The organism is Oceanibaculum indicum P24 (assembly GCF_000299935.1).
GTDB classification, from domain to species: Bacteria; Pseudomonadota; Alphaproteobacteria; order Oceanibaculales; family Oceanibaculaceae; genus Oceanibaculum; species Oceanibaculum indicum.
This window is the reverse complement of record NZ_AMRL01000003.1, coordinates 1-57,671: the sequence shown is the minus strand read 5'-3', so window position 1 is coordinate 57,671 and position 57,671 is coordinate 1. Positions and strand designations below refer to the sequence as shown.

The 57,671-nt window shown below is 65.0% G+C and carries 48 protein-coding genes and 1 pseudogene (1 of these 49 running past the window's edge); 23 read left to right on the top strand and 26 right to left on the bottom strand.

What is annotated here, in order from left to right; all coding sequences use genetic code 11:
• A protein-coding gene (locus P24_RS03640) for an asparaginase (protein ID WP_008943345.1) crosses the window boundary here: on the bottom strand, window positions 1-166 show its start. It extends 890 nt beyond the left edge of the window; the window shows 166 of its 1,056 coding nt (coding positions 1-166); it begins with the start codon at window positions 164-166; its stop codon lies off the left edge, out of view.
• Between the two features lie 103 nt (window positions 167-269).
• Here P24_RS03640 and P24_RS03635 point away from each other — a divergent pair, with 103 nt between their 5' ends.
• The 3 genes from P24_RS03635 to P24_RS03625 all read left to right on the top strand — a co-directional run bounded on the left by P24_RS03635 (window position 270) and on the right by P24_RS03625 (window position 2,764).
• Window positions 270-848 (top strand): RNA methyltransferase, encoded by a 579-nt coding sequence (locus tag P24_RS03635; protein ID WP_008943344.1) that lies wholly within the window; start codon window positions 270-272, stop codon window positions 846-848.
• 87 nt (window positions 849-935) lie between these two features.
• On the top strand, window positions 936-1,925 hold the full coding sequence (locus P24_RS03630; RefSeq protein WP_008943343.1) for a DUF2333 family protein: 990 nt from the start codon (window positions 936-938) through the stop codon (window positions 1,923-1,925).
• A gap of 95 nt (window positions 1,926-2,020) precedes the next feature.
• Complete coding sequence (locus P24_RS03625; RefSeq protein ID WP_040706461.1) at window positions 2,021-2,764, top strand: hypothetical protein; 744 nt, start codon at window positions 2,021-2,023, stop codon at window positions 2,762-2,764.
• A 24-nt stretch (window positions 2,765-2,788) separates the two neighbouring features.
• On the opposite strand, the gene phaR is transcribed toward P24_RS03625, so the two are convergent.
• Window positions 2,789-3,457 carry a polyhydroxyalkanoate synthesis repressor PhaR gene (gene phaR / locus P24_RS03620; protein WP_008943341.1) on the bottom strand — a complete coding sequence of 223 codons (669 nt, stop codon included), beginning with the start codon at window positions 3,455-3,457 and terminating at the stop codon, window positions 2,789-2,791.
• Between the two features lie 453 nt (window positions 3,458-3,910).
• Between phaR and P24_RS03615 the strand changes: the two genes are divergently transcribed.
• The 3 genes from P24_RS03615 (at window position 3,911) to phbB (ending at window position 7,345) form a co-directional block, all read left to right on the top strand.
• Window positions 3,911-5,182, top strand: a complete 1,272-nt coding sequence (locus P24_RS03615) for an alpha/beta fold hydrolase (protein ID WP_237740157.1) — start codon at window positions 3,911-3,913, stop codon at window positions 5,180-5,182.
• A 106-nt stretch (window positions 5,183-5,288) separates the two neighbouring features.
• Window positions 5,289-6,461: an acetyl-CoA C-acetyltransferase gene (locus P24_RS03610; protein WP_008943339.1), complete on the top strand. Its 1,173-nt coding sequence runs from the start codon at window positions 5,289-5,291 to the stop codon at window positions 6,459-6,461.
• Window positions 6,462-6,622: 161 nt separating this feature from the next.
• Window positions 6,623-7,345: an acetoacetyl-CoA reductase gene (gene phbB / locus P24_RS03605; RefSeq protein WP_008943338.1), complete on the top strand. Its 723-nt coding sequence runs from the start codon at window positions 6,623-6,625 to the stop codon at window positions 7,343-7,345.
• 20 nt (window positions 7,346-7,365) lie between these two features.
• Here the strand turns inward: phbB and P24_RS03600 are convergent, their stop codons facing one another.
• Window positions 7,366-8,121 carry an alpha/beta hydrolase gene (locus tag P24_RS03600; RefSeq protein ID WP_237740156.1) on the bottom strand — a complete coding sequence of 252 codons (756 nt, stop codon included), beginning with the start codon at window positions 8,119-8,121 and terminating at the stop codon, window positions 7,366-7,368.
• A 50-nt stretch (window positions 8,122-8,171) separates the two neighbouring features.
• On the opposite strand from P24_RS03600, the gene P24_RS03595 reads away from it, so the two are divergent.
• Window positions 8,172-9,380 (top strand): glycosyltransferase family 4 protein, encoded by a 1,209-nt coding sequence (locus P24_RS03595; protein WP_008943336.1) that lies wholly within the window; start codon window positions 8,172-8,174, stop codon window positions 9,378-9,380.
• 270 nt (window positions 9,381-9,650) lie between these two features.
• Here P24_RS03595 and P24_RS03590 read toward each other — a convergent pair whose 3' ends face one another.
• Window positions 9,651-9,971 (bottom strand): ArsR/SmtB family transcription factor, encoded by a 321-nt coding sequence (locus P24_RS03590; RefSeq protein ID WP_008943335.1) that lies wholly within the window; start codon window positions 9,969-9,971, stop codon window positions 9,651-9,653.
• Between the two features lie 112 nt (window positions 9,972-10,083).
• Here P24_RS03590 and P24_RS03585 point away from each other — a divergent pair, with 112 nt between their 5' ends.
• Window positions 10,084-10,860, top strand: coding sequence for an SDR family oxidoreductase (locus P24_RS03585; protein ID WP_008943334.1), 777 nt, complete (start codon window positions 10,084-10,086; stop codon window positions 10,858-10,860).
• On the opposite strand, the gene P24_RS03580 is transcribed toward P24_RS03585, so the two are convergent.
• Entirely contained in the window at window positions 10,857-12,155 is a 1,299-nt protein-coding gene (locus P24_RS03580; protein WP_008943333.1) for a DUF2254 domain-containing protein, read from the bottom strand. The two genes, P24_RS03585 and P24_RS03580, sit on opposite strands and share 4 nt — an antisense overlap.
• Before the next feature lie 25 nt (window positions 12,156-12,180).
• Complete coding sequence (locus tag P24_RS03575) at window positions 12,181-13,569, bottom strand: tetratricopeptide repeat protein (RefSeq protein WP_008943332.1); 1,389 nt, start codon at window positions 13,567-13,569, stop codon at window positions 12,181-12,183.
• A 128-nt stretch (window positions 13,570-13,697) separates the two neighbouring features.
• Between P24_RS03575 and P24_RS03570 the strand changes: the two genes are divergently transcribed.
• Window positions 13,698-14,585, top strand: coding sequence for an alpha/beta fold hydrolase (locus tag P24_RS03570; protein ID WP_008943331.1), 888 nt, complete (start codon window positions 13,698-13,700; stop codon window positions 14,583-14,585).
• A 107-nt stretch (window positions 14,586-14,692) separates the two neighbouring features.
• The gene (locus tag P24_RS03565; RefSeq protein WP_008943330.1) at window positions 14,693-15,304 is read left to right on the top strand and encodes a pyridoxamine 5'-phosphate oxidase family protein; all 612 of its coding nucleotides are present in this window, start codon (window positions 14,693-14,695) and stop codon (window positions 15,302-15,304) included.
• A 21-nt stretch (window positions 15,305-15,325) separates the two neighbouring features.
• Here P24_RS03565 and P24_RS03560 read toward each other — a convergent pair whose 3' ends face one another.
• The gene (locus tag P24_RS03560; RefSeq protein ID WP_008943329.1) at window positions 15,326-15,661 is read right to left on the bottom strand and encodes a hypothetical protein; all 336 of its coding nucleotides are present in this window, start codon (window positions 15,659-15,661) and stop codon (window positions 15,326-15,328) included.
• Between the two features lie 208 nt (window positions 15,662-15,869).
• Between P24_RS03560 and P24_RS03555 the strand changes: the two genes are divergently transcribed.
• The 7 genes from P24_RS03555 to P24_RS03525 all read left to right on the top strand — a co-directional run bounded on the left by P24_RS03555 (window position 15,870) and on the right by P24_RS03525 (window position 26,494).
• On the top strand, window positions 15,870-17,960 hold the full coding sequence (locus P24_RS03555) for a methyl-accepting chemotaxis protein (RefSeq protein ID WP_008943328.1): 2,091 nt from the start codon (window positions 15,870-15,872) through the stop codon (window positions 17,958-17,960).
• Window positions 17,961-18,308: 348 nt separating this feature from the next.
• The gene (locus tag P24_RS03550; RefSeq protein WP_008943327.1) at window positions 18,309-19,544 is read left to right on the top strand and encodes an MFS transporter; all 1,236 of its coding nucleotides are present in this window, start codon (window positions 18,309-18,311) and stop codon (window positions 19,542-19,544) included.
• Between the two features lie 106 nt (window positions 19,545-19,650).
• Window positions 19,651-20,688 carry an NAD(P)H-binding protein gene (locus tag P24_RS03545; protein WP_192813228.1) on the top strand — a complete coding sequence of 346 codons (1,038 nt, stop codon included), beginning with the start codon at window positions 19,651-19,653 and terminating at the stop codon, window positions 20,686-20,688.
• A 187-nt stretch (window positions 20,689-20,875) separates the two neighbouring features.
• Complete coding sequence (locus tag P24_RS03540) at window positions 20,876-23,074, top strand: TonB-dependent receptor (protein WP_008943325.1); 2,199 nt, start codon at window positions 20,876-20,878, stop codon at window positions 23,072-23,074.
• 181 nt (window positions 23,075-23,255) lie between these two features.
• Window positions 23,256-24,152, top strand: coding sequence for a transporter substrate-binding domain-containing protein (locus P24_RS03535; protein WP_008943324.1), 897 nt, complete (start codon window positions 23,256-23,258; stop codon window positions 24,150-24,152).
• Window positions 24,145-25,809, top strand: coding sequence for an ABC transporter substrate-binding protein/permease (locus P24_RS19610; protein WP_083859518.1), 1,665 nt, complete (start codon window positions 24,145-24,147; stop codon window positions 25,807-25,809). Before P24_RS03535 ends, P24_RS19610 begins: the two co-directional genes overlap by 8 nt.
• Before the next feature lie 7 nt (window positions 25,810-25,816).
• On the top strand, window positions 25,817-26,494 hold the full coding sequence (locus P24_RS03525) for an amino acid ABC transporter permease (protein ID WP_008943322.1): 678 nt from the start codon (window positions 25,817-25,819) through the stop codon (window positions 26,492-26,494).
• A gap of 6 nt (window positions 26,495-26,500) precedes the next feature.
• Here the strand turns inward: P24_RS03525 and P24_RS03520 are convergent, their stop codons facing one another.
• The 13 genes from P24_RS03520 to P24_RS03460 form a co-directional block, all read right to left on the bottom strand.
• The gene (locus P24_RS03520) at window positions 26,501-27,301 is read right to left on the bottom strand and encodes a DUF3108 domain-containing protein (protein ID WP_008943321.1); all 801 of its coding nucleotides are present in this window, start codon (window positions 27,299-27,301) and stop codon (window positions 26,501-26,503) included.
• A 67-nt stretch (window positions 27,302-27,368) separates the two neighbouring features.
• The gene (locus P24_RS03515) at window positions 27,369-28,715 is read right to left on the bottom strand and encodes a TolC family outer membrane protein (RefSeq protein WP_008943320.1); all 1,347 of its coding nucleotides are present in this window, start codon (window positions 28,713-28,715) and stop codon (window positions 27,369-27,371) included.
• Window positions 28,716-28,731: 16 nt separating this feature from the next.
• A complete protein-coding gene (locus P24_RS03510; protein ID WP_008943319.1) occupies window positions 28,732-31,692 on the bottom strand; it encodes an NHLP bacteriocin export ABC transporter permease/ATPase subunit in 2,961 nt (986 codons plus the stop codon).
• A gap of 1 nt (window position 31,693) precedes the next feature.
• Window positions 31,694-33,949, bottom strand: a complete 2,256-nt coding sequence (locus P24_RS03505) for an NHLP family bacteriocin export ABC transporter peptidase/permease/ATPase subunit (RefSeq protein WP_083859509.1) — start codon at window positions 33,947-33,949, stop codon at window positions 31,694-31,696.
• A 6-nt stretch (window positions 33,950-33,955) separates the two neighbouring features.
• On the bottom strand, window positions 33,956-35,212 hold the full coding sequence (locus P24_RS03500) for an NHLP bacteriocin system secretion protein (RefSeq protein ID WP_008943317.1): 1,257 nt from the start codon (window positions 35,210-35,212) through the stop codon (window positions 33,956-33,958).
• Window positions 35,213-35,253: 41 nt separating this feature from the next.
• Window positions 35,254-35,670 (bottom strand): ATP-binding protein, encoded by a 417-nt coding sequence (locus tag P24_RS03495; protein WP_008943316.1) that lies wholly within the window; start codon window positions 35,668-35,670, stop codon window positions 35,254-35,256.
• Between the two features lie 6 nt (window positions 35,671-35,676).
• Complete coding sequence (locus P24_RS03490; RefSeq protein ID WP_192813227.1) at window positions 35,677-36,393, bottom strand: amino acid ABC transporter ATP-binding protein; 717 nt, start codon at window positions 36,391-36,393, stop codon at window positions 35,677-35,679.
• 17 nt (window positions 36,394-36,410) lie between these two features.
• Window positions 36,411-37,358: a class I SAM-dependent methyltransferase gene (locus tag P24_RS03485; protein WP_192813226.1), complete on the bottom strand. Its 948-nt coding sequence runs from the start codon at window positions 37,356-37,358 to the stop codon at window positions 36,411-36,413.
• Window positions 37,355-39,316 carry a PP2C family protein-serine/threonine phosphatase gene (locus P24_RS19065; RefSeq protein ID WP_008943313.1) on the bottom strand — a complete coding sequence of 654 codons (1,962 nt, stop codon included), beginning with the start codon at window positions 39,314-39,316 and terminating at the stop codon, window positions 37,355-37,357. The genes P24_RS03485 and P24_RS19065 overlap by 4 nt, the downstream gene beginning before the upstream one ends.
• A 68-nt stretch (window positions 39,317-39,384) precedes the next feature.
• Entirely contained in the window at window positions 39,385-39,720 is a 336-nt protein-coding gene (locus P24_RS03475; protein WP_008943312.1) for an STAS domain-containing protein, read from the bottom strand.
• A gap of 100 nt (window positions 39,721-39,820) precedes the next feature.
• Entirely contained in the window at window positions 39,821-40,222 is a 402-nt protein-coding gene (locus P24_RS03470) for a hypothetical protein (RefSeq protein ID WP_008943311.1), read from the bottom strand.
• Between the two features lie 4 nt (window positions 40,223-40,226).
• Window positions 40,227-41,330 (bottom strand): hypothetical protein, encoded by a 1,104-nt coding sequence (locus tag P24_RS03465; RefSeq protein WP_008943310.1) that lies wholly within the window; start codon window positions 41,328-41,330, stop codon window positions 40,227-40,229.
• Window positions 41,331-41,382: 52 nt separating this feature from the next.
• Window positions 41,383-43,641 carry a S8 family serine peptidase gene (locus P24_RS03460; RefSeq protein WP_008943309.1) on the bottom strand — a complete coding sequence of 753 codons (2,259 nt, stop codon included), beginning with the start codon at window positions 43,639-43,641 and terminating at the stop codon, window positions 41,383-41,385.
• A 211-nt stretch (window positions 43,642-43,852) separates the two neighbouring features.
• On the opposite strand from P24_RS03460, the gene P24_RS03455 reads away from it, so the two are divergent.
• The 3 genes from P24_RS03455 to ggt all read left to right on the top strand — a co-directional run bounded on the left by P24_RS03455 (window position 43,853) and on the right by ggt (window position 48,452).
• On the top strand, window positions 43,853-44,899 hold the full coding sequence (locus tag P24_RS03455) for a helix-turn-helix domain-containing protein (RefSeq protein WP_008943308.1): 1,047 nt from the start codon (window positions 43,853-43,855) through the stop codon (window positions 44,897-44,899).
• Window positions 44,900-45,002: 103 nt separating this feature from the next.
• A complete protein-coding gene (locus P24_RS03450) occupies window positions 45,003-46,622 on the top strand; it encodes a Na/Pi cotransporter family protein (protein WP_008943307.1) in 1,620 nt (539 codons plus the stop codon).
• A 126-nt stretch (window positions 46,623-46,748) separates the two neighbouring features.
• Window positions 46,749-48,452 carry a gamma-glutamyltransferase gene (gene ggt / locus P24_RS03445; RefSeq protein ID WP_008943306.1) on the top strand — a complete coding sequence of 568 codons (1,704 nt, stop codon included), beginning with the start codon at window positions 46,749-46,751 and terminating at the stop codon, window positions 48,450-48,452.
• 6 nt (window positions 48,453-48,458) lie between these two features.
• On the opposite strand, the gene P24_RS19605 is transcribed toward ggt, so the two are convergent.
• Window positions 48,459-49,412 carry an HNH endonuclease gene (locus P24_RS19605; RefSeq protein WP_202802351.1) on the bottom strand — a complete coding sequence of 318 codons (954 nt, stop codon included), beginning with the start codon at window positions 49,410-49,412 and terminating at the stop codon, window positions 48,459-48,461.
• Between the two features lie 213 nt (window positions 49,413-49,625).
• Here P24_RS19605 and puuE point away from each other — a divergent pair, with 213 nt between their 5' ends.
• Window positions 49,626-50,585: an allantoinase PuuE gene (gene puuE, locus P24_RS03440; protein WP_008943304.1), complete on the top strand. Its 960-nt coding sequence runs from the start codon at window positions 49,626-49,628 to the stop codon at window positions 50,583-50,585.
• Here the strand turns inward: puuE and P24_RS19600 are convergent.
• The 5 genes and pseudogenes from P24_RS19600 to P24_RS03420 form a co-directional block, all read right to left on the bottom strand.
• On the bottom strand, window positions 50,582-51,064 hold the full coding sequence (locus P24_RS19600; RefSeq protein ID WP_008943303.1) for an ureidoglycolate lyase: 483 nt from the start codon (window positions 51,062-51,064) through the stop codon (window positions 50,582-50,584). The genes puuE and P24_RS19600 overlap by 4 nt on opposite strands.
• Window positions 51,065-51,241: 177 nt before the next feature.
• Entirely contained in the window at window positions 51,242-52,633 is a 1,392-nt protein-coding gene (locus P24_RS19060; RefSeq protein ID WP_083859499.1) for a TonB-dependent siderophore receptor, read from the bottom strand.
• Window positions 52,634-52,860: 227 nt separating this feature from the next.
• Window positions 52,861-53,268 (bottom strand): annotated as a pseudogene (locus P24_RS20455) (TonB-dependent receptor plug domain-containing protein); the annotation flags it as partial.
• A gap of 494 nt (window positions 53,269-53,762) precedes the next feature.
• A complete protein-coding gene (locus P24_RS03425; protein WP_008943300.1) occupies window positions 53,763-54,710 on the bottom strand; it encodes a FecR family protein in 948 nt (315 codons plus the stop codon).
• Between the two features lie 87 nt (window positions 54,711-54,797).
• Entirely contained in the window at window positions 54,798-55,304 is a 507-nt protein-coding gene (locus tag P24_RS03420) for an RNA polymerase sigma factor (protein WP_008943299.1), read from the bottom strand.
• Window positions 55,305-55,607: 303 nt separating this feature from the next.
• On the opposite strand from P24_RS03420, the gene P24_RS03415 reads away from it, so the two are divergent.
• Window positions 55,608-56,054, top strand: a complete 447-nt coding sequence (locus P24_RS03415; RefSeq protein WP_008943298.1) for a hypothetical protein — start codon at window positions 55,608-55,610, stop codon at window positions 56,052-56,054.
• Window position 56,055: 1 nt separating this feature from the next.
• On the top strand, window positions 56,056-57,393 hold the full coding sequence (locus P24_RS03410; protein ID WP_008943297.1) for a relaxase/mobilization nuclease domain-containing protein: 1,338 nt from the start codon (window positions 56,056-56,058) through the stop codon (window positions 57,391-57,393).
• The last annotated feature ends 278 nt before the right edge of the window (window positions 57,394-57,671 follow it).

Sequence of the window (57,671 nt, the reverse complement as noted above, 5' to 3'; positions counted from 1 at the left end):
CGGCATCGCCCCAGGCATGGCGCAGGCTGCCCGAGGCGTCCGCCACGGCGGCGATGACCCGGTGGAAGCTCTCGACCATGCCGCCGCGCGTCACCTCGACGGCGATGGGCGCGGCGCTGCCGCTGCCGGCGGTGTTGGTCTGGACGCGGAGGATTTCTTCTGTCATTGGGGGCATCCGCAAAAAAAAAGGCTGGTGGGAACTCCGATGCCGGCAACCTTGCCCTGCCGCCCCGGCGCTGGCAAGCAGGAGGGAAGGAAAAGGAGAGGTCATGAAAGGCTATTTCGCCATCGGCGTTCAGGGCTTGAGCAAGGCGCAGAACGCGGGGACGCTGTTCCGCACCGCGCACGCTTTCGGCGCCAGCTTCGTCTTTACCGTGGGCGAATCCTACGACCACAAGAAGCTGAACCAGAGCGACACATCGAATACCTTGCGCAATCTTCCCTATTACCGGTTCGATGGCCCGCGCGATTTCCGTCTGCCGGATGGTTGCACGCTGGTCGGGGTGGAGCTGGTGGAGGAGGCGGTGGCGTTGCCGAGTTTCCGCCATCCGCGCCAGGCCGCCTATATTCTGGGACCGGAGCGCAACAGCCTGGACCCGGAGATTGTCGGGCTGTGCGACCATGTGGTGCAGATACCGATGAAGTTCTGCGTCAATGTCGGCATTGCCGGCGCCATCGTGATGTATGACCGGCTGATCAGCCTGGGCCGTTTCGCGCCGCGCCCGACCATGCCGGGCGGACCGGCGGAGCCGCTGCCGGAACCGGTGTTTGGCGCACCGCTGTGGATGAAGAAACAGCGCCGGCGTGAGCGCCGGGCGGCAGAGGAAGGCGTCGGGCGCACGGACTGATCAAGGCAGGCATTACAGACGGCAGGCTGACTTTCGGGCCGCGCGTACCTATCTGTCGATGATCCGGAAATTTAGCAGGACCAGAGTATGTCGGGCAACGAGACGCGGGACGAGTTCCCCTATGACGAATATTCCGCGCCGCGCCGCCGGGTGACGCAGTGGCTGCGCCGCATCCCGCTGGCGCGCAGCCTGGGCGTGCTGATCGTTCTTGTCCTGCTCTATTACGGGGCGGGAGCGGCGATCATCAACAAGATCGACGCCGACCCGGATTTCGTTCTGCAGAATGTGGCCGAGGGCGGCAGCAATGCCATCGCGGCAGCGGCGGCGCTGGTCAGCCGCGAGGTGGACGAGAATGGCTGGACCGCCAATGATCCCTTCTTCATGCCTTCGGCGATCCTCGACAATATGCCGAATTACCAGCAGGGCATCCTGAAGGCGGCCTCGCGCTTCAGCGTCGAGATGATGGACCATATCGGCCGTATCCGGGGCACCAGCCAGATCGACAAGGATCTGGAGCGCGCCGCCGGCCTGCTGAAATATCCGGGCAATGTGTGGGTGTGGGACCCGTCAGTATCGCTGGCGCCCACGGCAACCTCCGAATCGCAATACCGGGCGGCCGCGCGGGCGCTGCTTTCCTACAATGACCGGCTGTCGGCCGGGCAGGCGGTGTTCGACAAGCGCGGGGACAATCTGATGTCGATGCTGGAGCGCATCGCCTCCGACCTCGGCTCCGCCTCGGCGCAGATCGATTCCCACATACTCGGTGCGGGTTTCTGGCTGTTCGATACCACTGTCGATGACCTGTTTTATTCGACCAAGGGTCAGCTGTACGGGCATTACATCCTGCTGCGCGAGCTGGGCCGTGATTTCGCGCCGATCCTGCGTGAACGCCAGCTCGACGGTGTCTGGCAGCAGATGATCGACAGCCTGCGCGAGGGCTCTCAGCTGGAGCCGCTGGTCGTCATCGGCGGCTCGCCCGATGCGCTGATCCTGCCGAATCATCTGACGGCGCAGGGCTTCTACCTGCTGCGGGCCCGGACCCAGCTTTATGAGGTCGTTAACATCCTGTTGAAATAGAAAGAAGAGTTTACTCAGGATTGGTTGGCGCTGGCCAGACGCTGGGCTATACACGATAAGTGTCGTTGCAATATGGGATGGGGCTTACCGGGGCGATGACGGCTGAACATGATGAGGCAGATGCCACTGACAGCGGTGCGTTGCTGCAGGGGCTGTTGTCCTCGCATCGCGCGATCCTGCAGATGGAGGTGGGTGTCGAACGCTTCCGGGCGATGAATACCCTGTTCGACGAGACGCGCCAGGCCATCCGCACGGTCGAGTCGCGGATTACGAAGCTCAGCCAGGAACGCAATTCCTACCGCGACGAGATTGCCTTCATCCGCCGCCATCAGGCCCGGCTGACGACCCTGCGCGGATATCTGTCGGGGACCTACCGCAGCCCCGATCGGGTGATCGCGAATCTCGACGGGTTCGCGCTGAACCATCCACCCTCCAAGCTGAAGGTGATGTTCAAGGACCCGGACCGGCTGGGTATCGTCCGGGGCGCCAGCTTCCTGGGCCTCATCAAGAGTGGCGAGCGCAAGGAGGCGGTGGACAATTACAACAAGAATGTCCTGAAGGCGCTCGACGGCATGATCAGCGACCACCGCGCCTATCTGCACAGCATTGCCACCGACTGGCAGCAAAAGCAGGACGAGACCAACCGCCTGATGGATGAGACGACCGAGGTCAAGAAGACGCTCGGCATCTTCCTTAAGGAGTTGCAGGTCGAGCATGTCCGCATCGGCAAGCAGATGCTGCCCGTGCATATCGAGCAGCTGCAATCGTCCGAGAAGAAGCTGGTCGAATGGCTGCAAAACCAGAAGGAAAGCGAAGTGGCGACCAGGCTGGAGGAGTAGCCTCCCCCAGCCTGGGTCTGAGCCCTATTCCTTGTCCTGCTTTGTGGCGGCCTTCATGGCCTCGGTCTGCAGGCGGACCATCGCCTCGATCTGATGCTGCAGATTGTCGATCTGCTCCTTCATCGCGCTGACCACCGGGTCGCTGGCGGCCGGCGACTCCGGCTTCGCGGCACCGGGCGCGGCATTTGGCGCAGTCCCGCTGCCCCGGTTGGCCATTCCCTCTGCACCGAAGGGCGAGAACATGCGCATCGCGCTGTCCAGCATCGCCATGTTCTGTTTGCCCATCTCCTCCAGATTGGAGCCGAAGGGAAAGATGCCGCCGAACGTCTTGTCCATGTAGGAGCGCATGCTGTCCTGATTCCGGGAGAAGGAGGACATGCTGTGTTCGAGATATTTCGGCAGCACCCATTGCAGGCTGTCGCCATAGAAGCTGATGAGCATCCTGAGGAAGCTGATCGGCAGCAGATTCTGCCCTTTCGACTCTTCCTCGACGATGATCTGCGTCAGCACGGAATGGGTGATGTCGTCGCCGGTCTTGGCGTCATAGACGTGAAATTCGACCCCGTCCTTCACCATCTGGCACAGATGGTCGAGGGTCACGTAGCTGCTGGTCGCGGTGTTGTAGAGCCGTCGGTTCGCATATTTCTTGATGGTGACGGTCTCGCCTTCCCCTTGCTTCTTCTTGTCGGCCATTAGGGACCTTTCCGGTTGCCTCCCTGGGCGCGTAACACGCTGTTGAGCGTGCCTTTCCGCCCAAAATCGCCCTTAAGGTCAGCCTTCTGTTTTTGCTTTGCAACAGAAATCTTGCTGCGCAGCATGATCCGCAGCATTGTCGCCGTCGGGGTCGGCTGCCGCTCGTCCGGAAGCGGATTCTGGCGATCCGGCGGTGGGGCTCTTATAGTGCGGTCATGGCAGACGACAGAGACGAAAACGGTATCGACGCAAAGCAACTGGCCGAGCAGTTCCTGGATTTGTGGCAGCAGCAGCTCGGCGCGCTGTCCCGTGATCCGGAATTCGCCCGTGCGGCCGGGCAGGGGATGCAGCTCTGGTCGCGCATGCTGGCCGATATGGCCTCGGGAACGGCTGCGGCTCCCGGCGCCTTTCCGGCACCGTTCGACGCTTTCTTCAACGCGATGAGGCCCGGCAGTGACGCGCGAACAGGACAGTCCGCCCCCACCTCGGCCCCAGGCGGAAACAAGACTGGCGGAAACAAGGCTGGGGCCAAGGCCGCTGCCGCTGCACCTGACGGTGGCGGCGATGACGCTACTGACCTCGCGTGGCGCCTTGCCGCTCTTGAGGAAAGGCTCGCTCGACTGGAGGCCGGAACTGGCGGCGAAGGCGGCAAGTCTGCGCCAAAGCGCCGAAGCCCTCGACGAAAGGCAGGTTGAGCAGGCGCTCGACGCGGCGGCAGCGCGGCGCTGGTCCGACTTCCTGAAAGGCGTGCTGGCCTATCGCCGGCATGGCTACCGGCGCACCCTGCCGGACGCCTGCACCGTTTGGCAGGAAGGCGCTACCAGGCTGCTGGCCTACGCGCCGAAAGGCCGCCGGACCGGTCGGCCGGTGCTGGTCGTCCCCTCGCTCATCAACCGCGCCTATATTCTGGACCTGACGGAAGAGCGCAGCTTCCTGCGCGACCTCGCGGCGCGCGGCTTCCGGCCCTATCTGGTCGATTGGGGGCAACCGAGCGGGGCCGAGCGCGGCTTCACGCTGGGCGACTACATCACCGGGCGGCTGGATGCGGCACTGAACGCTGTCCTGACCGAGACCGGCACGAGGCCGGCGCTGGTCGGCTATTGCATGGGCGGTACCATGTCGGTGGCGCTGGCGCAGCGGCGGCAGGCCGATCTTTCCGGCTTGGTTCTGCTGACGGCACCCTGGGATTTCCAGGCTGATCCGACGCCGATGATCGCGGCGCTGCCCGGCATGCTGCCGGGCCTGATGGGAGTGATCGCGGCGTTGGGCGAATTGCCGACCGATATCATCCAGTCGCTGTTCCTGGGGCTGGACCCGCATCTGGGCTACCGCAAGTTCCGCGCCTTCGCCGGGCTGGACCCGGACTCCGCGAAAGCGCATGCCTTCGTGGCGCTGGAGGACTGGCTGAATGATGGCGTGGCGCTGGCCGGCCCGGTCGCCCGCGAGTGCCTGGAAGGCTGGTACATCAACAATGACCCGGCCCGGGGCAACTGGCGGGTGGCGGGAGAAGCCGTCGATCCCATAGCCATTCGCCTGCCGTCGCTGGCCATGGTCCCGGCGGATGACCGGATCGTGCCGCCGGCCTCCGCCCTGGCACTGGCCACAGCGCTGCCGGGATGCACAGTGCTGCGCCCGCCGCTCGGCCATATCGGGATGATGGCCGGCGGAAGTGCTATCGAAAAGGTCTGGTCGCCGCTGGCCGACTGGCTGAAAAACCACCGCTGACAAGCCCTTAGGCGAGGCATTTGCGCCTTCGCTGCACTGCAACTATGGTAGCCGAAAAGCAACCGCACGGCGGACCACCAGCCGCCTATCTCAGGAGGAGTTAGCCATGACCGATGTTGTGATCGTCAGCGCCGCCCGCACCGCAATCGGCGCCTTCAACGGTGCGCTGGGCTCGCTGCCCGCGCATACGCTGGGCGAGGTTGCCATCCGCGAGGCGTTGGGCCGCGCGAAGGTCGATGCGGCCGAGGTGTCGGAGCTGATCTTCGGTCAGGTTCTGACTGCCGGCGCCGGCCAGAATCCGGCGCGCCAGGCCGCCATCGCCGCTGGCATCCCCAAGGAAGCGACGGCCTATGTCGTGAACCAGGTCTGCGGGTCCGGCCTGCGTACCGTGGCGCTGGGCTACCAGGCGATCCTTGCCGGCGATTCCTCCATCGTGGTGGCCGGCGGGCAGGAGAGCATGAGCCAGTCCACCCACTGCGCGCATCTGCGCAACGGCACCAAGATGGGCGACCTGAAGATGGTCGATACCATGATCAAGGACGGGCTGTGGGACGCCTTCAACGGCTACCACATGGGCAACACGGCGGAGAATGTCGCCAAGCAGTGGCAGATCAGCCGCGAGCAGCAGGATGAGTTTGCCGCCTCCTCGCAGCAGAAGGCGGAGGCGGCGCAGAAATCCGGCCGCTTCAAGGATGAGATCGTGCCGGTCACCGTTCCCAGCCGCAAGGGCGACATTGTTGTCGATGCCGACGAATATCCGCGCCATGGCACGACGATGGACACGCTGGCCAAGCTGAAGCCGGCCTTTGAGAAGGAAGGCAGTGTGACCGCCGGTAATGCATCCGGCATCAATGACGGGGCGGCGGCGCTGGTGCTGATGAGCGCCGATGAGGCGGCGAAGCGCGGGCTGACGCCGCTGGCGCGCATTGCTTCCTGGGCGACGCGGGGTGTCGATCCGGCGGTCATGGGCACCGGGCCGATCCCGGCCAGCCGGGCGGCGCTGGAGAAGGCCGGCTGGAAGGCCGCCGATCTGGATCTGGTCGAGGCCAATGAGGCCTTCGCCGCGCAGGCCTGCGCGGTGAACAAGGATATGGGCTGGGATACGGCCAAGGTGAATGTCAATGGCGGCGCCATTGCGCTGGGTCACCCAATTGGTGCGTCGGGTGCCCGCGTGCTGGTCACGCTGCTGCACGAAATGCAGAAGCGCGACGCGAAGAAGGGCCTGACCACCCTGTGCATCGGCGGCGGCATGGGCATCGCCATGTGTCTGGAGCGGTAAGCTTTTACGCAGCCGACCCGAACAGCCGCCCTGGGCATCCGGGGCGGCTTTTTCGTGCCATTTGACCTCCGTCAATTGAAAGCTGCCGAACTCGTGTCATGATTAATGGGTAAATACCGCCTTGGACGAAACCAACTGGCGGACAGAACAGGGAGGATGGCATGGCGCGTGTGGCAATCGTGACGGGCGGAACGCGGGGCATCGGCAAGGCGATCTGCCTGGCGCTCAAGGACAAGGGCTACAAGGTTGCGGCCAATTACGGCGGCAATGACGAGCGGGCGAAGCAGTTCACCGACGAGACCGGCATCGCCGCCTACAAATGGGACGTCTCGGACTTCAAGGCCTGTCAGGAGGGCGTGGCGAAGGTCACGGCCGATCTGGGGCCGGTCGATATCCTGGTGAACAATGCCGGCATCACCCGTGACGGCACCATGCACAAGATGTCCCATGACATGTGGCAGGAGGTGATCGACACCAATCTCGGCTCCTGCTTCAACATGTGCCGTTCCGTCATCGACAGCATGCGCGAGCGCAATTTCGGCCGCATCGTGAATATCGGCTCCATCAACGGCCAGGCCGGCCAGTATGGTCAGGTGAACTATGCCGCCGCCAAGTCGGGCATCCATGGCTTCACCAAGGCGCTGGCGCAGGAAGGGGCGGGCAAGGGCATCACCGTGAACGCCATCGCCCCCGGCTATATCGACACCGACATGGTGGCCGCCGTGCCGGCCAACGTGCTGGAGAAGATCGTCGCCCGCGTGCCGGTCGGGCGGCTTGGCAAGGCGTCGGAGATCGCGCGCGGCGTGGTCTTCCTGGTGGATGATGAGGGCGGTTTCATCACCGGCTCGACGCTGTCCATCAATGGCGGCCAACACATGTACTAGGGCACATGTGCTGAGGCGGCCTAGCCGTCCAGCAATTCACCCACCGTGGCGCGCAGCAGGGCGAGGTCCTGCTCGCGCGACAGGCGGTGGTCGCCATCCTTCACCAGCGACAGGCGGACATCCTCCGTCTCCAGCGCTTCGGCCAGCCGGACGGAGACCTGCCAGGGCACGTCCGGGTCGCGCATGCCGTGCAGCAGCCGCACCGGACAGTGAAGCTGAATCGGATCGCGCAGAAGCAGATGCTCGCGACCATCCTCGATCAGCTTGCGGGTGATGATGTAGGGATCGTCGCTATAGGCCGACGGTTCGGCATAGGACCCGTCGCGCAGGATCGTCTCGCGGACCTCATGCGAGAATGTCTCCCACATCAGATCTTCCGTGAAGTCGGGTGCCGCCGCGATGCCGACCAGGCCGGCGACGCGATCCGGCCGGGCGAGGGCGGTCAGCAGCATCAGCCAGCCGCCCATGGAGGAGCCGACGAGGATCTGCGGCCCTTCGGTCTGCGCGTCCAGCAGGGCGATGGCGTCCTTCGCCCAGTCGCCGATGCAGCCGTCGGTGAAGGTGCCGCCCGACGCACCATGGCCGGCATAGTCGAAGCGCAGGAAAGCCTGGCCGCGCGCCTTCGCGAAGGCCTCCAGCGCCACCGCCTTGGAGCCGGTCATGTCCGACTTGAAGCCGCCCAGAAACACGATGCCCGGAGTCTTGCCTGCTGTGCGTCGATAAGCGAGGCATTCCCCACCGGGACGGACTAGGGTATCGAAAGGTGTTTCGGACATGAGACGGACCATCGTTGCGGAAGGGCGGCAGAAGGCCGGCACGGGAGAGAATGACGGACAGCGACCTTAACATTGATACCGCCCTCGCGGACACCCCGGCGGACGCCCCGGCGGACACTGCGCAGGAACCCCGCCGGCCGACCGTGCTGCAGGTGCTGCCCGGGCTGGTGACCGGCGGCGTAGAGCGCGGCACCGTCGATATGGCCGATGCGCTGGTGCGCGCCGGCTGGCGGGCGCTGGTCGCCTCCAGCGGCGGGCCGATGGTGCGCGAGCTGGAGCGGGTGGGCGGCGAGCACTTCACCTTGCCGCTGGCCAGCAAGAACCCGATCCGCCTGCGCAAGAACGCCACAGCGCTGGAAGAGCTGATCGCGAAGGAGGGCGTGGACATCGTGCATGCCCGCAGCCGCGCCCCAGCCTGGAGCGCCTGGTCGGCGACGCGGCGCACCGGCACGCCCTTCGTCACCTCCTTCCACGCGCCCTACAGTATCACCGGCCCGGTGAAGCGCTGGTACAATTCGGTGATGACCAAGGGCGACCGCGTCATCGCCATCTCGGAATTCATCAGCCGCCACATCCTCGACAATTACCCCATCGAGCCGGAAAAGCTGCGCGTGATCCCGCGCGGCGCCGACACCGCCATCTTCGATCCCGAGCGGGTGAGTGCCGAGCGCATGATCCAGCTGAGCGAGGCCTGGAGGCTGGAGGATGGCGTGCCGGTGGTCATGCTGCCGGGGCGGCTGACGCGCTGGAAGGGGCAGGGGGTGCTGATCGAGGCGATGGCACATCTGCGCGACATCCCGGTGCTGTGCGTGCTGGTCGGCTCCGACCAGGGGCGCGTGCGCTACCGCGAGGAGCTGGAGGCGCTGACCGAGAAGCTGAACCTGAAGAGCGTGGTGCGCTTCGCCGGGGAATGCCGCGACATGGCGGCGGGCTACATGCTGGCCGATGTGGTGGTCTCCGCCAGTATCGAGCCGGAAGGGTTCGGCCGTGTCTCGGTCGAGGCGCAGGCGATGGGCAAGCCGGTGGTCGGCTCCAACCATGGCGGCGTGGCGGAGACGGTGCGCCCCGGCGAGACCGGCTGGCTGGTGCCGGCGGGCGACCCGGCGGCCCTGGCTGGCGCTTTACGCGCGGCGCTGACGCTCGACAATGGCCAGCGCGAGCAATGGGCCGCCCGGGCCATCGCCCATGTCCGCGCCAACTACACCAAGGACCTGATGTGCGCCCGCACGCTGGCCGTCTATGCGGAGTTGCTGGGGTAGGGTGGGTGAACTTGATCCCTTGACACAAAAGCATCATAAGAATATGCTGATAATTACCGTTTCTGGCGGTATTCTGTTAAGAATATTGCGAGAGAGGGCCGTGACCGCAGCAGGGAGGGTGTCGAACTGGACATGAATCCGCCTGACTAGCAAAACCACATCACTGGATAGTCTGAATATGAAAATACCCGGATTTAGCACCGGGTGCCGGGAAGACTCCCGCGCCGAATGAAGCCCCGCCCATCGCTGGCGGGGCTTCTGCTTTAGGGCCTAACTGTCGGACGGCTCGGCCGCATTCAGGATGGCATCGAGCAGGCCGGGGAAGCGGGCGTCCAGATCGTCCAGGCGCAGGCAGTTGGCGTATTGCGTGCCCTCGCGCCGGCTGCACAGCAGCCCGGCCTCGCGCAGGATGCGGAAATGGTTGGAGAGGGTGGATTTCGCCATCTCCGGCACCGGGGCGGCCTTGCTGCAGGAGAGGTCCGGCGATTCCCGGAGCGCGCGCACGATCGCCAGCCGCGCCGGATCGCTCAGCGCGTGCAGCACGCCCTGCAGCGTGATCGCCTCTGTGTCGGGGTGGAACAAGGGACGCATGCCGACCCATATGACATCCTAGCCGTCTTAATTCAATTGTTCAATATTCTTGAACTATGGAACTTTACAGGCCATCTCTCCGGCATCGAAACACTTTGCTCTGGAGGAACAGATGAGCAGCAAGTCACTTGAGGGCAAGGTCGCCCTCGTCACCGGCGCCAGCCGCGGGCTGGGCCGCGCCATTGCCGAGCGGCTGGGCCGCGAGGGGGCCACGGTCGCCGTGCATTACGGCAAGAACCGCGAGGCGGCGGATGAAGTCGTCGGGACTATCAAGGCGGCGGGTGGCGACGCCTTTGCCGTGCAGGCGGAGATCGGCTCGGTAAAGAGCATCGGGGAGATGTTCGCCACGCTGGACAAGGAGCTGACGGCCCGCACCGGCGCCGCGCGCTTCGACATTCTGGTGAACAATGCCGGCATCGCGCCGAACCTGCCGATGGAGGAGACGGACGAGGAAACCTTCGACCGGCTGTTCGACGTGAATGTGAAGGGGCTGTTCTTCGTCACCAAGCAGGCCATTGGCCGGCTGCGCGATGGCGGGCGGATCATCAACATCTCGTCGGGCCTCTCCCGGGCCGTCGGCGGCATGAACATTCCGGCCTATTCTGCGACCAAGGGGGCGGTGGATGTGCTGACCCGGCAATGGGCGGTGGCCTATGGCGGGCGCGGCATCACCGTGAACTCGCTGGCACCCGGCGCCATCGACACCGACATGAATGCCGGCTGGCTGCGCGGCAACGCCGAGTCGGAGGCGATGATCACGTCGATGCAGGCGCTGAAGCGCATCGGCAAGGCGGAGGATATCGGCGATGCGGCTGTCTTCCTCGCCGGGCCGGACAGCCGCTGGGTTACCGGCCAGTATATCGAGGCGAGCGGCGGCTCGCTGATCTAGCCGGCTGGCGTGAGGCTTCCGGACAGGCGGCGGCGCGCCCGCATCGCCGCCTGCTCCACCGCCTCGCGGTCCTGCGCCACGGCGATGGCGTTGCGGGCATAGTCGGCGGTCAGCCCCAGCATGTTCATAAGGGCAGGCTGTATCCTTTCCGACCCGGCCGCCATGCCGATGCGCTCCAGCGCCGCGATCTGCCGCAGCACGACCTCGACATTCGGCGCGGCATCGCGGGCGATGGAATGCATCGCCCGGTCCAGCATGGTGTCGAAGGTCAGCGCCGGCAGCGACAGCCGCTCATGGCGCGGCACCTCTTCCTGTTCAGGTGGTCGCGCCGCTTGCGACAGCAGCGCCTCAAGACGGTCCAGGCAGATGATCGCGGTCTTCGGGTCATTGATTCCGGGCGACAAAGCGCGGCTGGCCATTTCCCCCAATATCTGCAGGCCGAGCAGCGGGTCCTGGTGGTAGGAGCGCTCCTCCCCCAGCAGGAAGCAATCCAGCAGCTTCCCGCGCAGCGCATCGTCCAGCCGTTCCTCGCCAATATGGATAGCGATCGCCGGGCGGTCGCGGTGCAGGAAGTCGCCGGGGCGGCACAGCAGCTCGATGGTCAGGCCGTTGCGCGCGGCGATCTCCTGCATCTCCTCCATGTCGATGCCGCACAGATAGGCGCTGCGTGTCGTGGCGAGCGTCGCCGTGCCGTCCTCGACCTCGCGCTTTCCCTCCACCGGATGCGCCCCCATGAGCGGGTCGGACAGGAAGCGGTCGATGCTGGCCTGCGTATCGGCATGCACGCGGGCGGCGATATTGCCCAGCCGCAGCGTGCTGGCGATGTGGTGGATCCACTGCACCAGATAGCGCAGCGCCATGATCGTCAGTACAAGGCCGCAGCCGAACAGCAGGCTGAGGCCGCTCTTGTCATAAGCCTCGATGGCCAGCCCCAGCATGCCAAACAGCGCGAAGACGAAGGTGGCGATGAAGGTGCTGAGCGCGTTCTGCGTCACCTCGTCCGCCATCAGGCCGGGCAGGGCGCGTGGCGAGGCCTGGCTGACCGCCATGTTCAGCACGACCAGCAGCGCCGACAGCGTCACCGTTGTCACGGTCAGCATGGCGCTGGCAAGCAGCGTCAGCAGCTCCTTAACGCTGCCGCCATCGACCTCCGGTATGGCGATGAATTCCGGCAGCAGCCGGTCGGTGCCGGCCAGCAACAGCGCCAGCGCGGCAGCACCGAGCGACGCCACGGTGGGCCGGAACCACAGGGCGGAGCGCAGGCGGATGACGGCGTTGTTCAGCTTGGTGATCATCCGCCTTCCTGTTCTGCCTGAAGGGTCAATGCAGCCGCACCAACGCGGCGCGCTGCCGCGCTTCCGCCGCCTGTGCCGCCTCGCCCGATGCCTCCAGCACATCGGCATAGCGCTGCCAGCTATACAGGCTGTTCGGCTTCAGCTGGCTGCGCTCGGCCAGCAGCAGCCGGGCCAGATCGGTGCGGCCGGCGCCGATGGCGGCCTCGATGACGACCTGCTGGAACAGGTCGCGCTGGGCATGGCTGGCGCCGACACCCTGCCATTCGTAGCGCAGCGGTAGCAGCAGCTCCAGCGCGCGGTCGTGGCGCTTCTCGGCAAAGGCCAGCATCGCCTCGGAAATCGGCGCGGTCAGTGGCAGGGCCACCTTTGCCGCGCTGTTGTCGCCGGGGCTGGCGCCGAAGGACCGCAGCGAGCCGATCAGCGTGTTTGCCTCATCCGTGCGTCCGCCCCTGGCCAGCGCCAGGGCAAAATGCGTGTCGGTGAAGGCCAGCACATGGTCCTGCAGCCGCTTGCCGGCGACACTGGCCAGAAGATCCCAGCGCGTGCCGACATCGACGCCGCAGAATTCCAGCCGCAGCAGCAGGGAGGCGGCGTTCTGTACATCGAGATAGAAGCCGTTCTCATCCACCTCGATCTCGGAATCGTACAGTTCCAGCACCCGGTCGAAATCGCCGCCCTCCAGCGAATAGAGCGCGCGGTGCCACCACACATGGTCCTTGAACGGGTTACGGTCGGACCAGGTGCCGGCGGGCTGGTTCAGCCAGGCGATGCCGTCCTTCAGCCGTCCCTGCATCTCCAGCACATGGGCGACGGCGTGGATCGCCCACAGATCCTCGCCATTGTGACCGACCGCTTCACGGCCAGCCTTCTCCGCCTCGGCATAGGCGCCGCATTCCTCCAGCCCGAAGGCCAGCATGCCCAGCACATTGCCATAGCCCGGCATGTCGGCACTCCAGGCCGGCAGAACGCCGGCCGGCAGGTCGCGCAGCGCCGCCGAACGGCCGAGCCAGAAGCTGGCGAAATGCTGCAGCCTGAGCGCCAGCAGATCGGTCGGGTGGGCGGCCAGCAGCTCTTCCCACACGGCGCAGGCCTTGATCGTGTCGCCCGCGGCCCAGGCTTCCAGGGCGGCCAGATGCAGCGTCTCGCGTGGCGTGATTCCTGCGGCCAGGGTCTTGGCCTGCGCCAGCGCCTTCTGGGCCGCCGGCAGGGTGGCATTGGAGCCGATCAGCAGCATGAAATAGCCGCGCAGGATATGCCCCATCGCGAAATCCGGATCGGCGGCCAGCACCTGCTTCACCTTCTCGCCGGCCGACAGGCGGTATTCCAGATAGTCGGCGATGGCGGCGTTGAAGGCGGTGGCTGCCTCCGCGCTGTCGGTGGACAGGGCCAGGCCGCGAACATCGTGCTGCATCATGTTCCTCCGCTTTTTTCTTTGCCCGTTTCAGGGGTGTCGGCAGGGTGCCGGTCGGAGGATGCGCCTGTCCAGCGGATTGTGGGCCATGATCGTTTCCGCCATTCTGTTCGCCTGTAGGGAGGCGGATCATGTTCGACGGCTTCAGGGAAGGCACGGCCCGTCTCGGCGAGGCGGAGGTCTATTACCGCACCGGCGGCAGCGGACCGCCCTTGCTGTTGCTGCACGGCTATCCGCAGACCCATCACGCCTGGCACAAGGTGGCCCCGGCGCTGGCCAAGCGCTTCACGCTGGTGCTGCCGGATCTGCGCGGCTATGGCCGCAGCCGGGGACCGGCGCCGGATGAGGCGCGCGATCCCGATCACCTGGCCTATTCCAAGCGCGTCATGGCCGCCGACATGGTGGTGCTGATGGAGGGCCTTGGCCATAAGCGTTTCGCGCTGGCGGGCCATGACCGGGGCGGGCGCGTCGGCTACCGGCTGTGCCTCGACCATCCGGAGCGGGTGACCAAGTTCGCCGCGCTCGACATCATCCCGACCCTAGAGAACTGGGAGCGGATGAATGCCGACAATGCCATTGCCACCTATCACTGGCCGTTCCTGGCCGTCCCGGCGCCGGTGCCGGAAAGGCTGATTGGCAGCGATCCCGATTTCTATTTCAGCCATCTGCTGGAACGCTGGGCGGTCTATCGCGACCGGCTGGACCCGGCGGCGGTGCGGGAATATCTGCGGCAGTTCCACGATCCCTACGTCATTGCCGCCACCTGCGAGGATTACCGTGCCGGGGCCGGCATCGACCGTCGCCAGGATGCGGAGGACCGCGCCGCCGGGCGGAAGATCGCCTGCCCGGTGCTGGTGCTGTGGGCGCGTGGCTATCTGGGGCCGAAGGCGTCCTCCCCGGCGGATATCTGGCGCGGCTGGGCCAATGAAGTGTCCGAGGTGGCGCTGGATTGCGGGCATTTCGTTGTCGAGGAGGAGCCGGAGCAGGCAGCATCCGCGCTGCTGGATTTCTTCAGCTGATCCCGACCAATAGGCTGCCCCCCGACCAATCAGCGGCATCGTCCGGATAGGCGGGTGGTGCGGCTTCGACTATGCTCCCGCCGGTTTCGCGGAAAAGGGAAAATGCCATGCCGATCATCGCCACTGTCGAGGAATTGAACGCGCTGTATGGCGAGGCATCCGAGGCATCGCTGGTGAAGGAGGTGGACCGGATCACGCCGGATTACCGCCGCTTCATCGAGGCCTCGCCCTTCGTGGCGCTGGCGACATCAGGGCCGGAGGGGCTGGACTGCTCCCCGCGCGGCGACAAGGCAGGTTTCGTCAGGATAGCCGATGAGAAAACCCTGCTGATGCCGGACCGGCGCGGCAACAACCGCGTCGATTCGCTGGCCAATATCGTGCGCGACCCGCGTGTGGCGCTGCTGTTCCTGATCCCCGGTTCCGGCACCACGCTGCGGGTGAACGGAACTGCGCAGCTCTCAACCGATCCGGACTTGCTGGAAAGCTTCGCGGTGGAGGAGAAGGCGCCGCGCAGCGTCATCGTCATGAAGGTGGAGCGCGTCTATTTCCAGTGCGCCCGCGCCATTGTGCGGTCCGAGCTGTGGAACCCGGAGCGCCATGTCGATCCGAAGAGCCTGCCGACACCGGGGCGTATCCTCGCCAATCTGTCTGACGAGACGGTCGGCGGCGATGCCTATGACCGGGAATGGCCGGAGCGCGCCCGCAAGAGCATGTGGTAGGCGGCTGGCGAGCGGGTTGGGCTACTGCGTCAGGTTCGGGATGAACATGCAGCGCACATGCCCCTTCCAGAAGCACAGCCAGAAGCGGTCGTCGATCGAGGTATAGATTGCGCGGTTGCGGTCAGGCCGCACCACCTGCCCGGTCGAGGTGATGACATAGCCGCTTTCGAAGGCGACAACCTCGCCCTTGTGTGCCGGCCGGCAATCCTCCACGCCGCAGCAATGCAGGCCGTCCGTGCCCATGTAGCGCGGGTCGCTCTGTATCCAGTAGGCATCGCCATGCACCAGCGTCAACAGTCCCATGCCGGCGGCAAGGGACGGTGTCAGGCCTGTGATGGTGGCTAACAGTGCGATCATACTTCTCCATGCATATTTTCTAATAATATTGGCATGGAAAGCCTTTATGCACCATCCCTTCACGTATCTTGTCACCTGAGCCACCTCCGGCTGGCGATCAAGTAACGCAAGGAATTTGTACGGCATTTTATGCAATTAACCCTATAACCTTTTGTTAATTACTTGGGAATAAGAAGAGGCGGTAATCATAATCCACAAGGATATCGCCATGTTCGCCAAGGGCATTCGTATTGCCAACCTGCTGACCGGCCTGTTCGCCGTTCTGCTGGTCTTCCTTCTCACCTTCTGTATCCGCGAGATGGTCTCGGCCGTCTCTCAGCAGCGTCAGGCCGGTCAGGTCCTGATCCAGGCCAATGCGGCCGGTGACGTGTTCGACGCGCTGCAGAATACCCGGCTGGAGCGCGGTCCCGTGACCAGCGCGCTGAAGGCTGATGCTGTGGCCTCCAACGGTCTGCTGGAGACGATCACCAAGGTGCGCGGCATCTCCGGCCCGGCGACCGAGGCCGTTATCAAGGCCTGCGGCGAGATCGATTGCGGTCCCGATGCCTCGGTGCAGAAGCTGACGGCGGCCCTCGACAAGCTGAAGGCACTGCGTACCGAGGTCGATCCCGGCCTGCGTGGTCCGCTGTCCAATCGCCGTGCCGGCCTTGCCGATGAATGGCAGAAGAACGCCACGGTCATGGTGAACCTTCTGGAATCCATCTCGAATCATCTTGGCACCGAAATGCGCCTGGCTGGCCCGATCAGCGCCGAGCTGATCGCCATCAAGGACGCCGCCTACCTGACCCGCGATGCGGTTGGGCTGGAGCGCGTCGTGGTCGGCGACGCCATCGATGCCGGCAGTGTGAAGCCTGCCCAGCAGGCCCGGATGCTGGTCTGGCGTGGCCAGGCCCAGGCGGGCTGGAGCCAGCTGGAGATGCTGGTGTCGCGCGATGGCGTTGACCCCAGGGTCGCGGCTGCCTTCGCCAAGGCAAAGACCATCTACATCGATACGCTGATCCCGGCGCGCGACAAGATCGACGCGGCGCTTGCCGCCGGTACCGCTTCGCCGGTGTCCAAGGCGGAATGGGGCAAGATCAGCATTGCGGCGCTGGACGACATGGTCGGCGTTGCCACCACCGCGCTTTCCGCCTTGTCGGACTATGCGGCGAACCGCAACGCGAATGCCCAGATGATGTTGACGCTGAACACCGGCCTGCTGCTGCTGGCGCTGGCCATCGGTGTCGCCGGCCTGATGATCGTGCGGGGCCGTGTCACCCGGCCCATGGCTGGCATCACGGCCGCCATGCTGCGTGTCTCCGAGGGCGATCTCGATGGTGAGATTCCCTACAAGGACCGCAAGGACGAGATCGGCGATCTGGCCGGTACGCTGGTCGTGTTCCGCGACAATGCGGAGGCCAAGCGGCGCATGGAAGCCGCCACCGCCGAGGAGCAGCGCAAGCGCGAGGAGCGCCAGCGCGCCATCGAGGCGATGCTGATGAAGTTCGACAGCAGCATCTCCGGTGTGCTGGGCGGTGTCGCCGCCGCGGCCACGGAGCTGGAGCGCACCGCCACCAGCATGACCGATGTCGCCCAGGTCGCCAGCGACCAGGCGCAGGCCACCTCGACGGCGGCGCAGCAGACCTCGGCCAATGTGCAGACCGTGGCGGCGGCGACCGACGAGATGTCTAGCTCGACCGCCGAGATTGCCCGTCAGGTCGAGCAGAGCACCAAGGTTGCCCGTCAGGCCTCGCATGAGGCGGAGCAGACCAGCAGCATCGTCGAGAATCTCGCCAATTCGGCGAAGCGCATCGGCGAGGTTGTCGGCCTGATTAACGACATCGCGGAGCAGACCAATCTGCTGGCACTGAACGCCACCATCGAGGCGGCCCGCGCTGGTGAAGCCGGCAAGGGCTTCGCCGTGGTGGCCTCGGAGGTGAAGAACCTCGCCAGCCAGACCGCCAAGGCGACCGAGGACATCGTCGAGCAGATCAACGCCATGCAGTCGGCCACCGGCTCGACGGTGGAGGCGATCGCGTCCATCGCCGCGGTCATCGCTCAGGTGAACGAGATTTCCGCCACCATCTCGGCCGCGGTCGAGGAGCAGAACGCGACCACGGCGGAGATCGCACGCAATGTGCAGGAAGCCGCCTCGGCGACCGAAGGCGTGACCGACAGCATCGAGAAGGTCAGCGGCGCCGCCGAGCAGACCGGTGCCGCCGGTGCGGAGGTGCTGAGCGCGGCGCAGGAGCTTTCGGAAAAGTCGGAGCAGATGCGCCGCGAGATCGAAACCTTCCTGGCCGATATCCGCGCAGCCTGATCTGGGCCGCAAGGAACTACCAAAGACGCCGGGCCTCGTGCCCGGCGTTTTCTTTTGTGTTTGTCTGTAATTCTGACGCTTGAATTGTGAAAGATGGCTTTCTCAGGTCGTCATTCCCGGCCCCAAGCCCCATGGGTGCCGGGAATCCAGGGTTCAGCTTACACGGGCGGGCATCCAGCAAGCCGAGGCCTGGACCCCCGCAACAAGTGCGGGGGGGGACGGGCAATGTCAGTGGCTGCCGCCGTAGCGTCAGTCTCTCGGGCGGGGAATGCAGCTCTCTAGCCCTCTTTCCCCGATGGCCCGCCATGCTATCGTGCCGCACCCGCCCGTTTATCCCGATGAGCCTGCATGACGCCACCGACCGATGCCGCCTTGCCGACGCCGCTCCGCTGGCTTGTGCTGTTCGGCGTGTGGGTCGTCTATTGCTGTTTCGGCCTCACCATCGCCGGCCTCGCGCCGCTGATCGGGCCGATCACCCGCGATCTTGGCATCAGCAACACGGCGATGGGCGGCGTGCTGGGCATCTGGCAGCTGGTCTATATCGGTGCCGCGATTCCCTGCGGCGCGTTACTAGATCGCATGGGCGCGCGCTGGGCGCTGCTGCTGGGGGCGATGATCATCGCGGCCTCGGGCTATCTGCGCGGCATGGCGGAAGGTGCGACGCTGCTTTATCTGGCGGTAGCGCTGTTCGGCATCGGCGGGCCCATCGTCTCCGCCGGCGCGCCGAAGGTGATCGCGCGCTGGTTCGCAGGCTCGGAGCGCGGATTTGCGATGGGCATCTACATCACCGGGCCGAATATTGGCGGCATCATCGCCTTTTCGCTGACCAATTCCGTGCTGATGCCGGCCTTCGGCGACGACTGGCGCGCCGTGCTGTGGCTGTGGGCGACGATCTCGGTGGCGGGCGGGCTACTGTGGCTGATGATCGCCAGCCTGCCGACGATCCGCGCCCGCGACGATGCGGAGGAGGCTGCGGCGCGCAAGGACGGGCAGGGCGGCGGCGTGGCCGAACTGCTACGCATCCCGGCGGTACCTATCATCCTGGTCATGAGCGTGGGCATCTTCACCTACAATCACGGCCTCAATAACTGGCTGCCGGAGCTGCTGCGCGTGTCGGGCATGACACCGGCCGAGGCCGGCTACTGGGCAGCGGTGCCGACGCTGATCGGTATCCTGGGATCGCTGGTCATCCCGCGCCTCGCTACCCCGGCGCGACGGCTGCCGATCCTGGCCGGCCTGTTCGTCGCCGCCTTCCTGTCCTGCCTGCTGATCGGTACGGTGTGGCAGCCCAGCCTGATGGCCGGCCTGGTGCTGCAGGGCATTGCGCGCTCCTCCCTCATGACCATCGCCATCCTGATCCTGGTGGAGACGCCGGGCATCGGCACCAGGCGGGCCGGGGCGGCCAGCGGCCTGTTCTTCGCCGCCGCCGAGGTGGGCGGGGCAGGTGGTCCCTTCGCTTTGGGCATGCTGTACGACATGACCGGCGGCTTTCAGGCCGGCCTTACCCTGCTGGCGGGCCTTTCCGCCGCGATGCTGATCTGCGTCGGGCTGCTGTACCGGCTGTCCAGGCGGCAGGTCGCCTAGCCGGCGCTGAACAGCGGGGAAGGGGCGCCCTGCGGCGGGTCGATATCGACACCCGTTACGGTTACTCTCTGCGATAGAGGCGTCCAAATCAACGTGCCGGTTGCCCATGGTCCCAGCATCGCCGACTGATCCTTCCGCGCAAACGCGATCTCCGCGTCCGCGCCGCGTGCTGGTGCTGGGCGCAACCGGAACCATCGGCCGGGCGACGGTACGCGCGCTCGTTGACCGGGGGCATGAGGTGGTCTGTTTCATCCGCCCCCGTGCTGGGTCGGGAGGCGTGCCGGGCGCTGACGAAATCGCGGGGATTCTGCCGGGCGCCAGCCTGCGCTATGGCGATGTAACGGATGCCAGTTCGATTGCGCGCGACGGCTTCCGCGGCGAGGCGTTCGATGCGCTGGTCTCCTGTCTTGCCTCGCGCACCGGCAGGGCCCGCGACGCCTGGAAGATCGATCATCAGGCCCATGCCGATGCCCTGGCAGCCGCGAAACAGGCGGGTGTTGCGCATATGGTGCTGCTGTCGGCGATCTGCGTGCAGAAACCGCTTCTGGCCTTTCAGCACGCCAAGCTTGCTTTCGAGCACGAACTGATCCACTCCGGCCTGACCTATTCCATCGTGCGGCCCACCGCCTTCTTCAAGTCGCTGTCCGGGCAGGTCGGGCGCGTCAAGCGCGGCAAGCCTTTCCTCATCTTCGGCGATGGCACTCTTACCGCCTGCAAGCCGATCAGCGATGGCGATCTTGGGCGTTATCTAGCTGGCTGCCTGGACGATGAAGAGCGCTGGAACCGCATCCTGCCGATTGGCGGGCCAGGGGATGCGATTACGCCCCGCCAGCAGGGCGAGATGCTGTTCGCCCAGCTGGGCCGCGAACCCCGATTCCGGCAGGTGCCGCTGGCGCTGCTCTGGGGCATCCGCTGGATTCTGGCCGCACTGGGCCGCGTCAGTCCGAAAATGGCGGACAAGGCGGAACTCGCCAGCATCGGTCTCTACTATGCCCGCGAATCGATGCTGGTCCTGAACCCTGAGACCGGAATGTATGACGCGGACGCCACCCCCTCCACCGGAACCGAGACGCTGGCCGGGCACTATGCCCGCCTGATCCGCGGCGAGGCCAGGGACGACAGGGGCGATCACGCGGTGTTCTGAGGCGGGCCCATATCGCCGCGTCATGCCGGGAAGCGGCTGACCCGCTTCACATAACCGCATTGAAGGCTTGCGCTCTGCTTCAGCGGGCTTTAATAGTCTAATGATAATTAGTCGCATTATTAGATGGGCCGTATATTTGCGGCCTGCTTAGGGTCATGTTTTTCCAAACCTCCATGGAGTGTAAGCAATGATCGGGGTCACGGAGACCGCTGGCCGGGGCTGCGGCCGCGCGGCGATGCTGGGGATGCTGCTGGCGACGACCGCCCTTGTGGCGGGTGCTGTGCCGGTGAAGGCGCAGCAGGCCGGTTCGGGCGGTGCGGTGCAGCTGTCGCCGGTTGTGGTCGAAGGCGAGGGCGGCAATGCCAAGTCGGATATCGGTACGCCGCCGCCGGCCTATGCCGGCGGCCAGGTGTCGCGCGGCGCGCGGGTCGGTGCGCTGGGCAACCGCGACATCATGGACGTGCCGTTCAGCGTGACCTCCTACACCGAGGAGCTGATCCAGAACCAGCAGGCCGAGACGCTGGCCGACGTGCTGGAGAACGATCCCGGCGTGCGCAGCACCTATGGCTTCGGCAATTTCGCGGAGCTGTTCGTGATCCGCGGTTTTCCGGTGAATGGCGAGGACATTACCGTGGACGGTCTGGCCGGCATGGCGCCACGTCAGGTCAGCGCCGTCGAATCGCTGGGCCAGGTTGAGGTGCTGCGCGGTTCCAACGCCTTCCTGAACGGTATCGGCCTCAGCAGCTCCGGCATTGGCGGCGGCATCAACTTGGTGCCGAAGCGCGCCGGGGACGAGCCGCTGACCCGCCTGACCTTTGGCTGGGAGCAGGAAAGCCGCATCGGCGCCCATCTCGATATCGGCCGCCGCTATGGCGACAACAAGGAATTCGGCGTGCGCGCCAATGTGGCGCTGCGCGATGGCGAGACCGCCATCGAGAATGAGCAGCGGGATGCGATGCTGGGCGCGCTGGCGCTGGATTATCGCGGCGAGCGCCTGCGCGCCACGCTAGACCTGTCCAACCAGCGCCTGCGGGTCGATCAGGGCCGTCCCACGGTTCGGCTGAACGGCACGTCGGTGCCCGGCGCGCCGGATTCCGACATCAATTACGGCCAGCCCTACGCCTATTCGGAGATGCGAGAAACCACGGCGCAGACCCGTGTCGAGTATGATTTCACCGACAACCTCATGGGCTATGCCGCCGTCGGCGTGCGCGACACCCGCGAGGATGGCGAGTTTGCCTCGCTGACGGTGAATGGCAATGGTGACGGCACGGTCGGCCGCATGTATGTCCCGCGCGAGGATTTCACCACCAGCGGCATCGCTGGCCTGCGCGGCGAGGCGGTGACCGGCATGGTTGCGCATCGCCTGGATGGCGGTGTCTCCGGCGCGCATACGGAGAACCGCAATTCCTTCGATTTCGCGGCCAGCAACCCGACCAGCATCTATAACCCGGTCGATTATTCCCGGCCCGATGCCTATCTGTTCAGCGGGTCGCAGACCGACCTGCCGAAGGTCAGCGAGACCGAGCTGCGCAGCGTCTTCTTCTCGGACACGCTGTCAGTGTATGACGACCGCGTGCAGCTGACGCTGGGTGCCCGGCACCAGTGGCTGCAGGTCGAGAATTTTGACCGCAGCAGCGGCGCGCGCACCAGCAATTACGACGAGTCCGAGACCAGCCCGGTGGTCGGCATCGTGGTGAAGCCGCTGGATTACCTGTCGCTCTACGCCAACCGCATCGAAGGCCTGTCGCAGGGCGACAGCGCGCCCTCCACGGCGGTCAATGTCGGCGAGGTACTGCCGCCCTATGTCTCGACCCAGTATGAGGTTGGCGCGAAGCTCGACTTCGGGCGGGTCGGCGCGTCGGTGGCGGTGTTCCAGATCGAGAAGCCGAACGCGGTGCTCGATCCGGCCACGCAGTATTATGGCGTTTCCGGCGAGCAGGAAAATCGCGGCATCGAGCTGATGCTGTTCGGCGAGCCGATGAAGGGGCTGCGCCTGCTGGGCGGCCTCACCTTCATCGAGGCGGAGCTGAACGGTACGGCCGGCGGCGCCAATGACGGCAACACCGCCGTCGGCGTGCCGGAGTTCCTGGCCAATGCCGGCGTCGAGTGGGATACGCCCTTCCTGCGCGGCCTTACCCTGTCCGGCCGGGTGATCCATACCGGCTCGCAATATGTAAACGACGCCAACACGCTGGAAATTCCGGACTGGACGCGCCTCGACATCGGTGCGCGCTACGCCACCATGATCCGCGAACAGCCGGTGGTATTCCGCGCCAATATCGAGAATGTGACGGACGAGGCCTACTGGTCGTCCGCGCAGGGCGGCTATCTGGTGCAGGGCCGGCCGCTGACGGCGAAATTCTCGGTGGCCGTCGATTTCTGACGCCAACTGACACGGAACCGGCACGCGCTGCGCCTTCGGGTCGGCGCGTGCCGTTTTCTGTCCGGGCGGTTTTTCGCCCGTGGCTTGCGGGACGATGGCCGGGGCAGGGGGTTGCGGAGCAGGCGCCCTCATGCTTGTTTTGGGGGCACCGGTTTTGCCTTCCCCGCGGACGGACGTCTCGATGCCCGCTTTCTCCCGCTTTCTGTACCTTGCGACAGGGTTCGCCCTGCTTGCCGGCTTGGCATTTGCCCCGCAGGCGGCGGCGGAATCCGTCCTGGACAGGGTGGAGCGCACCGGCGTGCTGAATGCCGGCACGCGCGACCAGATCCGCCCCTTCGCCTTCCGGGGCGAGGATGGGCGGTTTGTCGGCTTTTCCGTCGATATCATCCACCATATCCATGCCGCGCTGGAGGCGGAGCTTGGCCGCGATATTGCGCTGGAGATCGGCCAGGTTGACGCGCAGAGCCGAATCGACCGCGTCGCCGACGGCACGCTCGACATCACCTGCGACATTGCCAGCAAGACCTGGGTGCGCGAGCAGCGCATCGATTACAGCCTGACCATCTTCTACAATGGCACGCGCATCCTCACCGAACGGCAGATCGGGCTGGCCGGGCTTGGTGGGCTGGAAGGCCGGCAGGTTGGCGTCATCGCCAACAGTGCCACCATCGATGTGCTGCGCCGGTCCCTGCCGTCGGTAGAGCTTGTGCAGTTCCCGTCCATGAATACCGCGATGGCGGCGCTGGAAGCGGGCGAGGTGTCCGGCATCTCCAATATTTCCATCGTGCTCCGCGATTTGCAGCGCCAGGCGGCACAGCCCGGCCGCTACATCATCCTGCCGCGCGCCGGTTATCTGAATGGCGAGCCGATGGCCTGCATCCTGCCGCAGGACGATTCGCGCTGGCGCGATTTCGTGGACCGCACGCTGGTACGACTGCTGAAGGGGATCGAGGAGTATCGCGGGCCCTATTTCGAGACCTATCAGAAATGGTTCGGCCCGAACGGCGACCTGCACTACCCGCTGAACCGCGACGCGATCAATCATTTCAACCAGATCCGGGGCTGGATTGATGAGTGATGCGGTCAGGGACTTGCTGCGCACGCTGGTCCTGTCCCTGCTGCTTCTGCTGACCATCGGCGGGCCGGTCATGGCGGCAGACGATCTGGCTGCCCTGCGCGCCAAGGGGCAGGTGACCATTGCCGTGAAGGCGGATTATCCGCCCTGGGGCTTCCGCGATCCTCAGGGGCGGCTGATCGGTATGGAGATCGACCTAGCGCAGGATATCGCCCGGCGGATCGGCGTGCCGGCCCAGATCGTCGCCGTGCAGTCCGCCAACCGGCTGGAGGTGCTGCGCCAGAACCAGGCGGACATCGTGATCGCCACCATGGGCGATAATGCCAGCCGGCGGCGCATCATCGGCATGGTCGAGCCGCATTATTATGCCTCCGGCATCAATCTGCTGGCCCGCGAGGAATTGCGGATCGCGCGCTGGGAGGATCTGCGCGGCATGCCGGTCTGCGCCAAGCAGGGGGCCTATTTCAACAAGTCGGTGGCGCGCCGCTACGATCTCGACCTGCGCATCTTCAAGGAGACGCGCAATGCCAAGCTGGCGCTGCGCGACCATCGCTGCGTCGGCTTCCTGTTCGACGATTCGGCCATTGCCGCCGACCTGCTGCAGCCGGAATGGCAGGGCTATACCATGCCGTTGCCGACGCTGGACGAGATCGGCTGGGCCATCGGCATCCGCCAGCAGGCGCTGGGCGGCGATCTGGACCGGCTGCTGTCCGATGCGGTGGCGGAATGGCATCGCGAGGGGCTGCTGCTGGCGCTGGAAGCGAAATGGGGCATCAAGCAAACCGGCTTCCTGGTCGAGATGAACCAGCTGTGGAGGGCGCGCGACGCGAACGGGGACTATATCTGCCGGCGCGGGGCGGATGGCAGCTTCCCCATGGCGTGCCGGCCGACCCGGGTGGAGGCGCAGCAGGCCGCCCCGCGCCAGCCTGGCGCGCTGGAGGCCTGGCTGAAATCGGCCGGCCTCAACCTGACCATCCTCTACGATCCCTATGACCGCGCGCAGTTCCTGCGCGGCCTTGCCAACACCATCCTGCTGGCGCTGGGCTGCATCGTGCTCAGTGTCGCCATCGGCATTACCGGCGCCTGGCTGCTGGGAGTCGGCTTTCCGCCGGTGCGCTGGATGGCGACCGCCTATGTGGAATTCTTCCGCTACACGCCGCCGCTGGTGCAGCTCTATTTCTTCTTCTTCGGCATCGGCGCGATGCTGCCGCTGGTCACTGCGGCAAACGGGGTGGAGACGCCGCTGATGGGTGGCTTTGCCTGGGCGGTGATCGCGCTGGGTATCTATGCCGGTGCCTCCAACACGGTGATTTTCCGCGCCGGCATCGACGCGGTGCCCGCCGATATCCACGATTCCGCCGTGGCGCTGGGCTACAGCCCCTTGCAGGCCTATGTGCGGATCATCCTGCCGCTGGCGCTGCGCAACTGCCTGGCGGCACTGAACGCCAATCTGGTGAACATCGTGAAGGCGACCGGCCTTGCCTCCGCCATCGCCGTGCCGGAACTGCTCTATGTCACCAACCAGATCTGGCCGGAGGAGGGCAACACGGTCGAGATGATGAATGTGCTGCTGGTGATCTTCTTCCTGCTGGTCTCGGTGCTGGTCTATGGCATGCACCGTCTGGAAAAGCGTCTGCGCATTCCAGGGCAGGGGGGCTGAGGCCGGCATGGGCAGGACGCTGGACACGCTGATCGCCTGGACGCCGGAGCTGGCGGCGGGCTTCCTGATGAACATCGTCATCAGCCTAGGTGCGATGGCGCTGGGCACCGCCATCGGCATGCTGGTCGGGCTGGGCCGCAATTCCAGCCGCGACTGGCTGCGCCGGTCCTGCTGGGGGGTGACGCAGTTCCTGCGCAACACACCGTCGCTGGTGCTGCTGTTCTACCTTGCCTACATGCTGCCCTATGAGGTGCAGCTGGCCGGCATGACCATTCCGCTGCCGGGCTGGCTGAAGGCGGTGATCGGCCTGTCGATGCCGGTGATCGGCTTCATGTCGGACAATGTCTATGGCGCTATCCGAAACATCCACACCGACCAGTGGGACGCGGCGGCGGCACTGCCGCTCAGCCATTACCAGACCATGACCTCGGTGATCCTGCCGCAGGCGACGCCGATGCTGCTGCCGCCCTGGATGAGCTATTTTGCGGTCATCGTCATGGCCTCCTCGACGGCCTCCATGGTCGGGGTGAAGGAGATATTGTCGAGTGCGACCGTGGCGATGGAATCGGTCAGCGACCCGGCGCTGGTGATCCCGATGTATTTCTACGTGCTGTGCTGGTTCTTCGTGTTCTGCTACCCGTTCTCGCACATCACCCGCTGGTTCGAACGGCGGCGCTGGCGGTAGTCAGCGTTAGGGCGTCACGTCCAGGCGGGTGAGGTAGGCCAGCACCCAGCCCAGCGAATGCTCCGCCTCGAACCGCACGGGCACCCATAGATCGGTTCCCTCGGGCTTGGCGAACCAGACATGGGAGGGCGGCATCGGTTCGCTGCTGGTGCGCCAGCGTGTGCCGGTATAGCGCCCGGCGATGCTGTCGTAATGCACCCGGCACTTGACGGCCGGGCCGGCATAGACGCCATGGCGCCCGGCTGGCAGGGTTTCCTCGGCAATCCGTTCGAACCGCAGATCATAGCGCCGCCGCCCGTCGAACACCGGTACCTTCCACTCGCACGCGCCGGCCTGCGCGTAGGCCGGCTGGTTCACGAAGAGGACGGCGCTCAGCGGATCGATGGTATCGCGGCGCAGGCGGGCGGGTACCGGCTCGCGCTCCGACGGGTCCTCGACGGGCTCCACCGTCACCTCGACCGGGCCATGATCGCCATAGCGCATCTCGACCAGCCGCGAATCGCCGCGCCAGATGCCCTTGTTCAGATGGACGCTGGGCTGCAACTCGCCATCGGCGATGCGGCCCTCGGACAGCGTATGCTGGGAGAAGCCCGACACCCAGCCGGCAAAGCCGCGGCTTTGCAGCTGTGTTTCCAGATTATAGCCATCTGCCTTCAGCCGGGTGCGGCTGTCGATGGTCAGCACATGCAAACCGCCGGCAAACACATCGACGGCAATCGATATCTCGCGCGGCTGCTCCAGTGGAGCGGCCAGGGCGATGGGGGTGGTGAGCACGAGTGCGGCGAAGCCGTGGAACAACGAGCGCATGGCTGAAGGCCTCCGTTCCCGATGGATATCGGGTGGCGGCGCGCAACTTCAACCAGGGCGTTTGCGGTCAGCGTATGCCGGTACCGAACAACCGCCACTTTGTGGCTTCGTAATCCGCCAGAGGATCGTACAGGTCGGTCGGCAGGGCCAGCGATTCGGCGGTCAGCGCGCCGATGGTGGACAGCAGGGTCAGTTCGCCGACCACGACATCGCGTTGCCGTCCCGTACGATTCACCTCCGCATCCAGCAATTCCTGCTGCGCGTCCAGCAGGTCGAGCAGCGGGCGCCGGCCAATCTCCACCTCGCGGCGCACGCTCTCCAGCGCCAGCCGGGCGGCGGCGATCTGTTCGTCCAATGCACCGACGCTGGCCCGTGCCGTCTGCAGGTCGCGCCAGGCACGGATCACCTGTTCCTGCACCTTGCGCAGCTGCGAGACGGTTTCCAGCTGGCGCTGGTTGGCGCGCTTCTTCGCCTCGCGCAGCCGGGCATGATCCGCCCCCGACTGATAGAGCGGCACGGTCAGCTGCACGCCGAGCGAGGCCTGGCTCTGGCGGTCCAGCGGCAGGGGATCGTCATAGCTGTCCTCCTGCACCCGGCCGACCAGTGCCACAGAGGGCAGCATCTCACCCCGGCGGATACGGATCTGGTCGCGGGCGATGGTCTCGGCGAGGCCGGAGGCGCGCAGCACAGGGTTCCAGCGTTCCGCCAGGTCGATGGCCGCCTCCAGCGTTTCCGGCAGGCCACTGACCGGGCCCGGCATCTCCGGTGCTTCCGGCGGCTGGCCGACGATCTGCGCATAGGTCGCGCGCGACGCGTCGAGCTGACCCTGTGCCGCGATCAACTGCGCGCGGGCCTGCGCCAGCCGCGCCTCGGCCTGCGACAGGTCGGCCTGGGTGGCGTCGCCCACATCGTAGAGCGCGCGTGTCGTGCGCCGCCGCTCCTCCAGCACCGCGATATTGTTCCGGTTCAGCGCCAGGGTGCGGCTGTCGCGGATCACGTCCATGAAGATGCTGCCGGCCTGCAGCAGCACTGTCTGCTCGGTATCGGTCAGCAGCGCCCGCTGCCGGCGGATGGTGTTCTCCGCCTGGTCTAGCGTCGCTGACAGCGCGCCGCCGCGATAGAGCGTCTGGTTATATTCCAGCGCGCCGCTCAGGGTGCGGCGGTCATAGGAGGGCGAAATGCGCTGGTCGATGGTGGCCTCGTCGGCATTGCCGCGCAGCGTGACGGTCGGCATCCAGCCGCCCAGCGCCTGCGGGCGCTGCTCGTTGGTTACGCGCAGCTCCTCCCGCGCCGCCATCAGGTCGGCATTGTTCTGATAGGCCGAGACCAGCGCGTCGATGATGGTCTCCGCCGAGGCAGGTCCGGTCAGCGCCAGCATGGCGGCGGTGGAGAGCAGGAGGGCGCGTATCCGCATGATCCGTCTCCTCCCGTCAGACCAACTGGCGGCGGGCGAGTTCCGCGAACTCGCCATTCAGCGCCATCAGCGCGTTGAAATCGCCCTGCTCGACGACACGGCCCTGCCGCATCACGAAGATGCGATCCACATTCTGGATGGTGCTGAGCCGGTGGGCGACCACGATGCGCGTCATGTTCATCCGCGCCAGGCTGGCATTCACCACCTCCTGCGTGCGGTTGTCGAGCGCGCTGGTCGCCTCGTCCAGGATCAGGATGCGCGGCTTGTGCACCAGCGCGCGGGCGATCATCAGGCGCTGGCGCTGCCCGCCGGACAGCGTGCCGGCCCCTTCCGACAGTACGGTGTGCATGCCCATCGGCATCGCCTCGACATCCTGGTCGAACCCGGCCATGCGCGCGGCCTCCCAGGCATCGTCGATGGTGAGCGGCAGGCTGCCGACGATATTGTCGAAGATCGAGCCCGACATGATGCGGCCATTCTGCAGCACCACACCGATCTGCCGGCGCACCGCCTGCATGTCGAGGCCGGAAATGTCCTTGCCGTCGATATAGACGCCGCCGGCTTCGGGCTGCTCGAAGCCCAGCACCAGCCGCACCAGTGTCGATTTGCCAGAGCCCGAGGCGCCGACAAAGGCGACATAGCTGCCGCTGTCGATGGTCAGCGACACGCCGTCGATGATCGGCGGCGTTTCGGGGTTGTAGCGGAACACCACCCGGGAGAACTCCACGGTACCATCGATGGCGCCGGGATCGGCCTTGCCGTCGGTGATCTCCGGCACCGTTTCCAGGATCGGGCGCACGCGCTCATACAGCGGCACGATGGCGATCAGCACCGAGACTGTGCCCAGCAGCCCGACCATGGCGGCGCTGAACTGCCCGAAGGCTGCGTTGAAGGCCAGGAAATCGCCGATGCCGAAACCGCCCTCTCCCTGTTCGCCGCCCTTCAGCAGATAGCTGATCGAGGCGAACAGCACGATAGAGGCCAGCAGAGGAAACAGCGCGGTGATGACCGCCTGTATCGCGGCCAGTTTGCGCGCCTTGTAGGTGATCTCCTTGGTGATGCCGAACTGTTCGGCCCATTTCGCGAAGGCGCGCGGCTCGCTGGCCGAGATGCGCAGCTTCGACAGGCCGGTGAGAAGCTGGAAGATCAGCCCTTCGATCCTGCCGCCGCGGCCGATCATCTCGCGCTGCAGCGGCACCATCGCCAGCGCGATGGTCAGCGAAGCCCCCAGCAGCACGGCAACGATGGCCAGCGCGATAAAGGCCAGCTTCCAGCTGTACCAGAACAGCAGCAGCAGGCTGAACAGCGAGAACAGCACCGTCATGACCGATTGCATGATGGTGCCGCTCAGCAGTTCGCGGATCGCGTTGATGCCGTTGGCGCGGTCGGCCAGGTCGCCGGACGAGTATTCCCGGAAGAACGGCACCGGCAGGGCCAGCAGACGGTCCCAGACGGCAGTCTGGATGCTGGCATCCATGCGGGTCTGCACCCGCAGCACGGCGAAGCTGCGGGTTACCGTGAAGGTTGCGGTGCCCAGCGCCGCCAGCACCAGCCCGGCAATGATCGTCAGATGCCCCGGAATATCGGCGCGCGGGATGATGCTGGCGAAAATCTGCCCGGTCGCGATCGGTGTCGCCAGCGCGATCAGCCCGGCCAGGATGCCCATCATCACGATGGTCGCCATGTCGCGGCGCAGCCCGCGTAGCCCGAAGGCGAAAACCTCGCGTACGCGCATCGCGCGCGCTGGGAACGGACGGTAGAAGACATGCGCCTCGCCGGACAGGCTGTCCGCCAGGGCTGCTGTGACGGGGCGCCGCGTGCTGTCCGCCGGATCGGCCATCACATAGCGGTCAACGCCATCAGGCAGCAGTGCAACCGGCCTGTTGTCCGCCGCCCGATAGGCCAGCAGCGGGCCATTGTCGCGTCGGTACCAGTCGTCGAACAGCACGACCCGCCGCACGCGGATGTGCGAGCGCCGGACGATGTCGGAGAGCAGGCGGGGCGCGGCATCGGTATCGTCGGTTGGTGGCGTCAGCGTGATGCCGGCGGCCTGGGCGACCAGGCTTGCGGCGTCGAACAGCGGGTCGCCGGTCGCCGCCGTGCCGGTGACGGTGCCTTCGGCCTCCGGCCCTGTCAGGATGCCGCCGATCCGCCGCAGCGAGGCGTTGAAGGTGGCGCGGTTGGCGCCGGCCTTGCGCTCCAGCCGGCTGGTCTCGCTGGCACCGGCCTCCTCGCGCTGCCGGGCGATGACCTGCATGACAGCCAGGTGGAAGGAATCGAGGCTTGCCCACAGCATGCCCCGGAACAAGGCGGTCGGCGTATAGGCGCCGGTGAGGCGGCAGTCGGACTCGCAGGCCAGCCACATATTGCCGGCCAGCGGCAGCGGAATGCCGGCAGTGTCCTCCGTCAGGCGCCAGCGGCCGATGGCGGTTGCATATCCGGCATCCAGCGTGACCCAGATCGTGTCTCCGCGCTGCGGCGTCAGTACCGCGCCGGCGGTGAAGGCGATGTCCGGCTCGGCTTCCAGATAGCCGGTCGGGCGCGGTCCGCCGACCGGTGCCACGATCTCCGCCAGGGCGGCGATCCAGCGGTCGATCCAGTCCACCACGATCAGGTCGAAATCATCCTGCTCGATATCGCTGCGCCGGGCGCGGAACAGCTCCGTCCCCATGGTCGCCACCGCGCGCAGGCCGATCTGGGAGCGGCCATCGGCAACAGTGTCATCGGGGATAGCCGGCATGCCGAAGATCAGCTCGCCCTCGCTTACCCTCATCAGATGCTGGCCGGTGCCGGCGACGGCGCCATCGGTCAGCGGCACGGCATAGATATCCACGCTGCCCTTCAGCACCAGCCAGATCAGGCCGGGGTCGCTGACCAGGAAGGGATTGTGATAGCCGACCGACAGCTTCTCGCCGTCGATCTTGGCCAGCAGTTCGGCATCGAAACTGTCATATCCGGTGATGGCGGGATCGGTCATCTCAGGCTTCTCCCGACCGGATCAGCCGACGATAGGGGCCGTCCACGGCGATCAGTTCTTCGTGCTTGCCGCGTTGCGCTGCCTGTCCGCGTTCCAGCACGATGATCTCGTCGCAGTCGCGGATCGTGCTGAGGCGGTGTGCGACGATCAGGCAGGTGCAGCCGCGCCGCCGCAGATTCTCGTCGATGCGTTTCTCGACCACCGGGTCCAGCGCACTGGTTGCCTCATCGAGGATCAGCACGGTCGGGTTGCCGGCCAGCGCGCGGGCGATCTCCAGCCGCTGGCGCTGGCCACCGCTGAAATTCCCGCCATTCTCGGCAATCAGCGACTCGTAGCGGCCGGCCCGGCTTTCGATGGCATCCAGGATGCAGGCATCGCGCAGCGCCCTGGTGATCATCTCCTCGCTGACGGAATTGTCCCACATGCCGATATTTTCCCGCACCGTGCCGGCAAACAGGAAGATTTCCTGATCCACCGTGGAGACGGAGTTGGCGAAATAGGCGTGCGGCAGTTCGTCCAGCGGGATGCCGTCATAGAGCACGCTGCCGGACCAGGGGCGGTACAGGCCGCTGACGATCTTGGCGATGGTCGATTTGCCGCTGCCCGACCCGCCAATCAGGGCGACGCGCTGGCCCGGCTGCACGGTCAGGTTCAGCCCATCGATCAGCGGCTTGTCGGAGCGGTTATAGCCGAACACCAGGTCGCGCAGCTCGATATGGCCGCGCAGCTTCGGCGGCAGAGGGCGCTCCGGCGCGGCGGTGGCGAACATCCGTTCGGTTTCGCCCAGCCGGTCATCGATCCGGTACTTCTGCACATCCTCGATGCGCGTCAGGCTGCCCTTGATGGTCTGGATCTCGCCGCCCAGCCCGACCAGCTGTTCGATGGGTGTGGAGAAATTCGCCAGCAGCGCCTGGAAGGCGACCAGCCCGCCGATGGTCAGTTCGCCGTCGATGACCCGGAAGCCGCCCACCGCCAGGATCGCCGCCGTGGACAGCGCGGACAGCAGGATGGGGGCGGCGGAGATCAGCGTCGTGGTGACCGCCAGCTCCTGCTGGGCGGTCAGGTACTTGGCCTGCAACCCGGACCATTTGGAGAAGAAATCGCTCTCCGACCCGCTGGATTTCAGCGTCTCGATCAGCTGGATGCCGCTGATCGAGGTGGCGGCCAGCTTGCCCTGTTCGTTCACAAGTTTGCGGCTGCTGTCCTCGCGGCGGCGGGCGACGACCTTCAGCGCCAGGAAGTTCAGCAGTGCCAGCCCGACGCCGATGATGGTCAGCCAGACATCGTAGAACAGCATGACGATGGCGTAGAAACCGATCATCACCAGGCCGATGATGTTGTTCGCCAGCTGCCCGGACAGCAGGGTGGCAATGTCGTCGTTGGAGGAGACCCGCGCCGAGATATCGCCGGGGAAGCGCTGGTTGAAGAACTCCACCGGCAGCCGCAGCACATGCCAGAAGAACTGGGCGGAGGAGCTGAGCGCCAGCTTCATCTCCAGCCGCGACAGGTGGATCTGCTGCAGCCAGGTGAGGGTGCCCTGCAGCGCGGCGGTCACCGCCATGCCGATCAACAACGGCAGCAGCCATTGCGAGGTGCCGCCGATCAGCACGTCATCGACGAAGATCTTGGAAAAGACCGGAATGACCAGGCCGGGGAGCACCAGCAGCAGGGTGGCCAGCATGACATAGGCCATAGCGCCCTGCGAGCCGCGCAGCCGGCGCTTCAGCGGGCCAATGATGCTGGGCTTCTCGCCGCCCTTTTTGAAGTCCGGCGTGCGCTCGAACACCAGGCACACACCGGTGAAGCCCGAATCGAACTCCTCCAGACTGACCGTACGCGGACCCAGCGCCGGGTCGTTCAGCCACACCTTTCCGGCTTTCCGATCGATCCCTTCCAGAACCAGGAAGTGGTTGAAGTTCCAGAAGATGATCATCGGGAAGGGCAGGTTGGTGACACTCTCCGGCTCGCGCCGGTAGCCCTTCGCCACCAGCCCGTAGCGCCGTGCCGCGCGCAGGATGTTGGAGGCCTTGGAGCCGTCGCGCGACACGTCGCACTCCACCCGCAACTCCTCCAGCGGCACCCAGCGACCGAACCGGGCGAGGATCATCGCAAGTGCGGCGGCGCCGCATTCCGTTGCCTCCATCTGCAGGATGGTGGGCGTGCGGAAGCGCCGGCCGCCTTTCGGGGCATTCGGCTTCGGCGCCGGGGATGGGGCAGGAGCGCCGGGGGCTACGGGGGCGGATGTGCTGTCGGTCATCGGCGATCAGAACAGCCCGGTATATTCGCGCAGCAGCGGGATGATGAGGGTCACCGGCGCTTGCTCGGAAACCGTGATCTCCGCGCTGGCCAGTGTGCCGCCGGACAGTGCCAGCGTCGCTCCCTTGGCGGAACTCCAGCGATAGCCGCTGACCGTCTCGGGGTCGTGCTGCAGCGCCACACGGGCGACGTAGGGCGGTCCCCCCTGCTGGAAATTGCGCGCCAGCTCGTCATTCTGCAGCACCGCGCGCATGCCCTCCAGCGTCGCCGGGAAGTCGGAGACCCAGTCCACAGTGCCAAGCGCGGTGCCATATTCCTCGCGCCGGGCGGTGGAGGGGGAAATCTGCACCGGCATACCGGGCTTTACCCGCTTGCCATGCTGCGGGGGGATGTAGAGGACAAGATCGAGGAACGTGCCGCCGGATTGGAAGGCGAACAGCGACTGGCCTTCCGTGACCAGCGCGCCCTGCGAGACCTTCACCTCGGTAACCGTGCCGCTGGCCGGAGCGATGACGATGGTGGCGCGGTTCAGCGTCGCCTCGACCTGCGCCAGTTGCCGGCGTGCCTCGCTGACCGCATCCTCGGCGGCCCGGCGGCGATTGTCGAGCGTTGCCGAGAGGTCCAGCGCCTCGGCCTCGATCCGCGCCAGGTCGTTGCGCACCTCCGCCACTTCCTGGGCGGCGCGGTTGGCCTCGTCGCGGGTCCGGGCCACGACCTCGCGGGTGATGACCTTGTCCGCCAGCAACCTTTCCTCATCGGCCAGCCGCCCGCGCAGGAAGTCCAGCCTTTGCTGCCCGGCGGCCAGCCGGTCGCGCAGGGCCGCCCGGCGGCGGTCGAAATTCTGCTGCTTCACCGCCCATTCCTGGTCGGCCTGTTCTTCCACGCGGCGCTGGTTGTCCAGCTTCTCCTCGACCACGGCCAGCGCATTCTCATAGCGCTGCGCGGCATCGGTCTGGGACAGCCGGGCGACGACCTGTCCGGCAGCGACCGTCTCGCCGACACGGATGTCGATCTCGCTCAGCGTGCCGCTGCCCGGGGCCTGCACATTGACGACCTGCCCACCGGTGCTGATGAGGATGCCATTGCCCTGCACGCGCGTCGGGATGCTGCCGAGGATGCCCCAGGCGATGGCGGCGGCGGCGATCACGCACAGCATGACCAGCGCCATCCAGCCGCGCGGTCTGGTGACGGTGATCAGACGGTCGAGCTGGTCCGGCGAGGACAGCCGTTCCAGCGCGGTCTTCCTGAAGATACCGTCCGCCATCGATTCCGCCCCTTCCTTCGTTCCCGCCGTCCTTGCGCGGCTTAGCGCCGCTTCACGCAGGTCAGCCGGTTCTCCCCGTTGCGCCGTTCATAGGCGACTTCATCCATCATCGCTTCCACCAGATGCAGGCCAAGCCCCCCGACCGGCCTATCCTCGACATTGCCCTCCAGTGTCGGTTCGGGCGCCTGCGCCAGCGGATCGAAGGCGATACCGTCATCGCGCACGACCAGCACGATGCGGTCGCTCTCGATTGCGACCTCGACCGTGACCGTGCCGGCCGCGCCGTCCGGATAGCCGTAGGAGATCGCGTTCGTCACCAGCTCGTCGATGGCGAGTTCGATGGCATAGGCGATATCGGGGGCAAGGCCGTTCTCCTCGATCAGCGCGGTGACCGCGCCGACGATTTCCGGGATGGCGTTCCGGTCATTGGCGATGGAGATTTCCAGCCGCGCCGCCATAGCCCGTTACGGTTCCACTGCCGGAGAGGGGGGCGGAGGGGGCTGCAGCGGCCCGAGCCGGCCCCGGTCCAGCTGCGCCAGCAGATCGGCGCACAGGGTGGCGAAGCGCATGTCATGGCTGGAGGCCAGGATGGTCATGCCGGTGGCCGCCATCTGGCGGATCAGCTCCGCCACCTTGTCCACCATGCGCGGATCGAGGGCGGCGGTCACCTCGTCCAGCAGCAGGATTTTCGGATCCATCGTCAGGGCGCGCACCAGCGCCACGCGCTGCTGCTGGCCGGCCGAAAGCTCCCCCGGATAGCGCTCGCGCAGCTCCGCCACTTCCAGCCGGTTCAGCAAATCGATGGCCTGCTCCTCAGCCTCCGCGCGCGGCCGGCGCAGCACCTGGCGCGGCCCCATGGTCAAATTCTCCAGCACGCTCTTGTGTGGAAACAGGCTGTAGCGCTGGAACACCATCCCGACATAGCGGCGCAGCGCCTGCAGGTCGGTACCGGGCTGGGTGACGTTGAAGGGGCCGGCCTGGATATGCCCCTGATCGGCGGGGGTGAGCGCATTCACCAGGCGCAGCAACGTGGTCTTGCCGGTCCCCGACGGTCCGGCGATGCAGACCACCTGGCCGGGCAGGACGGTGAAGGAGACCGCCTCCAGCACGGGTGTCTCTCCGAAGTGCTTGCTGACATCCTCGAAGCGGATCGCCGCCGTTGTCACCGTTTCCGTTGCCAAGGCCGTGTTTCCCATCCTCATGCCTCCGCCGTCGCCAGAATGCCATAGCCGAGGCCCGGCGGGGTGACCGACCGCAACAGCCTGTCGAACGTAGCCAGCGTGGCGGAGCGGGTGACGCCGGATTCCGGCCACACACTCTCCGCCTGCATCCGGACGTTCCGGAAGCCGGCATCGCGCAGTTCACCGGCCAGCATGGCCGGGCTGTAGAGATGATAGAACAGTTCGATCCGCTCGCCGTCATGCGCGCGGCTGTAAAGAATATCGCCGTCCTCGCGGGCCGGCGGGCGCGGCTGGCCTGCCGCCAGGGCAGCCTTGTGTTCCTGCTGCTCCAACCGGAACCGCCGGGCGGCATTGGGCACGCTGACGACGAGGTTTCCGCTGCCTTGCTGCGTCAGCAGGTCGCGGATGCGGCGCAGCGTTGCCACCCGGTTCGCCCGGCCCGGAATATGCCCCAGCACGCCGAACATGATGAGCGCCAGATCGACCGGCGCGCCCTCGGTATAGTCCTCGCGCGGGCCGAGGATCGTCTGCACCCGGTCGCGTGCCGGTTCATTGGCGATGCGGCGCTCCAGGCTCTTCAGCGCCACCGGGCAGATGTCATAGGCGAATATCCGCGCGCCTGTCGTATGCAGCAGCGGCAGCACATAGCGCCCGTCGCCGCAGCCGAAATCCAGGATGGCGCGGGCCTCCCTGCCGACCTGCAGAATCGTCGCCAGGCTCTGCGCATTGTGGCGGGGATAGCGCTGGTCGTAGAAGCCACTGGCGAAATAGCGTTCATAGGCACGCGCAATGGCCGCGATCTCGCCATCGCTCGCGTTCTGTATGGCCGCAGCGTCGTTCATCTCGTCCGTCTTTTCCATCGCCTGTTCAGCCTGGGAACCATAGGGCAGGGAGGTCTCCTCCGCCGTGCCGGGCATCCCGCTTTCACTGGCATTCCGTTTCATCTTGCACCCGGCCATGGTCATGTCCGCCCGCCCGGCCCGGCATAGCGCAACGCCAGGCATGTCAGATCATCCGATTGCGGGGCGGTGTTGCTGAAGGCGCCCACATCGTCCACCACGCGCTGGGCCAGCACCTCGATGGCAAGGGAATGGCTGCCCTGCAGGGCAGATTCCAGCCGGGCCTCGCCATATTCCTCGTTGGCAGGGTCGAAGGCTTCCGTCACGCCATCGGTGAACAGGAACAGCGAGTCGCCCGGCCGCAGGGTCACGCTTTTTTCCGCGAAGGGCATCTCGTCGAGGATGCCGAGCGCCATGCCGCCGGTGGTCTCCAGCGCCGTGACGGTACCGTCCGCGCCGATCAGATAGGGCGGGTTATGCCCGCCATTGGCAAAGCGGAACTCGCCGGTGCGGGCATTGAGGATGCCGTAGAACACGGTAACGAACAGCTCCAGCGGGTTCTCCTGGCATACCAGATCGTTGGCGCGGGCAAGGCAGTCGCCCGGACCGTCCGCCTTCTGCGCCACGCTCTGGATCACCGTGCGCGACACTGCCATGAAGAAGGCCGCCGGCACGCCCTTGCCGGACACGTCGGCCATGACCACGGCGATGCGGTCCTCGTCCAGCATGAAGTAATCGTAGAAATCGCCGCCGACATGGCGCGCCGCCTTCATCATCGCGTACCCGGTGAAGCGCGGGTCCTGCGGGAAGGCGGCCGGCAGGATGGCGGTCTGCATGTTCTGGGCGAGCAGCAGCTCCTGCTCGATCTGCGCGTTGGCGGCTTCCAGCTGTTCATTCTTCTGCTGCAGCTGCAGGGTGCGTTCCTTCACCAGCGCATCCAGTTCCTCCTGGCGGGCGAAGACCTGCTTGGCCATCTCCTCGAACACGCGGGCGAGGTTGCCGAACTCGTCGCTGCGGCCGGCGACCTGCTGAAGCTGGCCCCGGACATAACGCTGCTGCTCGACCGCGTGGGCCGCCTCGCCGATGCTGGTGAGCGGGCGGGTCAGCCGGTGCGAGAACCAGGTCGCGGTGATCAGGCTGGCGGCCAGCACCAGCCCGGCGACGATGGCGGTATAGATCAGGCTGGACTGCATCAGCTTCTGCAGCCCGTCGGTCGGCAGGCGCAGCAGCGTGGCGCCAATCGGGCCGCCATCGGGACCGGGGATCGGCGTCACCACCACCATGTCGCGCCCGGCCAGCCAGCTTGCCGTGCTGCCGGTGCGGATGCTGTCGTCCAGCGCTTCTTGCTCCCGGCTGTCCGGCGGCTGGTTCACCTCGTCACCGAACACCGTGCCCTGGGCGAGCGGCTGGAACTGATAGTCGAACACCCAGATCGCGTTCACGCGGCCGCTATCCAGCAGGCTGCGCACCACCTGCACGAGGCCGATCCTGTCCACGATGCCGCCGATAAAGTCGAAATCATAGCCGACCAGCGCCGCCCCCGGTGCGCTGACGCCGCGTACGCCGGCATATTTGAAGCGCTTTCCGTCGAGATCGCGGTCGATGCCGGGGCCGGTGACGGAGAATTTCTCGCCCGACAGCAGATGCCAGAAGCGCGACAGGACCGGGCTGCGTTCCGGGTCGGGGAAGATCTGCAGGCCGACATCCGGCAGGCTGCCATAGGTCGAAGTGCCGGATTCGTCGAAACCCCAGATTTCGGTGATCGCGCTGCGCGCCGTGATCTCCATCAGCCGGGCATTGACCGCCTCGGTGGAGAGGCCAGCCTGCTCCGCGATGTCGAACAGATGCGCTGTCAGCAGCGCCTCGGACACCATCTGCCGGCCGATCACCTGCTCGATTTCCGCCGGCACCGTGTTGGCGACGGAGGCCGCCTGCGCCAGCACGCGGGCGATGCGGGTGCCATCGGATTCCGCCTGCAGCAGGATCGCGTTGCGCGCCTGCCAGCCGAGCGAGACCGCCAGCCCTAGGATGGCGGCGCTCAGCAACCCGACGATCAGCAACAGGAGGCGGAGTTTCAGCGACATGGTGAGGGAATGCCCCGAACGACGGAAAGGGGGCCGGCGGTGCGCGGCCCGGTCGAAGGCATCACAGCTTACCTGTTACCGGCCAAGGCGGCGCCGCTGTCCGGATAGATGGTGAAGATCGCGAGAAAGCCACTGATCTCGAAGACCTTGGCGATATTGTCGTTCAGCGCGCACAGGCTGAGGCGACCCTTGCCGGCCTTCACCCGCTTGGCCGCCATCAGCATGACGCGCAAGCCGGCGCTGGAGATGAATTCGAGCCCGCCGAAATCGATCACGATGTCGTTCCGGCCGCCTTCGATGCGTCCGATGATGTGCCGCTCGAACTCCGGCGCTGTCGTGCTGTCCAGCCTGCCGGACAAGATGACGACCAGCGTATCGCCGTGATCGCTTTCCTTGATCTCCATAGCCCTCTACCGATTGCCTGCTGTTGGATGCATCCGGTTGGGCCACTGGATACCCAGCGGCTTGCCCGGCGATGCTGACATTGAAGCTAACATATCCGGCTCAATTGGCGGAACCGACATTGACGCCATCCGTGAAGGAGATCATCGCGGAAAAGTTCGATGGCATGGGCGTACCTGTCAGCGGTCCGGTGCCGCCGACCACGGCATCCAGCGCCTCGTCTTCGAGTTCGCCAGCGGCGTCCGGCGCGGCAGATGTCACGATGGGAACATAGACGAGATTGCCGTCCGAGCGCCCCAGCACCTCGGCGACCTGGTCCGGAGCCGTCTCGACACAGACGAAGCGGATGCCGGCCGGCACCGTGATGCCGACAGCCTGCAACAGGGCCACCGGCTCGGTCTGCAGCCTGTCGCGGAAATGGGCGTCTGTCGTGGCCAGCCGCACAATCTGTTGCCAGACCGTGTCCTTCAGGCGTTCCGCGGGAGACAGGGGTTTATCGATCATGGGGTCAAAGACGGTCTGTGGCAGAAGGGATGATCTGGACGAGGGGCTTTTCGAAATCGGCCGTGATCGCTTCAAGCAGGGCAAGCTTGTCCGCGATATGCGGTTCGGCACTGTCACGGTGCAGGCTACGCGCCTTTGCCTGCAGGCCATAGACCCGCTGCATGCCGCGCTCGTAAAGGCCACTGGCTTTCGCCTGTCCCCCTTGGCGGGCAAGCCCGCGCAGCAGCCGCAAGGTCATGCCGGCATGTGTCGAGAAGATGCGGAACGTGTCCTTGCTCACCTTCGGCGTGTCGAGGGCGCGCTCCAGGGCGCGCAGATAGTAGGACAGAAGCGCATCCAGATCGGCGAGGTTAGCCGTCGCGATCTGTTCGCCAAGCGACAGGATGAAGGGGTGTGCCGCGCCCTTGGCCTCTTCCTCCCTGGTCGATTCCAGCACGCGCAGCATGGCGACGACCAGATCCTCGACATAGAGCAGCACGGCTGAGACGTCGAAATGGCGCACCATGTCGCCATCGGCCAGGAAACCCTGAAGGGTGCGGCTGACCGAGCGCACGATGCTGCGGGCCAGGCGGGCGGAGGCATTCTGCAGCTCCGCCATCTTCTGGCGCTGGCCGAAGCCTTCCAGCAGCCAGATATGGGCATCAAGCTGCAGGATCAGGGCACCGGCCTGCGGCATTTCCGCGTAATCCGCCTTGTCCAGCCGCCGGATGAAGGCCTCGGTCTGCCGCTGTATGTCGCCATAGAGCCGGTCGGCAAGCTGCTGGCGGAAGCGCTGTATCTCGAACCCGACCCCCGATCGCGTCTCCCAGGCGACAAGCGCGTTCAGCAGTTCGACGAGGTCGAGCAAATTCGCCTGTCCCGCCGTTGCACTGTAGGACGGCAATTTCAGCTCGATGACCGGCAGGATTCTGGTGGTCAGCAGCTTGTGAAAGCCCTGCGCATTATCCTCGACACCGACGACGCCCGATACCTTGTTCATCGCGCGGGTCGTGTTGCAGATCTGGGCATGTTCCTGCAGTTCGGCGATCAGGCCGGGCATATCGACGGCGTCCCCGTCCCGCAGGAACGCTGAGAGCGTTTCGGTCAGGCTATCGTTCAGGGCTGCCAATCTTCGGGTCCTTGCCGACAGTTCCGCCATCTGAACGCCATATGCTGCATGGTCATGCTATCGGCGCGGATATCAGGAAGTGATCCTCGGCCAGCGCGGCCGCCGCGACCCCGACAAGAGTGACGTGGTTCCCACTGCCCAAGTCAAGCACCGCGTTGCCGGCAATATCCGAGGCGACGAGCGCCAGCAGGTCCGCCGCGGTGGAGATATTCGTGCCGTTGATGCCCTGGCTGACCTCGATACGGTCGCGGCCGATCCCGAAATCCATGATCGTGTCGATGCCGCTGCCGTCGGCGAAGGCGAAGATGTTCTCGCCGAGGCCGCCATGCATCACATCGTTGCCGCCACCACCGTCCAGACGGTCGTGCCCCTTGCCGCCGCGCAACGTGTCATCCCCAAGTCCGCCGACCAGCGTGTCGGCATTCTTGTTGCCTTCCAGCAGGTCGGCCCCGGCGCCACCGGTCAGCGCATCGTGGCCGTGTGCGCCGGCCAGGATGGTGCCGATATCGCTGGCGGTCAGGCTGTCATTGCCGCCACCCGCCAGGATTTCCGTGACGATGCTGCCCGCAACGAGGGTGAAGTCCGCCCCCGCAATGCTGCCCAGCATGCCGGGCGAGAGGTCGATGACGACATCGCCGCTGACCGCCGCCGCGTTGATCTTCGCCGGTCCGTCGGTCTGCAGGCTCTGGCGGCCCGCCTGTTCCGCTGCCAGATCGGCATAGCGGTCAGTGTAGTAGAACGTCTGGACATCCTCTTCCGGGCGGCCATAGAGCAGCAGGGTCAGGTCCTCCAGGACACCGAAACCGGCCGCGCCGGCATCGGTGACAGTCACCGTCCAGGCGCCGTCCGCCAGCTCGCCACGCGGGGCGTTGCTGGCGAAGATGAACTGCAATTCGTCCTCGCCCTCGAAACCGGAAGCACTGACCGGAATATCCAGACCGGCATTGGTGTCCGGCGTCACACCGGGCCGGTTCATCAGGACGCTCTCCGTGCCGTCCGGCGACAGCAGCGTGACTGTCAGATCGCCCCACCAGCTGTGGTCCAGCCCGACCGCCAGTTCCACCCATTCGACGGTGAAATCGGCCTCCACCTCGAAGCTGTAGCTGAGCGGCACGCCGGTGTTGGGGATGGCGGTGTCGATGTCCAGCGCCTCGACGACTTCGATCTGTTCGTTGTAGCGGGTGCGCTGGTCGGTCCAGCTTTCGGCCAGCCGCACGGCGGCCAGCGCATCGACGAAGCCGAAGCCGTAATCATGGCTGAACTCCAGGCCGCCGCCATTCCAGTAGGTGGCGCCATTGGTCTGCCAGTCATACAGCTCGTACGCGCCTTCCTGCCAGTTCGCGCGGGCAGTCAGCGCGAGGATTTCCTGCACGTCGCGATAGCCCAGCAACGGGTTCGCCTCCAGCATCAGCGCGACCACGCCGGTCACCATCGGCGCCGCGGCGGAGGTGCCGTTCATCTGGTCGGAATAGTCCGAGCTATCGATTTCGGCATTGTTGCTACCGGAATAGCCGAGGCCGGCCAGCAGGTCGGTGGTAACCGACTTGAAGCCGTCATCGCCGGGATTGCGGTCCACCGGGGCAGTGACGACCAGCGAGGCGCCGGGATTGCTGTAATAGAGGATATCGCCTTCGGCGGAGCCGGCGGCGACATTGATGGTGTAGCGCAGATTGCCGAGATCGCCATAGGTCGTCATGTTGCCGTCGGTACGCTCGTTGCCGCCGGCGACGACATGGACGGTGCCGAGGCCATCCCGCCCCAGCAGGGCCGCCCGGTCCATCGATGCGAGATTGGCGAAATTCTCGAATTCGGTGAAGTTGGAGATGAAGGGTGTGTCCGGCCCATAGCTGTGGTTGATCACATCGTACAGCGCCATCTGGTAGTTCAGGGCGGTCAGTTCGGTGGCGTCGCCCGCCTCATTATCCGACTCATAGCTGTCGGACAGGATCAGGTTAACCGCGCCGAAGGTGGCGTCATAGGCGACGCCGACCACCCCGAACCCGTTGTTCGCCGCCAGGATCAGCCCGGCAACAGCCGTGCCGTGCCCATCCTGGGTGACAAAGCGTCCATCGACCGGATCGGGATCGTGCGGTCCGAAAACCGTTGTCGGCTGCAAGGCAGGGTCGAAGTTCGCCGACAGGTCCGGATGGCCGACCTGGACGCCGGAATCGTAAATCCCGACAATCACCCCCTTGCCGGTGTAGTCCTGCCAGACCGGCACGACATTCAGGTCAACGCCAACTCTGGCGCCATCTTGGCCGGTATTGATGAGGTGCCACTGATAGGGGAAGTAGGTGTCGGTCGGGAGCATGGGAATAAGGTCCTGTGTTCCGGTTTTCGGCATGGCTCAGCCTTCACTGTCCTCCATGCCGTTGCGGCCGACCTGACATTCCGTCCCGGAACGATGCCCATTCCGTCCCGAACGGCCCGGATCCCCGAGCGGGCGGGTTGCTCCGAATACGGCAATATGCCAAGCTTTTTATCAATTAGAAGATTTGCAAATAAAACGGGGGAGAAGGTCGATGGGGGAATTGCTGCCGCATTCCTATTTCTCGACCGACCGGCTGGAAGGGGCGGAGAAGTTTCAGGTCTGGCGGGACAGTGTTTCGGTTCTCTACCAGGCCGACCTGACCTCGCCTGATCAGGAAAACGGCTTTCATGCGCTGACTGACGGCTATCTGTTCGGCGGCCTGTCGCAGATCCGCTGCAAGGCGAGCCGGCAGCATTTCAAGCGCGACCGCATGCGGATCGACCGCGACGGCATCGATCATTACATGATCCAGCTGTTCACGCGCGGCCGCTGCCATGCCCGCACACCGCAGGGCGACGTGATCATGGAGGCCGGCGATATCTGCGTGTTCGACAATGCGCAGACGCTGGACACCACCAATGAGGATTTCGACCTGCTGGCCCTGTTCGTGCCGCGCTCGCTGCTGGCGCCGCACATCAAGGACCCCGACCATCGCCATTATCAGTGCGTCCGGGGAGACGATCCGTTCGCGCGGCTGCTGCGCACCCATATGCTGGAACTGCAGAAGCAGGCGCCCCGGCTGACAACGGAGCAGGGCGGGCTCATCGTCTCGCCGACGATGAATCTCGTCGCCGCGACGCTGAACGGAAACCCGCACGAGAATGAAGGCGGCGAACAGGCGATCCGCATGGCAATCGTCACCACGCTGAAACGCTATATCGAGGAAAATATCGAGGACCCGGCCCTGTCGCCGGAGAGCGTTGCGGAGGTCTTCGGTGTCTCCCGCAGCCGGCTGTACAAGCTTTTCCAGTATTATGACGGTGTCGCTTCCTATATCCGCGACCGCCGGCTGGCGCACGCGCTGACCCTGCTCACCGACCCTGCGCAGCAGCAGCGCAAGATCATCGACATTGCGCTCTCGGTCGGGTTCAGCGGCGAGTCCTCCTTCATCCGCGCCTTTCGCCGGCACTATGGCTTCACCCCGTCGGAGGCTCGCCAGGCCGGCGTGCTGCATGCTGCGCGGGAGACTGATGCTTCTTCCGGCGAGCCGGATATCTTCGGCGACCGGGAGTGGGAGGGCTGGATTCGCACCCTCTGACCGGCCCCATTTCTGGCCCATCACGAGGGGCTGGACTTCGCTCCCGCATCGAAACTACTGTAATTATTAGTTTAATCACGGGCGTCAGGGGCTAGGGGACAGCATGGAAGCAGCCTGGATCATTGCGACCATTCTGGGCGGCTTGGGACTGTTCTTCGCTGGCAGCGACATGCTGACCGGCAATCTGCGCAGCCTCGCCAACCGCCGCATACAGCAGGAAATCGCGCGGGTCGCTTCCTCGATCCCGGCGGGGCTGATGTGGGGTGCCATCCTGGGCGCGATCACCCAGAGCACGCAAATCGTTACCTTCATTCTGGTCGGGCTGCTGATGGCGCGGATGATCGATGCGCGCCGCGCCCTGCCGATGATCGTCGGCGCCAATGTGGGCGCCTCAGTCATTATCTTTGTCGTCACGCTGGATATCGAGATCGTGGTGCTGATGGCGCTGGGCGGCAGCGGCATCCTGATGACCATGCAGCGTTTCCAGAACTGGCAGGCGGTGCTGCGTGCCGTCTTCGGCCTGTGCCTGCTCTATTACGGGCTGGTGCTGCTGAAGATGGGGGCGGCACCGATCGCCGAGGAGCCCTTCTTCAAGGAGATGATGGCGGGGGCCGGGGGCTCGCCCATGGCGGCGCTTGCCATCGGTGCGGCCCTGACCCTGATCAGCCAGTCTTCCGTCAGCGTCTCGCTGCTGGCCATTGCCTTCGCCGCGAGCGGCCTGCTGAGCTTCGAGCAGACCGTCATGGTTGCCTACGGCACAAACCTGGGCAGTTCGATTGCCACCTGGCTTCTGTCCGGGCAGATCAGGGGAACTGCGCGCCAGGTCGCTATGTATCAGTTTTCCTTCAACATCGTCGGCTGCATCGTGCTGGTACCGTTGTTCTATACGGAAACCCTTTTCGGGTTTCCGCCGCTCATGGCGGCGGTGCAGTCATTGTCCGACGATGTCGGCCAGCAGATCGCCTTCGCCTATCTGTTCTTCAACATGATTGCCGGATTTGTGTTGCTGCCGCTGATCGGACCGTCGGAAAGGCTGCTCGCCCGGCTTTATCCGCCGACCGAGCAGGAGGATGAATCGCGCCTCGCCTATCTCAGCGACCATGTGGCTGGCAACCCGGAGATCGCGCTGATCATGGCGGAGAAGGAGCAGCTGCGCCTGTTGCAGCGGCTGCCGCGCTATATCGACGTGCCGCGCCTGCCGGAGGCCGGCCAGCGCGGCAGACGGATGGCAGAATTGCGCGAGGCCTTCCGGTCAGTGCACAGGCAGGCGGGCATCTATATCGACGATCTGGCGGATGACCGGCTGGTCGCGGAGAATCACGAGCGGGTCTATCGCATCGTGGACCGGCACAGCCGGCTGGAGACGCTGGAAGCCGCGCTGGCGGAGTTTGCCGAGGCCGCCCCGCTGCTGCAGGGCAGCGCCGCGCTGGAGGATATCCGCATCGCCCTGGTCGAAGGGCTGGATGCCGTGCTGCTGTCCTTCGTTGAGGCGATGGAGAGCGGCGATCCCGAGGATATGGCGCTGATCCAGCGGATCACCGGGGATCGTGGCGATCTGATGGAAGGGGTGCGCCGGCAGTTCCTCAGCGACGAGACGGTTTCGCTTGGCCGCGAGGAAAAGCTGGGGCTGTTGCAGCTGACTGGCCTGTTCGAGCGGCTGATCTGGATGCTGCGGGAGATGACGCAGAAGGCGCCTCTGGCCATAACCCAAGAGGAAAGCTGAGACACCGGCATGGCTGCCGCGCTTTCCGTGCAGCCTGGCGCACGGGTTTCGGCTGGTCCTCGCCTGCTCAGCCGTTAGGATGGTCTTCCATTCTTTGGCGATCCATCGACGGGCAGGCAGGGTGAGATGACCAATTCAGGCTGGCGCGGCCGCGCCGGAACGCTCTTTCAGTGCGAAAAGACGCCGGTAACGGCCTCACGCGGCATGGCGGTTACGAACCATCCGCTGGCCTCCGCCGCCTCGGCCGAGATGTTTGCGATGGGCGGCAACGCCATCGATGCCGCGATCTCCGCCCTGTTCACCCTGACCGTGGTGGAGCCGATGATGGTCGGCATCTTCGGCGGCGGCACGGCGGTGCTGCATCTGGCGGACGGGCGCGAGACGGTGATCGACGGCCTCGCCACCGCGCCGATGGCGGCAAAGCCCGACAGCTTCAAGCCGATCTCCGATGTCTGGCCGGACTACATGGAATCGGAAGGGCGCCGCAACCGCGTCGGCCCGGCTTCGGTCGCCGTGCCGGGGAACCTTAAGGCCTGGTGCGAGACGCTGGAACGCTTCGGCAGCCTGCCGCTGGCAACCGTCATGGAGCCGGCGATCCGCCATGCCGCGCGCGGTTTCCAGGTGACCAATTACCTGGCCTCCTGCATCGAGGAGATTTCCGACGATCTGAAGCTCGACCCGGCGATTGCCGCTGTTTTCCTGCCCGGCGGCAAGCCGCTGGCAGAAGGTGCGCTGCTGGTGCAGGCGGATTACGCCCAGACCCTGCGGGAAATCGCGGAGAAGGGGCCGGATCACCTTTACGGCGGCGATCTGGGCAAGCGGATCGCCGACTATCTGCAGCAGGCCGGCTCCTACGTCGCGCTGGAGGATCTGGCGAATTACCGCACGGTCGAGCGCCAGCCGGTGCGCGGCACCTATCGCGGGGTGGAGATCGTCGGTCCGCCGCCGCCCTGTTCCGGTGGTGTGCATATCGTGCAGATGCTGAACCTGCTGGAGGCTTATGACATCGCCGGCATGGGCTTCGGCACCACGGAGACGCTGCATCTGATGGCCGAGGCGCTGAAGATCGCGGCGGCTGACCGGCGCGCCACCACCGCCGACCCGGCCTTCGTCGATGTGCCTGTGGAACGGCTGATCTCCAAGGACTATGCCGATGAACGCCGGCCGGAAATCAGGACGGACCGGGCCAGCGCCTTCGAGGCGAAGATCCTGAATGTCGAATCGGCCAACACCACGCACCTGACCGTGGCCGACGCGGCGGGCAACATCGTCACCTCGACCCAGACCATCAACAGCCTGTTCGGCGCGCGCATCATGATCCCGGGCACCGGCATCATCCCGACCAACTACATGTATCTGTTCGATCCGCATCCGGGCAACGCGCTGTCGCTACAGCCGGGCAAGCGCATCACCAGCGGCATCTCGGCGACCATCGGCAAGCGCGACGGCAAGCCGATCTTCGCCGTGGGCCTGCCGGGCGCGCACCGCATCCCGTCCGCCGTGTTCCAGTTCATCCTGAACCGGGTCGATCACGGCATGAGCCTGCAGGAGGCGGTGGAAGCGCCGCGCCTCTTCACGCAAGGGCAGGAGGTCGAGATCGAGAATGCGGTGCCGCAGGATGTGCGCGACCGCTTCGAAGCACTGGGCCATACGGTGATCGCCACCGACCATGTGGCTGGCGGCATGGGCGCCATCGCCTTCAACGATGATGGCACGATGGAAGGGGCGTCCTGCTGGCGCGCCGACGGCGTGCCGATGGGCGTGGGCGGCGGCCTTGCCCGGCGCGGCACCTCCTTCTGGCCCGATCCGAGGCGGGGGAGGAAGTATTAAGGTGTATTAGTGTTTAAAACAGTTCTCACGATGCCACGAAAGAAAACTAGGATGCGGGCGGTCAGCTGCGCGCAATGGCATGATGGCTTTGCTATTTCCATCAATGAGCTTCTCTATGCTTCGCGGATCATTCACCTGTCTTGAGATAAGGATTTCAAGATCATCCGAAAGGCTGATTAGTCCCCGGTCAAACATCCAATGGGCCGTGCCCGAAAGGGCAATGCCGTTATTTACGATATCAGGACCACCATATTGAACTGGTCGGATATGAGCGGCATTGGCTTCCGCCCGGCCACCCCCGTTAATAAATTTCAATCTGGTGATTGCACAGCGCTCTTCATAGGCCCGAAGTACAACCTGACGGAATATTCTGTCACGCACCATCCGATTAGTTAAATGTTCAAGGCGTATTCGCGTTGTTTCGAATTTATAAGGTAGTTGGTCTTCAGCAAGACCGGGTGTGGCTGTGTCCGTTTCAAGGCGTGGTAACAATGGGTTATTGTCGCTTAACCCCTTTTCAATGATACGCATGAAATCTGGTGTTGAAATTGGTCTAACTGCCGCTTGGGCACGACCTGATAGACGACCTTCATCGTTGAGCAGTCCGCGCTCGATAGGACCGCGATTATCATTGAATGGCACAGGCTCAGCAAAGTCGAGATAACTTCCAGGCTCAATTATGGCATAGAACATACCTGGTGCCATTTGATCTGGAATGATTTTATGAACACGGGCGACCCCAAAATAACCGCGCGTTTCACGCAGTTTTCTCGGCTCTAAATATACGATCCAGTCGCCAATGCAGCCACTTGCCCGTTCCAGATATTGCTTTGGAAAATGGTATTGTATTGCAGGACTGTCGTTATAGATCGAGTCCGGTCGAAACATGAATACACAGTGGCTCATACGACAGACTATTCTGTAAGAAGCTTTTTCATTCATGAGCTTAGCGGCCATCATGATGGCGTATCGCTGCTAAAATGTCATTATGTGGATTTCTTCGAATTAGCTAATGGAATGCTGTTTTGCATCTCTTGGTCCAGTCGAGCTTATCGCGAGTCGTTTCGGCATTGGAGGAAGTGACCAAAAGCGTCTTTGACGTCTGATCTAGTTCGTCTGGACAAGCTGGGCCGGATAACGTGTGATTCCCTCATCACGATGGAGGTGGGGGACATGCAGGACCGTTATGCCGATGAGAAGCTGGTTGCCAATGCGCTGGGCGCGGCGCCCTATCCGCGCGACCTGAAGGGCTATGGCCCGACGCCGCCCGATCCGCGCTGGCCCAATGGCGCGAAGATCGCGCTCAGCTTCGTGGTGAATTTCGAGGAAGGCGGCGAGCGCAGCATCCTGCATGGCGATCCCACCTCCGAGGTCTTCCTGCATGAGGTGCCGGGCGGCACACCGCGCGAGGGGCTGCGCGACGAGCAGGTCGAATCGGTCTATGATTACGGGATGCGTGCCGGCCTGTGGCGGCTGATGCGGCTGTTTGGCGAGAGGAATATCCCTTTCACCTCCTGGGCGGTCGGCATGGCCGTGGCGCGCTATCCGGAGGCGGTGCGCGCGATGCATGAGGCCGGGCACGAGATCGCCAGCCATGGCTGGCGCTGGATCGACTATAGCGGCATGCCCATCAAGACCGAGCGCGAGCATATGCGCCTCGCCATCGCCGCGATCCGGCAGGCGACGGGCGAACGGCCGTTGGGCTGGTACACAGGAAGGCTGTCCTCTAACACCCGCCGGCTGGTCTCCGAGGAGGGCGGCTTCCTCTACAGCTCCGACGCTTATGACGACGACCTGCCGCACTGGTCAGTCGAGGCCGGCAAGCCGCAGCTCATCATCCCTTACACCATCGACAATAACGACATGAAGTTCGGCCAGGTGCACGGCTTCGCGACGGGCACGGATTTCTTCGACTATCTGAAGGATGCGTTCGACGTGCTGTACCGCGAAGGGGCCGAGGGCGCGCCGAAGATGATGAGCATCGGCCTGCATCTGCGGCTGGTTGGCCGGCCGGGCCGGGCGGCGTCGCTGGCGCGCTTCATGGATTATGTACAGAAGCATGACGGCGTCTGGTGCGCCCGCCGCATCGACATCGCCCGCCACTGGATGGCGACGCACCCCTATAAGGGTTAACCGGCCACCATCACCGGCTGCGCCAGTGGGTGGAATTCGTCGTTCCGGCCATCCTCGGCGCACCACATGATGATGGCAAAACGGCCGGGCCGGTCGAGCGCGACCATTCCGTGATGCCAGGTGCCGGGCGCATAGACCAGCGCCTGCCCGGCGCTGCCGATGAAGGCCTGCGCCTGGCCCATCTCCGGCCCATTGCTGCCCGATGGGGCGACGATGACCAGAAACCGCGCGACATCCAGCGCCAGGAAGGCCTGGGAGGAGAACGGGTGTCGCTCCATCAGCCGTGCCTCGAAGGGCAGGGGGCTGGCGGCGGTATGAGTGAGCGAGAAATCGAGGTCGGCGGCCTCACGGCGGTTTTCGATCAGGCTGCCCAGAAAGGCCCGGCCTGGCTGCTCGGGTGCCACGACGACCCGCCCGAAGGGCGCGAACCCTTCCGGCGTCAGAGGCTTGGCAGAAAGGGAGGCGGTTGAAGGCGTCACGTCCCTCCCTCTCGTCCGGTTTGGGTCAGTCCTGCTTTCCTTATACGCAGGCACAGAAGGCCGTGTCGATATCGGCGTCAGGGAAGCGCATGAGAACTGGTTGTCAGCAATATCGGTGTTCGTAGCACGAGCCGGCACCGCTGCGTTTTCCCGCGCAGCGATGCCGGATTTTGGCTGTTACCAGTGATAGGAAACCGTTGCCATCACCGTGCGGGCGTCGCCGTAGAAACAGCCATAGGTGCAGGCGGCGATGTATTTCTCATCGGTGAGATTGATCACGTTCAGCGCAAGTTCCCACTGTCCCAGCTCGTAGCCGACCATGGCGTCATAGACGGTATAGCTGGGTGCGGTATAGGTATCCGCCAGATTGACCGTGTCGCCCACATAGCGCAGGCCGGCCCCCAGCGTCAGGCCGCGGAGCAACGGTTCCTGTACCGCATATTCGCCCCACAGCGAGGCCATGTGCTGGGGCGTGTTGGTTGGCCGGTTGCCGAGGTCGGCGCCGTTGGTCTTGGTCACCTCGGCGTCGGTGTAGGTATAGCTGGCCAGTAGGTTCAGCCCCTTGGCGAGGCGCAGCTTCGCCTCCACCTCGAAGCCACGCGACTGGATTTCGCCGGTCTGCACGCTGAAGCCGGGATTGGCAGGGTCGCTGGTCACCACATTCTGCCGCGTCAGCTCATACACCGCGACAGTCACCGAGGAATCGCGGCCAGGCGGCTGGTATTTCACGCCGGCCTCATATTGCTGACCGGTGGTCGGCACGAAGGAGGAGCCGTTGGCCTGCACGCCGGCCTGCGGCTGGAAGGATTCCGAATAGCTGACATAGGGCGCCAGGCCCGTTTCCGACAGGTAAACCAGCCCGACCCGGCCGGTGAAAGCGTCCTGGCTGTTGCTGGTCCGGGCGCCGTTCAGCCGGTTGAGGCTTTCATCCTCGACCCAATCCTGCCGGCCGCCCAGCAGCAGCACCCATTTCTCGTCGAACTTGATCTGGTCCTGCAGGTACACACCGACCTGATCGTAGCTCTGATCGACGCTGGTCACGGGGCTGGCCGAGCGCGTGACGGGCGCGCCATAAACCGGCGCATAGAGGTCGAGCGGTGCGACCGTACCACTATACTGCACCCGCTCGAAGGTGCCCCTGGTGTAGTCCAGCCCTGCCAGGACCTTATGCGCCAGCGGGCCGGTCTGGACGTCCCACAGCATCTGGTTGTCCACCGCAAACATGCTGGAATCGTCCACCCGTTCATAGGCGCTGCGATTGATCACGCGCTGGCCGGGCTGCCAGCTGCCAAAGCCGATATCTTTGTATTCGTTCTTGAAGTCCGAATAGCGCAAATTCTGCCTGAACTGCAGACCGTCGGCGAAACGGTGCTCGAACTCGTAACCGGCGGAATAGACCGTGCGGTCCCATTTATTGTAGTCCGGCTCGCCCGGAAACGGTCGCGGGCGATCTCTCCGTTCGGGTTCGGCAGTACCGTTCCCTCGGCCGGGAAGCCGTAATAGTAGGCGGTCTCCGTCTTGGTGTAGCTGGTCAGCAGCGTCAGCGAGGTGTCGTCGGTCGGCTTCCAGGTCAGCGACGGCGCGATGAAGACCTTGTCGTCGGGGATATGGTCCACCATCGTGTCGCTGTCACGGGCCAGCGCGGTCAGGCGGTAGGTGAATTTACCCTCCGCATCCAGCTTGCCGGCATGGTCGGTGGTAACCTGCTTGCGCTCGAAATTCCCGGCCTGGAACTGCACTTCATGAAGCGCGTCTTCGGTCGGACGCTTGCTGACCATGTTGATCACGCCGCCGGGGCCGGCCTGGCCGTACAGTACCGAGGCCGGACCGCGAAGCACCTCGATACGCTCCAGCGCGTAGGGCTCGGCACTGCTCGAATAGATATTCGGCTGGCCGCGCAACCCGTCCATATAGAGGGATTCGTGATTCACCTGAAAGCCGCGCATGTAGAAACCGTCGTCAGTACGGTTGAAGCCTTGCCCCTTCAGCAAACCCGGCGTGTAGCGCAGGGCCTCGCCCACGGTCTGCGGCTTCAGCCGGTCGATCTGCTCGGCCCCGACGACGGAGATGGATTGCGGTGTCTCGATCAGCGGCGTGTCGGTCTTGGTGCCGGCCGTGCTGCGCGTCGCCACATAGCCATCAAACGCCCCCTTTCCGGTCTCGACGACACGCTTTCCCTCCACGGTCACCGGGTCGAGTGTCATCGCGTCACCGGCGGCGATGCGTTCCAGAACGACCGTTCGGGCATCGGTGAAGCGCCAGGAAACGCCGCGCCCCGATAGCAGCAGACGTAGTGCGTCTTCCGTGCGATAGCTGCCAGTGACCGGGTTGCCGGTCAAAGCCTGCAGTTCGTCCGTTTTGTAGGCCAGCTGCAGACCGGCCTGATCGGCGAACAAACGCAATGCAGCCGGCAGTGGCTGTGCTGGAATCTGGAAGTTGCGTATTTCCTCTGCCTGCGCGGTCTGGGCGGCCTGACCCTGTGCTATCGCTGGCGTCCCATGGGCCAGCACCACCAACGCAGCACCCATGAGAAGAAGATCGCGCCACCCCTGTTTCCCGCGGCCAATGCCGCCGCGCGCCTTACCGATCCGCATATCGTCGCCCCTTTTTCTTCGATACAGCCCAAAATGCAAGTGCCAGTCATTCGCACTTGTTATGGCTATGACGGATGGGCAGACCGCTTACCCAAGCAGAAAATTCAGCGCAGGATGGTGAGGTAACGGGTGATGCGGAATACGCGCAGACCCTGGGTTTCCGCCAGTGCGGCAATAGCGCCCTCCAGCGCATCGGTGGCGAATACGCCGCTGACCGGCCGCGCTGCCGGCAGCGCGCGGGCGATCACGATGGCCCCCGGCAGATACCGGTCCAGCTCTGCTACCGCCTCGTCGAAGGGAAGCCCGTCAAAGATGATCCGGCCGTCACGCCAGGCAGCCACGTTCTCCGGCGCGATGGCGCGAGCCACCTTCGCTGCCGGGCCAGTGCTGTAACGTGCCTGCCCGCCCGGCCCCAGCAGAATGCTGTTCGCTCCCTGTGCCGGGGCGGTGACGCTGACCTTGCCTTCAGTGACAGCAACCGCGACATGATCGCTGGCTTCCCGCACAGAGAAGGCGGTTCCGACGGCCCGCGCCGTGCCGTCCCGTGCCGCCACCATGAAGGGCCGTGTGGGATTGGGGGCGACCTCGAAAAAGGCCTCACCGCGCAGCAGCTCGATACGCCGTTCCGCCGCGCTGAAACGCACGGCAAGCGCACTGTCGGTGTTCAGATGCACGATGGAACCATCATCCAGGACCAGCCGCCGTTGCTCGCCTACCGCCGTGCTGGCATCGGCGCGCAAGGCGGTCAGCGGATCGGCGAACAGCGCCAGCGCGACCAGCGCGGCGGCGGCTATTCCGGCGGCCCAGCGCGTAAATTGCCGGCTGCGCGCTGGCTGTGGCACTGCGGCAAAATCCTGCCGCAGACCAGCCGCCATTTGCCAGGTCACCCGCGCTTCCTCGAAGGCGGCACGATGGGAGGCATCACGGTCGAGCCAGTCGCGCAGCGACGCCATCTCGGCCTGCGTCATCTCGCCGGAGGCAAGGCGCACGACCCAGCCATGCGCCGCGTCGGCGGTGCTGTCCGGTCTGGGGTCGGTAGGCTGAAAGCTCATGGTCGGCGCGTTCCTGGCTGGCGGCGATACTGCCTATTTGTAGCTATGACGTTTGGCAGGGCATTTCACCGTATGGGCGGGGGACAATTATGGAGTGCGGCCAGCGCGGGCCGCCGTCAGAATAGCCAGCACCTTGCGCATGTGATTCTCCACGGTGGTCTGCGAGACGCCCAGAAGGGCGGCGATCTCGCGCTGGGACTTTCCCTCAAACCGGTTCATCTCGAATATCCGGCGGCTGAGCGGTTGCAGGCCGGCGACGGCGCGGCGCATGGCCTGCACCTCGCGGCGCGCAGCCAGGGCACGTTCGGGCGTTGGCTGTTCCAGCCCGTCCCACAGCATTGCCTGTGCTTCAGCCAGCAATTCCGCGCGGCGGGAAACGCTGCGCAGATGATCGGTCGCCAGATTGGCGGCCATGCGGAACAGATAGGCTTTCTCGTGCCGCAACTCGCCAGTTGGTGGCTGGTCATGCAGCTTTACATAGAGATCCTGCGCCAGATCGCGTGCCGTTGCTACGCAGTGTAGCCGTCGCGCCAGAAAGCGCACCAGCTCCCGCTCATGTGCGCGGTAGGCGACAAGAAGCGCAGGATTCTGCATTGCGGACCTGAGGAAATACGGACATCGAACCGGTCATCCGGGACCATATCGACGATGAGAATTAATCGCAAGTCCGCTTGGTTCCGGTCATCCTGCGGTTGGTGACAAAATCAGCAGGACGGCGACGAGATGGGTCAAATTCCCATCCATCGGGAGAATATCTATCAATCAAACGGGGAAAGGAAATCTGGCGGAGGAAGAGAGAGAGTGTTTAAGCGCTTTCTTCGAGACTCTAGCGTGCTGTGAAGCCCAACTAAAGGATGCGGAGTCGGTTATCCCCAAGGATTTGGAGGGACCGACGCCATGAGCCGGACCCTCTCAAAGCAATTCACGGATACCGCCAAGCCTGCGAAACCGAAGCGCCGCCGCCCGTCCTCGCTCTCGATCCGTGTGAGCGACGAAGAACGGGCGATCCTCCAGCGGAAGGCGGGCAAGCGCTCCATCGGGGCGTATGTCCGCGAGAAAGCGCTCGGCGATGAACAAGCTCCGCGCCGCAGGAGCGTGGCCAAGCCGTCTATTGACTCCGTTCTGCTCGGCAAGGTGCTGGGAAAGTTCGGCCAGTCCGAACAGGTCACGGTGCTGTTTCTGCTGCTGGCGGCAGCGGAGAACGAGCGTGTCACGATGGGGAAGAAAGATCGCGCCGCCCTGCATGCGGCCTGCGCCGATATGCGCGAGGTGCGTGCGTTGGTGATGGGAGCGCTTGGCCTGCGTGGTGAAGAACCCTCCTACGCCAAGGCTTCGGAGGACTGACGTGATTCTTGTCGGCAACCAGCGCGGCGGTGGGCGCGATCTCGCGCAACATCTGATGAAGCAGGAGAACGAGCGCGTCGAGGTCGCGCAGCTTCGCGGTTTCATGGCCGATGATCTGGATGGCGCGTTTCGGGAAACCTACGCGATCAGCCGGGGGACACGCTGCCAGCAATATCTCTTTTCGCTGAGCCTGAACCCGCCCAAGGGGGTGAGCGCCAGCAATGAGGATTTCGAGCAGGCTGTCGCCAAGGTTGAGGTGAAGCTCGGGCTTACGGGGCAGCCCCGCGCTCTCGTCTATCACGAGAAGCGCGGCGATGACGGACAGCTGCGCCGTCATGCGCATGCGGTGTGGAGCCGGATCGATGTCGAGGAAATGAAAGCAATCCCGCTGCCGCACTCCAACCGCAAGCTTCAGGACGTAGCGCGGGAGCTATATCTCGAACACGGCTGGAAAATGCCGCACGGGCTGGCTGTCAGCGGCGAGCGTGATCCCTGCAACTTCACCCTCGAACAATGGCAACAGGCCAAGCGCGCCGGGGTGGACCCGAAAGGGGTCAAGGCGGCGTTTCAGGATGCGTGGGCGATCTCCGACAGTAAGGCGGCCTTCGCCCACGCCCTTCAAGAACGCGGGTACTGGCTCGCCCGAGGCGACAAGCGCGGCTATGTCGCCGTCGATCACCGGGGCGAGGTCTATGCAGTCGCCAAATGGGCGGATGTGAAGACGCCTGCCGTGCGCGAGCGCCTTGGGGATATGGAAGCGCTGCCGTCCGTGGCAGAGGCCAAGGTCGAAATTGCGCGGGCCATGCAGACCAAGATGGAAGAGTTTCAAAAAGAGGTCGCGGAGCGCGAAGACCGAGAGCGCCGTGATGCCGAGGAACGCCGCGCTGCGCTCAAAGCTAAACAGGAAGCCGAGCGCCGTAACCGCGAAGCGGTAGTCAAGCGCCGGGCCGAAGAGGAAGAGCGCCAGCGGCAAGCCCGTCTGCGTACTGGCATTGCCGGGCTATGGGACCGGATACGGGGCGAACGGAAGCGCCAGCTTGAACGCAACCGACTGGAAGCCGAGACAGGCAAGGAACGCGATCAGACCGAGCTCCAGCAATTTACCGCCGTCCAGCTTGTCCAGCGTCGCGAACTGATACAGGAGCGGACTGTTCAGCGAACGCAGAACGAGGCCATCACGCGCGAGCTGACCGAGGATGCCAAGGTATTCCAGCGGATGGAGACGGATGCCGAAACCGAACGCAATGCCCGGCGGGAAGCCTTCAAGGAACGCAGGCGCACCGAAGAGCGCCAACCCCGCCGCTCCCGTTCCCGCGATGGCCCGACGCCGGAGCGCTGAGTGCGCCGCATACCTAAATTGGAAAGGGTTGCAGCCCTGCAACCCTGCCGCTCTGGCGAAGAGTGGGGGTAGCAAGGGTAAGGAGGCTCCGAACGAGGGTCCGCCCCCGCAGGGGGTGGAGACGTTTGGATGCCTTGCCCGCGCGAGGGGCGAAGCCTCTTAGCACTCTGCGTATCATGACTTCACCTACTGAGGGGCCAACTTACATTCTCTCAGGCGGGGATACCAAACCGGGAGAGAAACATTATTCCGTCTTCTGAGCTACTCCCCGATCCTTG

Bases quoted from the DNA above. Each gene is read 5' to 3' on its own strand.
- P24_RS03460 (WP_008943309.1), bottom strand. From the start codon at position 43,641: ATGCTCCCGACCGACACCTACTTCCCCTATCAGTGGCACCTCATCAAT.
- P24_RS03590 (WP_008943335.1), bottom strand. From the start codon at position 9,971: ATGCGTCCCTTGTTCCACCCCGACACAGAGGCGATCACGCTGCAGGGC.
- P24_RS03635 (WP_008943344.1), top strand. From the start codon at position 270: ATGAAAGGCTATTTCGCCATCGGCGTTCAGGGCTTGAGCAAGGCGCAG.
- P24_RS03575 (WP_008943332.1), bottom strand. From the start codon at position 13,569: ATGATGCAGCACGATGTTCGCGGCCTGGCCCTGTCCACCGACAGCGCG.
- P24_RS03570 (WP_008943331.1), top strand. From the start codon at position 13,698: ATGTTCGACGGCTTCAGGGAAGGCACGGCCCGTCTCGGCGAGGCGGAG.
- P24_RS03420 (WP_008943299.1), bottom strand. From the start codon at position 55,304: ATGCAGAATCCTGCGCTTCTTGTCGCCTACCGCGCACATGAGCGGGAG.
- P24_RS19610 (WP_083859518.1), top strand. From the start codon at position 24,145: ATGAGTGATGCGGTCAGGGACTTGCTGCGCACGCTGGTCCTGTCCCTG.
- P24_RS03630 (WP_008943343.1), top strand. From the start codon at position 936: ATGTCGGGCAACGAGACGCGGGACGAGTTCCCCTATGACGAATATTCC.
- P24_RS03585 (WP_008943334.1), top strand. From the start codon at position 10,084: ATGAGCAGCAAGTCACTTGAGGGCAAGGTCGCCCTCGTCACCGGCGCC.
- P24_RS03525 (WP_008943322.1), top strand. From the start codon at position 25,817: ATGGGCAGGACGCTGGACACGCTGATCGCCTGGACGCCGGAGCTGGCG.
- P24_RS03550 (WP_008943327.1), top strand. From the start codon at position 18,309: ATGACGCCACCGACCGATGCCGCCTTGCCGACGCCGCTCCGCTGGCTT.
- P24_RS03580 (WP_008943333.1), bottom strand. From the start codon at position 12,155: ATGATCACCAAGCTGAACAACGCCGTCATCCGCCTGCGCTCCGCCCTG.
- P24_RS03475 (WP_008943312.1), bottom strand. From the start codon at position 39,720: ATGGAGATCAAGGAAAGCGATCACGGCGATACGCTGGTCGTCATCTTG.
- P24_RS03535 (WP_008943324.1), top strand. From the start codon at position 23,256: ATGCCCGCTTTCTCCCGCTTTCTGTACCTTGCGACAGGGTTCGCCCTG.
- P24_RS03595 (WP_008943336.1), top strand. From the start codon at position 8,172: ATGACGGACAGCGACCTTAACATTGATACCGCCCTCGCGGACACCCCG.
- phbB (WP_008943338.1), top strand. From the start codon at position 6,623: ATGGCGCGTGTGGCAATCGTGACGGGCGGAACGCGGGGCATCGGCAAG.
- P24_RS03450 (WP_008943307.1), top strand. From the start codon at position 45,003: ATGGAAGCAGCCTGGATCATTGCGACCATTCTGGGCGGCTTGGGACTG.
- P24_RS03510 (WP_008943319.1), bottom strand. From the start codon at position 31,692: ATGACCGATCCCGCCATCACCGGATATGACAGTTTCGATGCCGAACTG.
- P24_RS03555 (WP_008943328.1), top strand. From the start codon at position 15,870: ATGTTCGCCAAGGGCATTCGTATTGCCAACCTGCTGACCGGCCTGTTC.
- P24_RS03485 (WP_192813226.1), bottom strand. From the start codon at position 37,358: ATGACCATGGCCGGGTGCAAGATGAAACGGAATGCCAGTGAAAGCGGG.
- P24_RS03455 (WP_008943308.1), top strand. From the start codon at position 43,853: ATGGGGGAATTGCTGCCGCATTCCTATTTCTCGACCGACCGGCTGGAA.
- P24_RS03470 (WP_008943311.1), bottom strand. From the start codon at position 40,222: ATGATCGATAAACCCCTGTCTCCCGCGGAACGCCTGAAGGACACGGTC.
- P24_RS19065 (WP_008943313.1), bottom strand. From the start codon at position 39,316: ATGTCGCTGAAACTCCGCCTCCTGTTGCTGATCGTCGGGTTGCTGAGC.
- puuE (WP_008943304.1), top strand. From the start codon at position 49,626: ATGCAGGACCGTTATGCCGATGAGAAGCTGGTTGCCAATGCGCTGGGC.
- P24_RS03565 (WP_008943330.1), top strand. From the start codon at position 14,693: ATGCCGATCATCGCCACTGTCGAGGAATTGAACGCGCTGTATGGCGAG.
- phaR (WP_008943341.1), bottom strand. From the start codon at position 3,457: ATGGCCGACAAGAAGAAGCAAGGGGAAGGCGAGACCGTCACCATCAAG.
- P24_RS03545 (WP_192813228.1), top strand. From the start codon at position 19,651: ATGGTCCCAGCATCGCCGACTGATCCTTCCGCGCAAACGCGATCTCCG.
- P24_RS03505 (WP_083859509.1), bottom strand. From the start codon at position 33,949: ATGACCGACAGCACATCCGCCCCCGTAGCCCCCGGCGCTCCTGCCCCA.
- ggt (WP_008943306.1), top strand. From the start codon at position 46,749: ATGACCAATTCAGGCTGGCGCGGCCGCGCCGGAACGCTCTTTCAGTGC.
- P24_RS03515 (WP_008943320.1), bottom strand. From the start codon at position 28,715: ATGCGGATACGCGCCCTCCTGCTCTCCACCGCCGCCATGCTGGCGCTG.
- P24_RS03560 (WP_008943329.1), bottom strand. From the start codon at position 15,661: ATGATCGCACTGTTAGCCACCATCACAGGCCTGACACCGTCCCTTGCC.
- P24_RS03500 (WP_008943317.1), bottom strand. From the start codon at position 35,212: ATGGCGGACGGTATCTTCAGGAAGACCGCGCTGGAACGGCTGTCCTCG.
- P24_RS03610 (WP_008943339.1), top strand. From the start codon at position 5,289: ATGACCGATGTTGTGATCGTCAGCGCCGCCCGCACCGCAATCGGCGCC.
- P24_RS03540 (WP_008943325.1), top strand. From the start codon at position 20,876: ATGATCGGGGTCACGGAGACCGCTGGCCGGGGCTGCGGCCGCGCGGCG.
- P24_RS03425 (WP_008943300.1), bottom strand. From the start codon at position 54,710: ATGAGCTTTCAGCCTACCGACCCCAGACCGGACAGCACCGCCGACGCG.
- P24_RS03625 (WP_040706461.1), top strand. From the start codon at position 2,021: ATGACGGCTGAACATGATGAGGCAGATGCCACTGACAGCGGTGCGTTG.
- P24_RS19605 (WP_202802351.1), bottom strand. From the start codon at position 49,412: ATGATGGCCGCTAAGCTCATGAATGAAAAAGCTTCTTACAGAATAGTC.
- P24_RS03600 (WP_237740156.1), bottom strand. From the start codon at position 8,121: ATGTCCGAAACACCTTTCGATACCCTAGTCCGTCCCGGTGGGGAATGC.
- P24_RS03495 (WP_008943316.1), bottom strand. From the start codon at position 35,670: ATGGCGGCGCGGCTGGAAATCTCCATCGCCAATGACCGGAACGCCATC.
- P24_RS03415 (WP_008943298.1), top strand. From the start codon at position 55,608: ATGAGCCGGACCCTCTCAAAGCAATTCACGGATACCGCCAAGCCTGCG.
- P24_RS03520 (WP_008943321.1), bottom strand. From the start codon at position 27,301: ATGCGCTCGTTGTTCCACGGCTTCGCCGCACTCGTGCTCACCACCCCC.